Raw genomic sequence first — 57259 nt, 5'->3', positions numbered from 1 at the left:
AATTTGACCGGGTTTACCCAACAAGCCGCTCAGGTGTTGATAGTCTTCTACGGCGTTTTTCTGATCGCGGACGGTGAAGCGAGCATGGGGGCACTGGTTGCTTCGGTAATGCTGACAGGACGTGCGCTGGCTCCTCTGGGGCAGTTGGCGCAAACCCTGACGCGGATCAATCAGGCGCGCAGCGCATATCGCAATCTCGATTCTCTGATGCAGGCGGAAAGTGAGCGACCGCAAGGACGAAGCTGGATCAGTCGCAAAGGTTTCGAAGGTCGCATTTCCTTCAACAACGTGCATTTTGCCTATCCTGACCAGACAAACGACTCTTTGGACGGCATTTCTTTTTCGGTTGCTCCGGGCGAAAAAGTAGCAATCCTTGGCCCGATCGGTTCGGGCAAGAGTACAATTGCGCGTCTTTTGCTGGGGTTATACGAACCCAAGACTGGTTCGGTTTCGTTGGATGGAGCGGATATTCGACAAATTGACCCCGGTGATCTGCGCCGAAACATTGGGTCTGTTCTGCAGGATGTTTGGTTGTTTTCCGGTACCGTTCGCGAAAATATCGCCAGTGGGTCGATCCGCCCCAACGATGAAGATCTGCTGAAGGCCGGACGGGTTGCGGGTGTCGAAGATTTTGTGGCGCGTCATCCCGGCGGCTACGATTTGAAACTGGCTGAACGCGGCGAAGGTTTGTCCGGCGGGCAACGGCAGGCGATTGCGCTGGCAAGGGCCTTGGTCGGTCGCCCGCCGGTCCTGCTGTTGGACGAGCCAACCAGCGCCATGGATATCCGGACGGAAGCAGAAGTCATCAAGCGACTGAAGCAGGCAACTTGTGACAGCACAGTCGTTGTCATTACACATCGCACAAGCTTGCTGGACCTGGTTGACAGGGTGATCGTCCTCGAAAGCGGCAAGATTGTGGCTGATGGCTCAAAAGATCTGCTGACTCAATATGCAAACCGCAAGGGGAGGCATCTGAATGTCGCGGCATCCTGATCTTGCGAAACTGGCCCGTGAGATGCAGGGGCGTTCCCCGCTGCGGGGGTCTGCCTTGTTGCTTCTAATTTTGTCCTTTTTTGTTGCGGCAGGTTTCTGGGCGCATATGACCGAGCTTGACGATGTAACCCGCGTGGACGGTCGCATTGTCCCATCGGGCGATTTACAGGTGATCGAAGCTACTGAACCGGGTGTTCTGCGGTCCCTGAATGTTCAGGAAGGTCAGCTAGTAGACAAGGGAACCCTTCTGATGGAGTTCGATACCACTCAAATAGCCAGCCAATTGGGTCAGGAACAGCAGCGTGCCTTTGGTTTGATGGCGCGGACGCAGCGGCTGCAGGCGGAAATCGACGGCACCGAATTAGAGTTCAAGCCTGTGTTGTTGAAAGACGCGCCAGCGGTCATTCAATCTGAAACGGCGCTGTTTCAGGGGCGACAGTCTGAGTTGCAGGCGGAGATCGCCATCCTTGAACGCCAACGCCAGCAACGCCGTCGCGAGTACGAAGAAGGACTGGTGGATCAGTTTACGGCCGAGGAAACGCTCAAGGTGCTGGCCGAGGAACGGTTGATTATGGAACCATTGGTCGAGCAACAGATGGAGCCGGCGACGACGCTGCTTTCCTTGCGTCGCAGTGAGGCGGAATGGAACGGGCGCAAGGTCAGGGCCGAAGCGGTGACCAACAGGTTGAAATCCGGTCTCGACGAAATTGATGATCGCATCCGGGCGACACGCAGTCGGTTTCGCAGCAGTGCCCTTACCGATCTGGCGCTTGCGACAGCAGAGCTTGCCGCGCTGCAACCTGCCTTGCCTGCGTTGCGTGACCGCGCGGCACGGGCGCAGATCCGAGCCCCAGTGCGTGGTATTGTCAACCGGATACACCGGTCAACGGTTGGCGGGTTGGCCCGAAGCGGCGAAGAGTTGATCGAAATTGTCCCGCTGGACGACTCCTTGCTGGTCGAGGCCTATGTCCGCCCTGAAGACATTGCTTTTTTGCACGCCGGACAAAAAGTGAAAGTCAAGATAACGGCCTATGACTTTGCCCGCTACGGCGGACTGGACGGCGAAATCTTCCGCATCGGTGCGGATACAATCAATCGATCCGACCGAAACGACGAAGAGGTATTTGTGGTCGAGATTCGAACCGGTGGCACAATGCTGGACGGCAACGGTGCAGAAATAGAGATCATCCCCGGCATGGTTGCCGAAGTGGATATTCTCGCCGGTCGAAAGTCAGTCCTCGACTATCTCGTCCAGCCTGTGGTCAAAATCAAGGACAGGGCATTGCGGGAATAGCACCTACCGGCGCTTCCCGTTATTAGCCGCGCCGGATAACGCATGCTATAACCCGAACCCTAACTCCAAATCCCGGAGGCTTGACCTAAGTGGATCAGGAGGCAGGCTGCTTGAACTGCTGGTCAAACAAACGCCGGAATGCCCCGTTACGCTGCATTAGGTTGTCGAGATTACCCTGTTCGATCACCTCTCCGTCCTGAACAACCATAATCTTGTCGGCCTCCAAAACAGTCGACAGACGATGGGCGATCACGATCGTGGTGACATTTTTGGTCAGTTTGTCGAGCGCTTCTTTCACATAAGTTTCTGATTCCGCATCCAATGCGCTGGTTGCCTCGTCAAGCAACAGAATTTCTGCCTGGCGCAGGATTGCACGCGCAATTGCCAGTCTTTGCTTCTGCCCACCGGACAGAAATGCGCCATTTTCGCCAACCTGCGTGTCATATCCGTTTGCCAATTCGGTAATAAAGTCGTGGGCATGTGCCGCTCGGGCGGCTTCCATGACTTCTTCAACCGTTGCGTCGGGACGCGCGTATCGAAGGTTGTCCATTACGCTGGCCGAAAACAGGAACGTGTCTTGCCCGACGTAAGAGATTTTGCGCCGCAACGAAGCGAAGCTCACGTCCATGACATCTTGTCCGTCGATTTCGATGCGCCCCTGATCCGGATCATAAAAACGCATGATCAGGCCAAAGATGGTGGACTTGCCACCGCCAGACTGCCCAACCAGCGCAGTGGTTTTTCCCGCTTCAAAAGTCAGGTCCATATTCTTGAGAATAGGCAAGGAGCCCTGATAGCCAAAAGTGACGTCATGCAACCGAACCTCGCCGGGCCCCGGACGCAGCTGCACGGGTTCGATGCTTTCGCGCATCGGATCTTCCTGGTCCAACAACTCGAACATCATGCCGATTGGCACCAATGTCGTCTCGATGACCACGCGCATCTTGGAAAGTCGTTTGGCCGGTTCATAAGCCATCAGCAAAGCGGTGATGAAAGACATCAGTTGCCCCGGTGTGGTCGGCTCACTTCCTGCGATACCAATCGTGCTGATGATCAGAATGGCCGCGATCGCTATACCTGCCAGAAATTCCATCAATGGGCTGGCGATTGATTGCAGCCGCGAAATGGAGTTGGCGCGGTTTTCGACGGCCCTGATCGCGCGGTTCATGCGATCGGCCATGTGGTCTTCCAGCGCAAAAACCTTGATGATCTTGATGCCCCCCGAGGTTTCCTGAAGGACTTTCATGATCTCTGCCAGAGATTTCATTTCAGAACGCATGATCGAACGCACGCTCTTGAGCAGAACTCTGACGCCCAGCAGGGCGATTGGTCCGACAACGAAGAACAGCACGGACAACACCGGTTGTTGATAGACCATCACAAATACCAGACCAACAAGGGTCAGCGCATCGCGAACAAAACTCGTGACCACGACATCAACCAGGCGCCTTGCAGCCAGAGCACCCTGTGTCACGATCATCAAAAGATCAGAGGATTCCGTGTCGGCAAAGAATCCAACACCTCGTTTCAGCAGTTTCGCATATAGCTGTTCCTGCTGAACGGCGATGATCCGGTTGCCCGCGCGGGCCAGAAAAACAGACTGAATGTAGGATGCAGCTGCTTTGGCGAAAAACAGCCCCAAAATCGCCAGCGCGACGAGATAGACCTTTGAGCGCGCTTCCGGCGTCGTCATGGCGTTGACGATGTTTTCCATCATCCAGGCGGTGCCCGCAGTTGTCCCCGCAACAACAACCATGGCGGCCATGGCGATGCCGTAAAGCCAACCCTGGCTGCGCAAACTGCTGCCAACCAATCGGCCTATGTGGCCGGATCGCCATTTTTCCCAGAAATCTCTGACCATTCTACTCTCCAGGCCCTCAATTGCCTTCGACACCTGCTGCCGACGCGATACTTCGATAGGTCGGAAACGATCTCGTCGCCTGTCTTTTCAGGAAAGACGGGTTGGTGTTAGTTAAGCGGGACGGTTGCAAGAATCCATAGCTGGCCCAAAGATAATATTGGACATCCTCCAACTATCTGAAAAAGAGATGAAATTCGAAAATCTCAAGCAGACGCAGTTGGGAAGATCGTGTGCCGAACAAATCATTGCCAATCAACTTCCCCCAAAAAAATGTACCCGGCACCGTAAATTGTTTTGATAAGGCGCGGATTTTTTGGGTCTTCGCCCAGTTTGGTGCGCAAACGCGAAATTCGCACATCCATCGCCCTGTCGAAACTCTCACCCGCGGCACCGCCTAAAGTTTCCTGCATCTGCCCACGACTGATCAACCGTTTCGGGCTTTCCAGAAACAGGCGCAGAACCTCGCCTTCGGCATGGCTCAACGGAGTTTCCGAGCCGGTTCCGTCCACAAGAACATAGCGATCGAAATATGCGGTCCAGCCATTGAAATATGCCACTTCCGACTGCGGGGACTGGGTTCTTGGTGCGCGCAATCTTGCGCGGATTCGGGCGACAACTTCGGCAGGATCGAAAGGTTTGGTGATATAGTCGTCAGCCCCAAGTTCCAGCCCGGTGACGCGATCCTGTACCTGCACCCTGCCCGAAATGATAATTACGGCGGCCCCCTGTTCCAACGCCAGTCGGTGTACCAACGCCAGCCCGTCTGTATCCGGAAGCGACAGATCAACAAGGCAAACATCCGGAGTCACCCGTTTCAGTGAGGCTTCGAATTCGCGGGCGCGTGAAAAGCTTTGTGTGCGGAACCCGGCCTCTTCCAACGCATCCGTCAATATGCGCCGTATCTCGGGCTCGTCATCAAGGATGGTCACCAATGGTTGGTTCATCAGGCGGCCTCGGTTCGGATCAGTGCAGACAATTGTGCCCGGGAGAACGGTTTACGCAACACCGGCGCCAAAGCAAGCGCTTGTCGATGCAGAGGGTCGGAATAGGGCAAGGATGTCATCAGAATACAGGGAAGGCCAGGTTTCAGCCGCTCAAGCAGATCAATCCCGGTGGCCGATCCATCAAGCCGGATATCGGACAGAACCAGCGCAATATCGTCAATATCCAAGATCAAACCGAGCGCTTCATCAACTGACGTGGCCTCGATCACAGAATAGCCGAGGTCAACAAGCAGATCGCGGAACTGGCAACGTAATTCGTCGTTATCCTCGACAAGTAGAACAAGACCGCCGCGGCCTGATGGTGCGGGCCTGTAGGGCAATCGCATGACAACGGATGCACCTGATTGCGTGTTGCGCAAATTCAGGTCTCCGCCAGCCAGTTTGACGGTATCGTAAACCATGGGAAGGCCTAACCCCGACCCGTCGCTGCCTTTGGTCGTGAAAAACGGGTTAAGAGCCTTTTCCAAAGCTTCGGGTGAAAACCCGGGTCCGGTGTCGGATACGGTGATTTCGGCCCATATTCTTCCGATCGCATGGGCGCTGATGGTGATCTGACCGGAATTGCCGCATGCGTCACGCGCGTTCAGGACAAGATTGAGCATTGCATCCTGAACCATACCCGGGTCGAGCATCAGCGCCTCGTCCGGCAATGTATTGACCACCGACAGCCCCACTCCCCGCGGCAACGATGGCGACGCAAGAATGCGAAGGTCTTCCAGCAGCCCTCGCATGTCGGTCGCCTTGGGTTGAGGTGTCCGGTTTCCCGTCATATCCGCGATCCGGTTCAGCAATTGCCCTCCACGGCGGGCTGTTTGTTGAGTGGCCGAAACAAGTTCCTGCGCCTCTTCGGGCAGGCCCATTTTGTTCAGCCGCGCCTGCATCCCCAGAATGATCGTCAGCAGGTTTGAAAAATCATGTGCCATGCCGCTGGTCATCTGCGCCGCCATTGCGCGGCGGCTCGCCTGTTGCAAGGCGACCCTGGCTTGCGTTTCTTCGGTCACGTCGACGGACATTATGTAGACGCCCCCTGCCCCGTCCGGGGTGAAAGAAACCCGTATCCGGCGAGAATCCTGATCCTCGGTAAACTCAAAAACTGAAGTTTCGCCGCCATAGGCGCGTTCCAGATAGGGTTCGACCCGTTCAAACGCTGAAGGACCTAGCGCCTCGGAGATGTGCAGACCTGCAATCTCAGACGGTCGGCCCGGCATGACGGAACTCAGGCGGCGGTTTGAATAGTCGTAGATACCGTCCTGTCTCAGATGAGCGATATGGGCCGGCATCATCTCCGTCGTCAAACGGGTGCGGGCCTCAATCTCGGTCAGTTGGCGCTTTGCCTCTTCCAGTGCCGAGTTGGTTGCGGCCAGCTTTCGGTTCGCGGCTGACAATTCCTCGGCATGGCTCAGCAACTGTCCGGACAGTTCCTCGGACCGTGCGCGCAACAGGTTCTCAGCCCGTTTTGTGCTGGTGATATCTGTATACACTGCGACCCAGCCGCCTTGTGGCAACGGTGCCCCCTCGATCGAGATAACCTGTCCGTTTGGTCGCGCCCGTTCCATGTAATGCGGTTCGAAATTCAGCGCCTGCTCGACGCGGGCCTTCACCATTTCGTCCACATTTCCGTCGTCGCCATATTCCCCTCGGCTGGCGAGGAACTGAATGGTGTCGTGAAACAGGGCGCCGGGGCGGACCAAGGTGTCGGGCAGATCGAACATTTCCTGAAAGCGGCGGTTGCTGACAACCAGCCGCAATTGGCTGTCGTAAATCGAAAGGGCCTGGCCGATCAGATTCAGACCGGCCATAGTCATTGCTTTCATATGCTGTTCGGTGGTGTCCAAGACAGTTCTCCCCACGGAACAGGCGTAACATCAGAACCCCCGCAGGTGTAGGGGGCAGAGATGCGACAAAAACAGGCCGGGCCTGCCTTGGGCTCATGGTCACGCTGCACTGCCCTAGTCTGGATAGCGCTCTTTCGATTTGGCACCCTCTGGGGTCAGAGAATAAAGGGAAAGCGTGTGGTCCGCATTGCGCATGCGGTGCCGTAGCATCTGACGCCCAAGCCGGCCCAGATCCGACGCGAATTCCGGATCGTTCGCGACATTCTCAAGCTCACCCTTGCCGGCATGGTCAAAAAGGATCGGAGGTAGATCGGCGGCGAACTCAACCAGCGTGAACCGGTCCTCCCGAAGAATGCTCAGATTCGATTCGCTGTTGCCGGTTCCCAATTGCTGCTGCCACAGAGTTGGCTTTTCAGGTTCTGAAAAATCAAGCTCACTGAACGAATACCTGCGCCAGTCGTCGGGAACATCACCCTTCAGCAGCGGCACAAGCGAGCGTCCGTCCATCGAGTTCGGAACTGATTTGCCCACCCAGTCGAGAATGGTTGGGGTGACGTCCACAGATTCCGTCGGCACATCGACAACCGAACCCGCGCGGGCTGAATTCCCCGGCATCCTGATAATCAGGGGCGTATGATAGGCGGCATCAAACACCGTCATTTTGCCCCAGGTATGCCGATCGCCCAGCATCTCGCCATGGTCGGCGGTGATCACCAGCAAAGTGTTCTCATATTGCCCGCTTTCCTTCAGGTACTGGATTACACGGCCGACGTGATGATCGACCTCGGTCGCAAGACCCAGATAGACGGAACGCAGGGTTTGAACGTTTTCCTGTGTCGGTTCAATTTCCCCCATGCCCTTTACAAAGCCGGTGGCCGTTTGGGATTGCATCGAAGGGGCAAAAAACGGGTGCAGCGCCGCTTCGGCCTGCTGGTCCGGGAACCCGGCAGGAAAAGGCAACTCGGCAGGATCGTACATGTCATTATACGGCGCAGGTGCAACAAGCGGCGGGTGCGGCCGGATATAGGTCAGATGGGCGAACCAGCTCTGTTTGTGGTACGCGGCGATACCATTCAGAAAAGCGTCCGTCAGAAAGGCCGTGTCACTGTCTTCGGCCCGGTACAACGCGGGGTCGTTCAGTTTCGGCGTGCTGCCAGTTGGTGATACGGGCTTGTAGACATCCCAGTAATCGTCGAATGAATAGCCCTTTTGCATCAGATGAGATTGCCAGGGAAAAGATTCCTCGAGCCGCATTTCGACCACCTCGTGAAACCCCTGCATCGGGTACTCATAAGACTTGAGCGACGGGTCGTTGGGATCAAACACGCGCGGATCGGCTGACGTGTCGGTATAACCGAACAACATGGGCAGATATCCGGCCTTGCGCATCTCGGTCGCGACATTGGGAATGTCGTGGCGCAGTGGCGTTCCGTTGCGGACAGAGCGGTGGTTCATCGCGTACTGACCGGTCAGTATTGAAGCCCGAGACGGGCCGCACGGGTTGGTCACCGAGAAGTGGCGCGTAAAGGTGACCGCATCGCTCATGAACGCGCGCAAATTGGGCAGATCCACATGGTTCGCCAATGCGCCGGTTAGGCAATCTGCACGCAGTTGGTCGATGATTATGAATAAGACGTTTCCTGCCTGTGACATATCCGCAATCCTGTTTAGCCACGCTTCTGTCTGGCGCGGACTTTGTCTTGGTTCCGACGCTCGTGCAACACGTTGACAGATTTATTCAGAGCGAAGCCCGTCAAAAACGAAGCCGAGAGAAAAAGGCCGCTTTTCAAGGGGCAGAGCGGACGCTATGGCTCAGACATGACGGATTTGATTTCGCTTTACGAGGCCCGCATTGCCGATGGCAGCCTGATCAGGGATGACGCGCAGGAGGCCGTTCTGCCACAGTTCGAGCGTATTCGCGCCACCCTAGCCGAACCTGTCAAACGCGGTTTCTTCCGCAAAGCCCCCCCTGCCCCCAAAGGCCTTTACCTTTGGGGTGGCGTCGGGCGCGGCAAGTCCATGCTGATGGACATGTTTGTGGATGCGCTGGAGGACATTCCTGCACGGCGCGTACACTTTCATGCTTTTATGCAGGAAATTCACGCGGGTATGCACAAGGCCCGAAAGGAAGGGGTCGAAGACGCTCTGGCACCCGTTGCCGAGGCAGTTGTCAAATCCGTCCGGTTGCTGGCCTTTGACGAAATGCAGATCACGGACATAACGGACGCAATGATCGTGGGCCGCCTGTTCGACCTTTTGCATGCAGGCGGGGTGGTCGTAATCACAACGTCGAACAGGCACCCGGATGAGCTGTACAAAAACGGGCTGAACCGGCAGCTGTTTCTGCCATTCATCGCGCATATCAAGGAACAGCTTGAAGTCTGGGAGCTGATCTCGCCCACCGATTATCGTCAGAACCGTCTGGCGGGTGAGCCGGTGTATTTTACGCCGATCGGGCCCGAGGCCCGGCAGAATATCCGGGCGGTTTGGAATGACCTTTCGGGAGGCGCGGCGGAGCCACTGGTGTTGAAGGTGAACGGCCGGGCCGTTGAACTTCCGGCCTTTCGCAACGGCGTAGCAAGGGCCAGCTTCTATGATTTGTGCGGACGTATGCTGGGCCCGGCAGACTATCTGGCCATTGCGGAGGCGGTGAAAGTGTTGGTTCTGGAAGACGTGCCGCGCCTGTCCCGCAACAACTTCAACGAAGCCAAGCGGTTTGTCACTTTGATTGACGCCCTTTACGAGGCCCGGGTCCGGCTGATCTGCTCGGCGGCGGCCGAGCCCGAGATGTTGTATGTCGAAGGTGAAGGAACGTTTGAATTCGAGCGCACCGCCTCACGCCTGCGGGAAATGCAGGATCAGGACTGGGGGAAATAGGAGGCTCTGCCCCCTCGCCCCAGCGCGCTCCGAGGTTTTCCAAACAGAAAAACAACTAGCCGTTTTCGCGCAGGATGTTGCCCGCCAGATAGAGCGAGCCACAGATCAGAACACGCGCTTGTGGATCTTTGTCCGTGATTGCTGTCAGGGCTGCCGCGACGTTTTCCGCTGTTGAAGCTGGCAGGCCGACCCTAGCGGCTGCAGCCGCAGTGTCGTCAGCGCTGAGCGTGTTGGCCTCGCCGGGAATGGATACGGCGGTCAGGCTTTCGGCCTGATCGGCAAGCGGCGCCAGATAACCAGTGACGTCCTTGGTGTTCAGCATGCCGCAGATCATGTGTGTCGGGCGTTTGGGCAGTTTCGCCAGAACGTCGGCCAACGCCACGCCAGCAGCAGCGTTGTGGCCCCCGTCGAGCCACAGTTCAGCGAGCGGAGCCTGTTCTGTCAGTGGCCCTGTTTTCAGGCGCTGCATGCGTGCTGGCCATTCGGCTTTGGTCGCGGCGGCCTCATAGGCGTCATCGCCCATTTGCAGATGGCGCAGAACCGCCAGCGCTGCGCCCGCGTTTTGAATTTGGTGCGCGCCCAGCAGATTGGGAAGCGGCAGATCGCGCAATCCTGTTTCGTCCTGATAGATCAGGCGTCCGTTTTCTTCGTTTACGTGCCAGTGTTGGCCATTAACAAGCAGTGGCGCACCCAGTCGCGAGGCGGTGTATTCAATGACCTCGAGCGCCTCGTCTTCTTGCGGGCCCACGATACAGGTCACTCCGGGCTTGATGATGCCGGCCTTTTCGGCTGCAATTTTGCCCAATGTGTCGCCAAGGAACTGTTCGTGGTCAATCGAAACCGGCGTGATGACTGTAACCGCAGGCTGTTCCACGACGTTGGTTGCATCCAGGCGGCCACCCAGCCCGACTTCAAGGAGCGTATAGTCAGCTTGCGTGCGGGCGAAAGCCAGCAGGGCCGCACAGGTGGTGATTTCGAAATAGGTGATATTCTCACCATTGTTTGCGGCATAACACTCGTCCAGAACCGCCGTAAGGTCAGGCTCCGAGATCAGCTCTCCCGCCAGTCGGATTCGCTCGTGAAAGCGGGCCAGGTGGGGGGATGTGTATGCGTGAGCTGTCAGCCCGGCCCCTTCGATCCCTGCGCGGATCATGGCTTGCGTCGAACCTTTGCCGTTGGTTCCGGCAATATGGATGACCGGCGGCAATCGGTTTTGCGGGTGGTCCAGAGCTGCCAGCAAGCGCCACACACGATCCAGAGTCAGATCGATGATCTTGGGATGCAGCGCCATCATCCGATCAAGGATGACGTCGGATGTCGGGGTCGTCATTTCTCGCCTGCGCCCTCGGTCGAAGCTTCGACCGGTGCTTCTTCCGGCTCTGGTGCGGGAAGGTCGCCTTTGACGGCTGGCGGCAGGCCCATCAGCATTCGGGTGATGGTGATCAGTTCATCGCGCATTTCGGTGCGTTTTGTCACACGGTCAAGCATCCCGTGATCCAGCAGATATTCAGCGCGCTGGAATCCTTCGGGCAGTTTCTCGCGGATGGTCTGTTCGATCACGCGCGGTCCGGCAAAGCAGATCAGCGCATTCGGCTCCGAGATATGCACATCGCCCAGCATCGCATAAGACGCGGTAACGCCGCCGGTGGTCGGGTGGGTCAGCACCACGATATAGGGCAGGTTCGCCTCTTTCAGCATTTCCACCGCGACCGTGGTACGGGGCATCTGCATGAGGCTCAGGATGCCTTCCTGCATTCGCGCGCCACCGGCGGCCGAAAACAGGATCAGCGGGCGTTTGAGTTTCACGGCCTCCTGCGCGGCTGCGATGATGGCGTTGCCGACATACATGCCCATCGATCCGCCCATGAACGAAAAATCCTGCGCCGCAGCTACAACCGGTGTCCGGCCAATTTCACCGCTCACGACAAGCATCGCCTCTTTCTCGCCGGTCTTCTTCTGGGCCGCTTTCATGCGGTCGGGATATTTCTTTTGATCCCGGAAATGCAGTGGATCGTCCTTCGGCGCGGGGACTTCGACCTCGGTGAAAATACCGCCATCAAACAGATGCTTAAACCGCTCTCGCGGCGTGATTGCCATGTGGTGATCACATTGCGTGCAGACATTCTGGTTGTCGGCCAGTTCGCGGTGAAACAGCATGGTTCCGCACTCATCGCACTTGTGCCACAGGTTTTCGGGCACTTCCCTGCGCGAGAAGATCGAGTTGATCCGGGGGCGGACGTAGTTTGTGATCCAGTTCATGTCGGAACCTTGCTGATGCGGTTTTGACGTCAAATAAGGCGCTACGTCAGGAAATGCAATCAGCGCCTCAGCGCAAGCCGTGCGGTTAGCCAGCAAACAACCATCATCACGAAATCCACATACAGCCAGTGTCGTATCGCGTCTGTTTGGGACATGTCATAGGGCAGAAGGAACAAGGCAAGACCGCTGAGGTTGTCAGGTATCGAGAAAAACAGCAACGCCACAACGTTGTTGAAAAAGTGCAGCGCAATAGCAGGACCAAGGGTACCCGACCGCGCGGTGAGATCGGCATTGATCAGGCCAAAAGCGCCGGCCCAGATTGCGATCAGAAGGGCGTTCTCTCCGGATGTGGCCGGTGCGTAGTGACCGGCCGCGAACAACAAGGCAGGCAGACCCATCCAAATCAGGCGTGACCGAAACCGCGCAGCCAGTGATTGCTGAATGTAGCCGCGAAACAGGATTTCCTCGGCGCTGGTTTGTATCAAAACCGCAGTCAGAGACAGCGGCAACAGCAGCAGCCACGTTTCGAAAGCCAAATTGGGTTTGAACGGTGCGCCCAGATTGTATGGCGGCAGGATGAAGATCAACGCGGCCAGCAGCCCCAATGCCAGAAGTACGCGCCAGAACTGGCGAACGCCCAGACGGCGGGGACCCAGGATGGCGTGCAACGGGCGGTTTTGCATCGCCCCGGCAGCCAGTTTGACGCCCAATGTGATGAACCCGAAACTCGACAACAGAATCAACAAAGCAGACGGTGTTGCCCCCGCCTGAAAGCCAGAAACCCACCGCGCTGAGCCGAGACTGAAAATCACGGAAGACAGGGTGAGGTTCAGGAAAATTGCAACACCACCAACAATCACCAGCCCAACCGTCAGCCGCCACAGTTCCGGTCTGTCACGTGCGTCGCGGACAAGCATCTCATGGGCTGCGTATGCCGTATGTGTCGTGATTTTAGGTTCCACTGGAACTGCCGGAATCGGTGAATATGTCCTCTGGGGTTTGCGCGGCGGCAACACGATCGGACACTGTCATCAGGTAACCGGCAACGGTTTCAAGAAGTTGTACGGCGACATTAACGTCGCTCTCCACGACGGCGCGCAGCTCTCCGGCGCCGATCCTGAGAAAGGTACAATCCTGTATTGCGACTAGATCGAATTGTCTGGCGTCTTTGGTGATAATCGAAAGGTCTCCGATCAATCGTCCCGGCTCGATGACCGAGATTACCCGCTTGAGACCCTTGCTGTCGTTCCATTCCAAATTGGCCTGACCGGAAATACACAGGTAGGCCGCGTCAGGTGCCTCGCCGCGGGCAAAGATGGTCTGCCCGGCTGCGGCCTCGTACCATTGTGCGGAAAACGCCAGCAAACGTTGGTTTCTGCCATCCAGCTTGGAGAACAACTCGGTCGAGGAGATGATCTTGAGCTTCCGGCTCAGGTCTGCCGTAGCGCCTTTTTTCGCTTCTGCTTGAGTTCTTGACACACCGTCAATACGGCCGTCCTTGATTTCGACGAACAGGTCATACGCTTCGGGATGAGCAAAATGATCTTCCATGAAGATCATGATTGAATCAGGCAGCAACTCTCGCAATTTCAGGCGGGTGCGCAGTCGGCTTTCCGAATCGTGGCTGGCCAGCACCTTGTCCAGCACCAGAATGTCGGGGCGCTTGATGCCCGCCCGCGAAAACGCGGCACGCTCCTGAAAAACGGTCGGCAGATTGTTTCCCCCCAGTCCGGACGGCAGATCGTAAATGATCGCGGCGGCGCGGCGGCGCAGCCCGGCTTCGTTCATAACTTCGGCAACTACATCTTCGATCTCGTCTTTTTTGGCCCCGGCCATGATCGAAATGCGTCCGTAAAGCGCATTCTCGATCACGGTCAGACGCGGAATGTAGAGATCCGGCGACACTGGCAGGAACATCCCCTGCATCGATTCCCGGATTCTTTCTGCCTGCGTCTTTCGAATCGTCAAAATTCTGTTCTTGTACTCGTCCGGAAAATTCGGACCAATCTGCTCGGCCGTAAGAAGGAAGGGCACCGTCATCAGCAGGGCTTTTTCTTTCTGACTGATCGCGGCATCACCCTTGGCTTTGCGACGGTCTTCGATATCCAGCAGGCTGTGGAACATGTCGCGGGACAGGCCAAGGCGCAAAAACAGAGGGTGGTCCGTGCCATCCCGGCCAAATGCCTGAGTCAGCGTTTCCAGCACGGCACTGGAAATGCTCATGGCGTCATCGTCCAGGGCGTTCGCGCTGAGCATTGCCTGGAACCGGTCATCTTCGGCAAGCGTTTCCGGAGAGATATCCTGCGACGGAGACGCGAACAGCAGGTTGCCGCCCAAGGGAACGGCGGGGTTGAACTGTTCCGGGTCAAATCTGAAGACATATCGGTCCAACCCGCGATCGCGCAGACGCTCGGCGACGATCCCGCGCAGATCAACAACGTCTTTTGCCAAAGCCGGATGCTGTTCCGGGTCGAACCGGGAGCGTAAAGTACGGCGGAACATGAACTCGTCGATCCCCATCGCCTCGACAAGCTGAAACCACCAGTCGCGAATGTCGTCAGCACTATCCAGCCCGGCCAGGCTGGGGTCGACCCATTCATCCGACAGGGAATCGGGGGGGTTTCCGGCCCGCACGGCCTCGATCTGACGACGCGAAGGGGCCTTTATCGCGTCCGACTGATGTTGCGGGCGGATCCGCAGGGGCATCAGCAGATTGTCCCCCAGTGTTCCATCGAACAGGTAGGGGCGTGAATAGGCATACCCAATTCGGGCGGCAATCACTGTTTGATGCAGCGAATTGAGATTGTGACCCGCCATAATCACGTCGCCTTGTACCGGCAACAGCTCTCTTGTCAGCAGTTGAGCCAACGCACCACGCTCGGCCGCTTGTGGCGACTGTATCGCCACCCGGGCACCCTTTGGGATTGTCAGGTCGATATCTTCAAGAATGGTCTTGCCGTCATCATCGCGGACCGTCACGTTTCGCAACTCGATGTCACCGGTCAGGTGCGGGATGGTTTCGGGTTCTCCGGAAAACAGTTCCTCGGGGATCATGTTGGCTGGGGCAAAACGCTCTATCACGATTTCCCAGCGCAGCGACATGTCCTGCACCTGATTGTAGTAGGTCAGCAGATCCTTCCAAGGGCCACTTAGATCCTTGTAGGCCCCAAGTGCGGCGACCAGTGCGCCCACTGTCACCTCTCCCGTGATCGCAAGATAACCGCCGACAGAGTAGAACAGAAACGGCGTCATCTGCGTGATCAGGTTGTTGATAAACTTCATGAAAAATTTCTTGTTGTAGATCTTGAAGCGGATCTCGAACAAGATGCCCAGCCGATGGCTGAACTGCGCCAGCCGATAACGCCAGCCGCCATTGGTGCGCAGATCACTGATGCCCGCCGCACTCTCGCCGATTTCCGAGCTTAGATGTCGGACCTGCTGAATGCGGTCCTTGTTCAGCAGGTTGATCTGGCGTTGCAGTTTCGGGATCAGCCAGGCCTGCAACGGGATCAGCGCGACACTGGCCAATCCGAACCAGACGCTTTGCATGAACAGAAATGTGACGATTGTCATCATCTGCCCGAATTGAAACACCGGTTGGGCAATCGCGTCGCCCATCAGCCCACCCATCGGTTCGGCCTCAGAGGTGATCATCGAAACCAATTCGCCCTGGCTGGTGGTGGCGAAATAGGACTTCGGGAACCGCATCGTTCGCTGGATCAGGGAAAAGCGAAGGCGGCGCAGCATACGCTCGGCCAGAACGCCCTTCATCGTGTTGATGCGCATCTTCATCAACCCGCTGGCAATCACCGTGGCTAGAAAAGCAAAGCACAGGATCCAAAGGTATTGGATCTGCGTCACGGTATGGCCCCAGATCGTCACCGTGTCGGTGGGCGCACCAATTGCATCGTTGATGATCTGTTTGGGCAACTCGAGCGAGGCATAGAGAAAGGGAAACGACAATACGGTCAGCAGCAACAATACAAGCTGCTGTTTCTTTGAGTATTTCCAGATAAACGAAAACAGAGTGGGTTCCATGACCGCCCTTGTCCTGAGAAATTCGGATGTGCGCTGTTTGACGGATGTTCCACTGCGATCCGGTGTCAGACGGTAAGCACTGCCCCGGTCTATTGCAAGAACGGGCGCGGCCTTGGCAGAAAGGTGCGGTTCTGTCCAGCCCGCCGCTGATCACATTTCCGGAAAATTTAGCGCTGAAATGCTGTAATTCGGGTTTAACCGCCACTTGGTCTTTGACTAAACAGGTGCAACTTTGGACGATAGGATCATGGGCAGTTTTCTGGATCGCTATATGCATCGCAAGTCTCTGGGGCATTGGCGCCAAGCCGCAAAGGCTGCGACCGAAACGCCTGAGCCATTGCTGCGCAGGCAACGGGATGAGGCTCGCAAATTGCGGACACATCTTGACCTGTTGATCCAACAGGCCGACGGGCGGCTGGCCCGGCCACTGATTGGTTCGGTGCAGTTTCCCAAACCGCTTGGCACGGACTGGTCGTGGCGTCCGGATCTGTGGCGCGAGCCGCTGTCCAGGCACGGCGTCGCCTCGGCCCCGCGAAAAGCGCCGATGGACCTGCAGGTAACCCTGTTTCATGATTGCGAGCAGTCCGAAATCGGAATGCGCCAGGTACGCAATCGCCGTGACAAGGACCTCGCCCCATTCAGCCTTGCGATCGAGGTGTTCGGGTTCACCGGTTCTTTCCTGTCCCTGTCGGTCGAGCTCCCACCGGACGCAGCGCAGGACCTGACGCGCCAACACCTGATGCGTGTCGACACGTTGGTCGAATGCGAGCGGAACGGAGACATTTTTGCACGTCTCAACATTCAGCACGGCCCCAATACGGAACAGGTGTTGCGCAAACTTGACGAAAACCGAACATCGAACGCAATGGACTTTGACCTTGCGCATCTGTCTTTGAACGAGAAACGTGTTGAAAAGATCTGGCTGGATCTGATCTTTGACGATCCTGGGATGAATCGGATCGTTTTGCGCGATTTGACGTTTTGCCGCCATTTTCGGGCTGACTTGTAAGGTGCTTGCCGCATGACCCTTCCCTCCCTCACATGCACACGGTTCGAAGACGGGCTTTGGCAAGGCCATCTGCAGGCCGAAACGGAACCCAAGATCGAAGTGCGCTATCTCGGTGAACCGCTGGAAAAGTTCAGCGTTTCACGCGCGGATGGCGGTTGGGATCTGAGTATTCAGTTGCCCATCTCTGCCCTTTCCGAAGGGGTGCACTGTTTTGTGATCGTCGACACCGCAACGACGAACAAGCTGGGCGACATCACGGTGATCGCGGGCACTCCCGCTGCGGATGACCTGAGGGCTGAGGTGGAGCTTTTGCGCGCCGAACTGGACATGCTGAAACGTGCGTTCCGGCGGATCTGCGGCAACGCGGAATAGGCCGGGCGTTCAGCTTGTCATACCGGCTGAACCGTTAAACTGCTGTTTTCCTATCTTTTTTGACTGGCTTGATGCATTATCGGGACATCCGGAGCAACCTGGGTTTCTCAATGGACCGCAGTAGTATCATCAAGGTCATCGCCCTTATGGTGACCGCATTTGGGATCGGGATTGATTTTACCGGCGCGCTGATGCTGATCCCGGCCATCGAAAACAGCTTTGATGCCGACATCACAAGCACCCAGTGGGTGCTCAATATCTACGCTCTGTTTTTCGCCATGACCATGGTCGCCGGCGGGCGGCTCGGCGACATGTACGGGCACCGAAAGATCATGATCATCGGTCTTTCGATCTTTCTGTTTTCTTCCATCCTATGCTTTGTCGCCCCTGGTCTGGACTACCTGATCGGAGCACGGGCCCTGCAAGGCATCGGAGCCGGATGTATCTGGCCCTGCACACTGGCCTTCGGCGCCACCAAAGTGTCAAAGCCCGAGCATCGGGCCCTGGTTATGGGGCTGATCCTTGCGGGTGTAACCAGCGGCAATGTCTTCGGCCCGATGATCAGCGGCTTTGCCGTCAACCTTGGTGACTGGCGATTGTTCTTTCTGGCCAACGTCGTGTTTTCCTGCATTTCGATGGCGACAGCCCTGTTCTTGATGGAACGTGAGACCAAACACAAACAAGGCGAACACATCGATTTTGCCGGGATGGGCATCCTGTCGTTTGCGGTCTTGCTGCTGCTGTACGCCCTGGATGTCGGTGCGGATTGGGGCTGGACTTCGGTTCCGCTGCTTCTTCTGTTCTTTGTCAGCGCAGTCCTGTTCCTGTTGTTCCCACGTGTCGAAAAACGCGTAAAGGAACCTTTGCTGCTGCCTCAGTTGATGCAGAATCGAGAGTTTCTGATCACGCTGGGCCTGAACATGTTCAATGTGTCTGCGGCCTTTGTGGGTTTGCTGTATTTCCCGCAATACATGCAGAAAGTTCTGGGCTGGAGCGTGTTTCAATCGGCGCTCGGGCTGGCGCCTCTGACTGTGTTGCTTGCGGTCGGATCCATTGTTTCAGGAACGCTGTACAACGATTTCGGACCAAAACGGCTGATGTTCTGGGGCTACCTGATCGCGACAATTGGCGCAGTAACTGTTGTCGTCTTGCCGCAGGGTCTTGGCTATTTCCAAATTCTGCCAGGCATGGCCTTCATCGGATTGGGGGCGACGCTGACTGTCGGGCCTTCTGGAACGGCGGCAGTCTGCGCTGTAAAGCCCGAACGGGCGGGTCTCGTCGGCGGGCTGAGCTTCATGACCCACCTGGTCTACGGGGCCATTGCCGTCGCCTGCGCCACGGCAATCATGTATGTCACAAGCCTTGCCAGCCTGCGCGACAAACTGACAGCGGCCGGTGTCACACTGTCTGATGCTGAGCTTCAGGCAATCAATGGCGGAACGCTGACCACCAAATCTGCTCAGGCAGTCATGCAGAAGCTCAGTGAAAGTGAAGTTGCGACGGTCAAAACCGCAATAGCCGGAGCATTCGATACCGGCATGAACATGGCGTTTGTCTTTGCGGCGATTTCCGTGTCCGTCGGGATCGTTCTTGCGCTGATGCTGGATGAAAGCAAGCTGCACAAAATCGAAAGCTGATCTCAGCCGATGAAAGTTCCGTTCCGGTAACGAGGGCCGCCGAATCCGGCGGCCCGATTTGTATTTTACTGCGAAGGCCCGTTGGGGTTGAAGGCCGACAGGCCTTTCAGGATATCGATGGCATAGGCCAACTGATAGTCCTTTTCCCGCAACTCGGCAGTCGCTTCGGCACGGGCCCGGTCTTCTTCGATCTGGCGAATTTCATCCTCGCTCAGACTGTCGTTGTTCAGGCTGCCACGCAGGTCGGCCTCGGACCGAGTGCGTGCATTGCCTTCTTCCTCTTCGGGTTCTGGGGCTGGGCGCGGTTGCTCGACGATGATGTCGGGGCTGACGCCAAGCGCCTGAATCGAGCGGCCCGAAGGCGTATAATAGCGTGATGTGGTCAAACGCATTGCACCGTCGCCGCGCAATGGCATGACTGTCTGGACCGAACCTTTGCCAAAGCTCTTGGTGCCAACAACAATCGCACGGCGATGATCCTGAAGCGCCCCCGCTACAATTTCCGAGGCCGAGGCTGACCCGCCGTTGATCAGAACCACAATCGGCTTACCTTCGGTCAGATCTCCTGCCGTTGCATTGAACCTTTCGCCTTCGCCCGGATCGCGGCCGCGGGTCGAAACGATTTCGCCTTCATTCAAAAAGGCGTCCGACACCTTGATCGCCTGTGTCAGCAAGCCGCCCGGATTGTTCCGCAAATCCAGCACTACGCCATTGACCTTTTCGATCCCGCCGGCTTCTTCGATCTGCTCTTTCAATCCGGCTTCCAGATTGGGGTAGGTCTGATCATTGAATGTGGTCACACGCAGAACGACGCTGGTGCCTTCGGTCCGTGCTCGTACGGCGGTCAACTTGATGGTGTCGCGGATAATGGTGACGTCAAACGGTTCCTGCTCGCCTTCGCGCACCACCGTGATCACGATCTCCGAGCCGACCGGCCCGCGCATCAGATCCACCGCCTTGTCCAGCGTCAGGCCCAGAATGCTTTCACCATCAACGTGGGTGATGAAGTCGCCGGCTTCGATTCCCGCCTCGTCCGCGGGGGTATCATCGATGGGTGAGACGACTTTGACGAAGCCTTCTTCTTGTGTGACCTCAATCCCCAACCCGCCGAATTCACCGCGTGTCTGCACGCGCATCTGTTCGGCGTCGTCAGGCGACAGGTAGCTGGAATGCGGATCCAGTGAGGTCAGCATTCCGTCAATGGCTGCCTCGATCAGCTCCTCCGGCTCGACTTCTTCGACATATTGGGCGCGGATACGTTCGAAAATGTCCCCGAACAGATCCAGTTGCTCATACACGCTGGCCTTGCTTTCGGCCTCTTGCGCCAGCAAAGGTCCGGCAATCTGAGTGGTTGCGATAATGCCTGCCACAGTTCCGGCCAGACCGGCCATCACAAATCTCTTCATGTTTGTTTATCCATCCTTGTTGGTCCGAAACCACGATTCCGGGTCCACCGGGCTATTATCCTGTCTTACCTCTATATAGAGCGTTTCTGACCGGTCAGTTCCAGTGCCATCACTTGTAGTTGACAAAATAGCGCCGATTTCCGGCGTTTCACCAGGCATTAGACCCACCGGCGTTCCTTCGGTGATCACTTCTCCGGGTGTACCGAAGACCTCTTGCAACCCGGAAAAGACAAAAAGCAATCCGGGCTGGGGTTCCAGGATCATCAGGTTGCCAAGGTCCAGCAACGGCCCGCGATACCGGATCGTCGCTGCGGTGGGTGTCGTGACCAGCGCGCGCGGCCGGGTGCCCAGCACGATACCGGGGCGCTTCACCCCCGCGGCGTCCGTTTCCCCTGAACTGTGCAGCAGAACACCCTGAACGGGCAAAGCAAGGTTTCCTTTTCTGTTCGAAATATCGGCGTCGGTTTCGGCAATACCGCCTTCCGATATTTCGGCCAGACCGCTGGCAAACCCATCCAGTGTTTCCGTCGAGGAGATCAGGATCGCCGTGCTGATGGGGTCTTCGACAAACCGGCGCGGCAGGTCCGTTCGATCGGCAATGGCCTCGCTTAGTTTGCTGCGCGCATTCTGCACTCCGGTCAGACCCTTGGTCAGGGTTTCGGCGGCGTTTTGCTGCAGTTGGCGAAGTGTCCGGACCTCGTGCAAGTCCTGAGCGAGCGCCTGCGCACGTGCATTCAGGCCGGGCGTGACTTCGGCCAGCATCATGCCGGTACGCGCGGCCCCCAAAGGACCGGACGGATGCAGGATCAGTACGGGCGGCGTTGTTGTTTCGATGGTTTGCAACACGCCTAGCAACTGCGCGATTTCTTTTTCCCGCGCGCGCAGTTCTTCTGTCAGCTGCACCTCTCGGGTGGCGGCCTTTCGCAAGCCGTCGCGCATGGCGCTTAGCCCGGCTTCATAAGCCTGCACCGTTTCGGTCAGGGCGCGCACCCGATCCCGGGCGCTGTCGGCTTCGGCCAGCGCAATCGAGGCCTCTTCCAGCATCTGCGCTGCGTCCAGCGCGGCTGCCGACGGGTCCGTTTGGGCGCAAACAGGCGAGGCCAGCAAGACCGAAAGAAGCGCGGCCCGTAAAGTCATGACAGAAGGCTCTGGCCGGTCATTTCCGGGGGTTGATCCAGTCCCATCAGCGCTAGAAGCGTTGGTGCCAGGTCCGACAGCCGGCCATTGCGCATTTTGGCACCTGCGGGTCCACCGACCAGCGCTACAGGCACCCGGTTCAATGTATGAGCGGTATGCGGTCCACCGGTTTCAGGGTCGACCATGACTTCGCAATTCCCGTGATCGGCTGTCACGATCATGGCTCCGCCTGCTTTGTACAGCGCGGCAACCACCTGCGCCAGACCTTGATCAACGGCTTCGCAGGCCTTTATCGCGGCGTTCAGATCGCCTGTGTGCCCGACCATATCCGGGTTGGCGTAATTGGTGACGATCAGATCATACCCGGCTTCGATGGCCTCGACGAATTTGGCCGTGACCTCGGCTGACGACATCTCGGGCTGAAGATCATAGGTTGCCACCTTGGGCGATTTCGGCATGAAACGGTCTTCGCCAACCTCGGGCGTTTCCTTGCCGCCGTTCAGAAAGAACGTCACATGAGGATATTTTTCGGTTTCCGCCAAGCGGAACTGCCGCAACCCCTGTTTGGCAACCCATTCCCCAAGCGTGTTGACGATGGCGCGTTTCGGGAAAACGGTGGTCATGTAGGCGTTGTGCCCGTCGGAGTATTCAACCATTCCCAGCAAAGCTGACAGGGCCGGGCGCGGTCCGGTGTCGAAATCGTCGAATCCCGGCTCGCCAATGGCGCGCAGTATTTCCCGCGCACGGTCGGCGCGGAAATTTAGACAGAAAATACCATCGCCATCGTGGACACCTGTGTAGCCGCTCAGAACCGTGGGTGTGATGAATTCATCCGTTTCGGATTGGTTATACGCATGGTCCACAGCACCATGTACGGTGGCGGCGGTACGCCCCTGCCCCTTGATGATCGCCTCATAGGCTTCTGCAACGCGTTCCCAGCGATTGTCGCGGTCCATGGCATAATACCGCCCGCTGACAGTCACGATCCGTGCCCCAACCGGCAGGCGCTCTTCCAGTTCGGCCAAGAACCCAGATGCGGATTTTGGCGCAACGTCCCGTCCGTCTGTGATGGCGTGCAATGCGACAGGTACACCTGCGTCTGTCACGGCCTTGGCCGCAGCAATGATGTGATCAAGATGGCCATGTACCCCGCCATCCGAAGCGATACCCATCAAGTGCGCCGTCCCGCCCGAGGCCTTTACCTTACTGATGAAGGCCTGAAGGGCATTGTTTTCAAAGAAACTGCCATCCTCGATCGACAGATCAATCTGTCCCAGATCCATGGCAACCACTCGCCCGGCCCCAATGTTCGTGTGCCCGACCTCAGAATTTCCCATCTGCCCGCAGGGCAGACCCACATCCGGCCCATGTGTAATCAACGTCGCATGGGGGCCGCGTTCCATGATCGCGTCAAAGGTCGGCGTTTTCGCCAGATAAGGTGCGTTGGCCTGCGTGTCTTCGGACAATCCCCAGCCATCTAGGATGCACAGGACAACGGGTTTGGGGGCGGCCATGAAGTTTCTCCGGAAAACTGCTTTGACAGTCTTCTACCCGCTGCCCATCCGGGCGTGAACCGTCTTTGCGGTGTGTGAAGCAGAATTAATCGGTCCCTTCGTCACTTTGGCGCGAAACCCGCGTATTCAGTCCTTCAGATAATCCTTGTAAGGATGTGCCTTGCGGTTGCGGTATTTGACCGTCAGTTCCAGCGGAGTGTCGTTTTCGTCGTAAATACCGATCATGATCCCTGTGCCCCCGCTTCGGCTGCGCATTCCGATCAACTGCTCTTCAGACCGGGTTGTGCGCTGTGACGGGCGACGCGCCCAGGCAAACAGGTGATCATACATCTGGGCGATGACGTCCGTGTGGTCCGCACTGTCACCCAAGTCGTCCAGTTCGTCGGGATCGTTTTCAAGATCGAACAGGATCGGCCTGTGCCCGCCTTCGCAATGGACAAGTTTCCATTTCTCGTTGGCGACCATGAACATCACGGCATCGCGTACAGACGCATTCAGTTTTTGCGCAATGGGAGAAGCGGAGTAGTCGTATTCGCAGACTGCGACACTGCGGGGCGTTTTGTCGGCTTGCCCGCGAAGGATAGGCAGCAGGGAATGCCCTTCCAGGATATGCCCGGCCTTTTCGCCGCCCGCCACCTCAAGAAAGGTCGGGGCCAGATCAATCGCCTCGACCAGCGCGTCGCATGTGGTGCCTCGCGTGGCGTCCGCCTGAGAGGAAGGGTCGTAGATGATCAGGGGCATCTTTGTCGAGGCGTCATGGAAGAAGGTCTTTTCCCCCATCCAGTGATCGCCCAGAAAATCCCCATGGTCCGAGGTCAGCACGATCATCGTGTCGTCCATCCGCCCGGTTTCCTCCATCCAGTCGAACAACCGTCCCATCTGGTCATCCGCCTGTTTGATCAGCCCCATATAGGCCGGGATCACGGCATCGCGGACCTCCTGACGCGAGAAGGCCTGCCCGACTTTCGTGTCCATAAAGGCCCGGAGCACTGGATGCGCATTTTCGCGCTCGGCCTCGGACCGGACCACAGGCAGCACATGTTCGGGTCCATACATCGAGGCATAAGGCTCCGGCACTACGTAAGGCCAGTGCGGCTTGATGTAGCTGAGGTGACAGCACCACGGCCCGTCATGACTTTCCATGAACTCAATGCCACGGGTGGTCAGGTATGGCGTTTCACTGTCTTCTTCCGCGATATTTGCCGGCTCGGATGAGTTTTTAAGGAACCAACCTGACAATACGTTGCCGTCGGCATCCAGGCCGGAATTGGCAAAGTCATGCCAGGGATTGTCGCTGTCGTATCCTTTGTCCCGGAGATATTTATTGTATTTCTTTGCCCCGTCCGGATCATAGAACCCGTCCGGTCCTTCAGCGCGCAACCCGTCATCGCGTTCGAAGACGTCAAATCCGCATTCCGCGACGCGAGCGCCAATGACGCTGTCGGGTTCCAGTCCCAGGCGCGCCATCCCTTCGGCATCGGCAGCCATATGTGTCTTGCCGACCAGCGAGCACCCCATCCCCGCTTTGCGCAGGTGATCGCCCAATGTGATTTCACCAACTTTCAGGGGAATGTTGTTCCATGAGGCACCATGGGAATGCACATAGCGCCCGGTATAGGTCGACATGCGCGAACTTCCGCAGATCGGGGACTGAATATAGGCGCGATCAAACCGGACACCGCGTGCGGCCAGTTTGTCGATATTCGGGGTATGCAGGTGTGGATGTCCGTAACAGCTGAGGTAATCCCAGCGCAGCTGATCGAACATGATGAACAGGATATTTTTGGCTTCGGCCAATGCAATGCCCCCCTTTGATCCGGGACCTGCTTAGCTATTTCCTGCCCAAGAGCGAAGTCCAAACTTCAATCAGGCTTGCCGTTCCATCTGTTCGAGCATTTTTTTGGCGCGTTTGCACTGCAACTGGTCCCGCAGCGGGCTGTTGGGGTCGACGTCTTTTTTGCACACAACGCATCTGTCCGCGCCCGAGATTGCATTCAGGCCGCCGCAGCTGCCTTTGATCGTCTTGCCCATCAGCATGACGCCAAGCGACATCCCGACCATGATGATCAGCAGTAATACGAAGGCCAGAATAAATGTGCTCATCTCAGGTCCTGCCTGTCAGTTGGTGCCCAAAGCGTCTTTGAACGCGGTACTGTGAACAGTAATAAAGGCATCTTCGCCGCCTGTCACATCCCGAGAGATGAAGAACACGGCAAGTTTATGCTTTTCGGCCAGTTCCAGCCCCTTCTCCTGCCCCAGCGCCAGCATTGCCGTCGCCCACGCATCCGCCATCATCGCATTTTCGGCCAGTACGGTGACCGAGGTGGTGCGATGTGTGATCGGTCGTCCGGTCGTGGGATCGATGATATGGGAATATCGCACACCGTCCTGTTCGAAGAAGTTCTTGTAATCGCCCGAGGTCGCCATGCCCAGATCGTTCAGTGATACGATCAGTTGCAGGTTTTGCCCGCCCGCTTCGGGTTTTTCGACCCCGATGCGCCAGACCTCACCCTTGTCATTTTCGCCTTTGGTTACAAGATCGCCACCGATCTCGACCATGTAGTTCTCGATCCCCGCTTCGCTTAGGGTTTCGGCCACCGCGTCGATCCCATAGCCTTTGGCGATAGCCGACAGGTTGATGCCCACTGCCGGATCGGATTTGGCCAGCGTTCCGCCGTCACGGTCCAAGGTCAGCAGCCGGGATTGCCCGACACCTTCCAGAGCGGCTTGAATCTCAGCATCCGACGGCACCGGGTCCTCGGGCTTGCGCGGGCCAAACCCCCACAATTCGATCAGCGGGCCCAGAGTCACGTCAAATGTTCCGCCGGATCTTTCATGCACATCGTCAGCGGCGGTCAAAACCAGAGCGAACTCGTCCGAGACCGGAACGGGCGAAGTGTCGGTCGAAGCTGAAAATGTCGAAACCTCTGAGTTGGGATCCCAGTTGGACATCTTGGCGTTCACTGCGGCCAGTGTTTCCTGCACGGCTGCGGCCAGTGCTTCCTCATCCACATCTTCGCCAATGGCGGTGATGTTGAATGTTGTTCCCATGGTTTCGCCCGACAGACGGACCACTTCGGGTTCCTTGTCAAACAAACAGCCGGAAACAAACAGAACTAAAGCCAGAACAGGCAGATGGCGCATCGGGGAACTCCCTGGAAAACCTAGCCGGGCATATGCCAGCGCCCCATTACAGAGTCAAATCGACATCACAGTTTCATCGGCAGAAAACCCAGCACCAGCAATCCGACCCCGGCAGGTACACCAAACAGCCAGGCCCGTTTTTGCCATCCCGCCTGCTGCTGTTTCCACGCCATTCGGAAATTGTGACCACACACCACGACGGCGAAAAAGATCAGCGCAGCCAGCGGCGGTGTCAGATAAAGGTCTGTCAACGGGTCGGGATTCCTTGTTTGTCAGCAATTTTCCGGGATCAGGGCATTTGCACCCTATACAGGTCGGTTCGCTGCGGTAAGGTGAAAAGACAGCCATCTCAGATAAAAAGAGGAGATTGCCCATGGCCCCAAGCTCTTATCAGCCCCCCACACGCGGCGACAAATCTGGTTCTGCGACCTATAGCCAGTCAGCGGATTCGAACCTGTCGCATACGCAAACGACCGTGGCCAAGCTGCTTGAGGGTAAAGGTGATGCGGTGTTTGCGGTGCGTCCCGCCGATACGATTCATTCGGTAGTGGAACTGCTGAAGGAAAAAAGAATCGGCGCAGTGGTCGTGACCGATCAGAACGGAACCCTGCAAGGCATTCTGTCAGAACGCGATATCGTACGGCGCATGGCGGATACCCCCGGTCAGACTCTGCCGCAGTCGGTCGAAGATCTTATGACCAAGGACGTCAAGACCTGTTCGCCCGAAGACCTGCTGAACGATGTTCTGAAGACAATGACCGATGGACGTTTCCGCCACATGCCGGTTCTGAGTGATGGCCACCTGCGCGGTGTCATCACGATTGGCGACGTTGTTCACTTCCGTCTCAAGGAACTGGAATACGAAGCGCTGCGCATGAAGCAGATGATCGTCGGTTGACCAATTGACCTTCCGGGTTGCGGGCCGCATTTTCACTGGCCCGCGTCCCGAGTTGCGCAGATCAGGTCGAAACAAAGCGAACGCCGCCTCTGTAAATTTCAGCTGCTGTCAGGCGGTTCGTTGCAAATGCCCCGGTATCGACCGAGACAACGCCATTGTTGACCCTTGGGCGGTCTATGATTGTGTGTCCGTGCACAACCCATTGGCCATCTGCCCTGCGTCGTCTTGGAAACATCGGGTGCCCCCACAAACAGACCTGTCGCTGCTGGTCATCCACCGTTAGGTCGGGATCCAGCGCGGCATGGACGACAGTTACGTTTCCGCTGGACCAGATTAGTGGTCTGTCCCGTAGCCATGACAGCAGGCCCGCGCCCATGACCTGCTTCAACTTGCCAGCAACCGCTTCGGCAATTTCATTTGTTGGGTGAAGGTCAAATTCGGTAATCCCGAATGAAGCCAGTGTCTGGAATCCGCCATTCCGGAACCAATGATGTGCATAGCGTCCGGGCTCGTCCAGAAATCGCAGCAGCATGTCTTCATGATTGCCCATGAGGCACACGACTGGCCTGTTTGCTGCTGTGTCGAAGTGCTGCAGATGTCGCAGGACCTGTGCACTGTAGTCACCCCGGTCAATGTAGTCCCCGACAAAGATCAAAGGGCAGTCGTCCTCAACCCTCATCAGCAGGGCCTGAAGCAGGTCCAGCCGGCCATGAATGTCGCCAACTACGACAAACCGTTCATCGGGAGCGATTCCGGGAACGGATGTTTCCCGACCGGGCCGTGCCCGGCCAATAAACCCTTTGATCCAGCTCGTAACCATGTTCTACGTTCCCTAACCCGACCCGTTGGCAACGACAATCCCGGGCCGCCCACTCAGTACTTGACCGTCGGTGCCGGGCATTTGATATGACAAGCTAAAGTTAGATCTGAGCCTGGCAGGTTCAAAGACGATCTTATCGCAGGCGGCCATGTGGTTTGAAAGGTATTTGGGGATTTCATGAAACGAGTTTTGGTAACGGGAACTGCCGGGTTTATCGGATTTCATCTGTCAAAACTCCTCTTGGCCGAAGGGTTCCGGGTGCATGGCTATGACGGCATGACCGACTACTACGACGTGGCGCTTAAACAGCGTCGCCATCAGATGTTGCTGCAAACGCCGGGCTTTTCGGTCACCGAAGACATGCTGGAAAACCACGAGCGCCTGATGCAGGTCGCAGACGACTTCAAACCCGAGGTCATCATCCACCTGGCTGGCCAGGCCGGCGTGCGCTACAGCCTTGAAGCGCCACGCAGCTATGTTGAATCCAACATCGTCGGGACATTCAATGTGATGGAGGTTGCCCGGATCCATCAGGTAGAGCACCTTCTAATGGCTTCGACGTCTTCAGTCTACGGAGCGAATGAGGACATGCCGTTCCGGGAAACCGACAAGGCCGACGGACAACTGACCATCTATTCCGCGACCAAGAAGGCCAATGAATCGATGGGTCATTCCTATGCCCATCTGTGGGGCCTGCCGACCACGATGTTCCGGTTCTTTACAGTTTACGGCACGTGGGGCCGCCCTGATCTGGCTTACTTCAAGTTCACCGATGCCATTCTGAACGACCGTCCCATCGACATTTACAACAACGGCGACATGTATCGCGACTTCACCTATGTCGAGGATCTGGTACGGGGCATTCGCCTGCTGATAGATGCCGCCCCTGTGCGGCCTGACAGCAAAGATGAGATCGCCGAGGGAGACAGCCTGTCACCGGTTGCGCCCTTCCGTGTCGTCAACATCGGCAACTCGGACAAAGTCCGTCTGATGGATTTCATCGAAGCTATCGAGGACGCGTTGGGTAAGAAAGCGATCCGGAACTACATGCCGATGCAAATGGGAGATGTTCCGGCGACCTGGGCCGACACCAGTTTGTTGCAAAACCTGACCGGTTACAAACCCCAGACCGATATTCGTACCGGTCTGGCCAAATTCGTTGAATGGTATCGGCAGTACTATAAAATTCCCGCCGACTGAAAATGCGGGACAAAAAAACCGGCGCTAATTGCGCCGGTTTCTTCTTAACCGCCGAAGTCGTCCAGCATGATGTCTTCGCGGTCTACTCCGAGATCCAGCAGCATGTTGATGACGGACTGGTTCATGATTGGCGGACCGCACATGTAGAACTCGCAGTCTTCCGGTGCCGGGTGGTTCTTGAGGTATTCCTCGAACAGGACGTTGTGGATGAAGCCGGTATAGCCTTTCCAATCGTCCTCGGGCTGCGCATCCGAAAGGGCCACATGCCATTCGAAATTGTCGAACTCCTTGGCCAATTGGTCGAAATCCTCGACAAAGAACATCTCTTTCTTGGAACGCGCACCGTACCAGAAGGTGATCTTGCGGTTGCGATTCTCAAGGCGCTTGAGCTGATCGAAGATATGGCTGCGCATAGGCGCCATACCGGCGCCACCGCCGATGAAGACCATCTCTTTCTCGGTTTCGCGGGCAAAGAATTCACCAAACGGACCCGAGATCGTGACCTTGTCACCCGGCTTCAGGTTGAAGATGTAAGACGACATCTGACCCGGTGGGATACCGTCGGACCCCGGAGGCGGTGAAGCGACACGGACGTTCAGCATTATCATGCCTTTTTCGTCCGGATAGTTGGCCATAGAATAGGCGCGCTCGATCGGTTCGTTCACGACGGATTTGTACTGCCACAGATTGAACTTGTCCCAATCTTCGCGGTACTCGTCCTGCACGTCGAAATCGGTATAGGCCAGTTGGTGCGCGGGGGCCTCGATCTGGATGTAGCCGCCAGCGCGGAAATTGACGTCCTCGCCTTCCGGCAAATCCAGAGTCAGCGCTTTGATAAAGGTGGCGACGTTGTCATTCGAACGAACGGTGCATTCCCACTTCTTGACGCCAAAGACCTCTTCCGGAACTTCGATGTCCATGTCCTGCTTGACCGCGACCTGACAGGACAGCCGGTCACCACAAGCAGCTTCACGCTTGGTGATATGGCTTTCTTCAGTCGGCAGGATCGAACCACCACCCGAATGCACCCGCACACGGCATTGCGCGCAGGTTCCGCCACCACCACAGGCGGAAGGAACGAACAATTTCTCGGCCGCAAGCGTCTGCAGCAGTTTGCCGCCCGCCGGAACCGAGATGGTTTTCTCGCCATTGATGGTGATGTTGACGTTGCCGGTGGACACCAACCGCGAGCGTGCCGCCATAATGATGGCGACAAGCGCCAGAACGATCATCGTGAAAAGGATTACGCCTAGGCTAAAAGTTTCCATTGCGCCCTCCTTACAGTTTCACGCCAGAGAAGGACATGAAGGCCATCGCCATCAGTCCCGCGGTGATGAAGGTGATGCCCAACCCCTGCAGACCGTCCGGAATATCCGAATATTTGAGCTTTTCACGAACGCCTGCCATCGCTGTGATCGCCAGCGCCCAACCAAAGCCGGAAGACAGACCATAGGTGGCGGCCTCAGCAAAGTTATAGTCACGCTCGACCATGAACAGCGAGCCACCGAGGATGGCACAGTTCACCGTGATCAGCGGCAGGAAGATCCCCAGCGCGTTGTAAAGCGGCGGGAAGTACTTATCCAGAATCATCTCGAGGATCTGAACCATCGCCGCAATCACGCCGATGTACGAGATCAGCCCAAGGAAGGTTAGGTCCACATCCGGGAACCCGGCCCAGGCCAAGGCGCCCGGTTTCAACAGATAGCTGAGCAACAGATTGTTTGTCGGCACGGTGATCGCCTGGACGACCATCACCGAAATACCCAAACCCAGCGCGGTCGAGATCTTCTTGGAAACGGCGATGAAGGTACACATGCCGAGGAAGAAACTAAGCGCGAGGTTTTCAACAAAGATAGCCTTTACGGCCAGAGAGATAAGCCCTTCCATCAGTGCGCCTCTACCTGCTGGATTTTGTATTCACGTTCTTCGACCTGGTTCGGCTTCCACGTGCGGAAGGCCCAGATAATCAGACCGATGATAAAGAACGCGGACGGCGGCAGCAGCAACATGCCGTTGGGCACATACCAGCCGCCATTGTTGACGGTCTCCAGAATGGTGACGCCAAACAGCGACCCATTCCCGAACAGTTCGCGGATGAAACCAACCAGCAGCAGGATCAGACCATAGCCCATTCCGTTGCCCATGCCGTCGATGAAGGACGCGACAGGCGGGTTTTTCATAGCGAACGCCTCGGCGCGGCCCATCACGATACAGTTGGTGATGATCAGACCGACGAAGACCGAAAGCGTTTTCGAAATCTCGAAGGCATAGGCCTTGAGAACCTGATCCACCAGGATCACCAGCGAGGCGATGATCACCATCTGAACAATGATCCGGATCGAGCCCGGGATCTGGTTGCGCAGGCACGAGATAAAGAAGGACGAGAACGAGGTCACGAACGTCACCGCCAGCGCCATCACGAAGGATACCTGCAGCGAAGAGGTCACCGCCAGCGCCGAACAGATGCCCAGCACCTGCAGGGTAATCGGATTGTTGTCGACAAGCGGGTCGACCAGCATCTCTTTCTTGGTCTGAGACATCAGAACTCTCCTGCTTGCAGTTTGGCCAGGAACGGAGCGTAGCCCGCATCGCCCATCCAGAATTTCACCAGGTTATCGACGCCAACAGAGGTCAGCGTGGCACCGGCCAGCGCGTCGACATAAAAGTCCGGCCCGGCGGCAGGCTGAGATTTGGCGACGGTGATTTGCAGATCGCCCGCGTCATCGCGAAGTTTCTTGCCATTCCACAGCGCTTTCCAACGCGGGTTGTCCACTTCCGCGCCAAGGCCCGGAGTTTCGCCGTGCTGATAGAACTGCAGGCCGAAAATATCGTTGCCGTTGTTTTCCAGCGCGATAAAGCCATAGAGCGTGGACCACAGGCCATAGCCGTGCAGCGGCAGGATGACCTTATCCAGTTCACCAGCATCATCCCGCAGCAGGTAGATCACTCGGAACTTGGACTTCCGCCCAATTCCAGCAGGATCGTCATCCAGAGCAACACTCAATTCGGGATCGCTGGCGGCGGCAAGGTCATCAAACGTTGCTGGGTCAAACTGGTCATCGACGAATTCGCCGGTGGCCAGTTCCAGAACGTGCGGCTCAAATGCAGCGAAGGCCTCGGTCACGTTGATGCCGGGTTCGTAAACACCTGCCACCTGAAGAACGTTGACCTGCTTGTCCTTCAGTTTGTTCGCTTCCTGTACCGGGCGAAGGCTGACGGCTGCGGCGGAAACGACCATCGAAGCTAACAGACAAACGGCGACGGCAACAAAGATCGTCTTTCCAACCGAGTCCGGCGAGGCCGCCAGGAACCGGGCAATCGCCCCCTTGGGTTCTTGGGGTTGCGTATCAGACATGGCGACGCGCCCTCCGTTTGATGTTGGCCTGAACGACGAAGTAATCGATCAGCGGTGCAAAGACGTTACCGAACAGGATGGCCAGCATCATGCCTTCCGGGAAAGCGGGGTTCACTACACGGATCAAAACAACCATGATACCGATCAGCGCACCGTAGATATAGCGGCCCAGATTGGTGTGGCTTGCCGAAACGGGTTCGGTCACCATGAACGCCAGGCCAAAGGCGTATCCGCCCAGCACAACATGCCAGTACCAAGGCATCGCAAACATCGGGTTGGTGTCAGAACCGATCAGGTTCAATAGCCATGTAAACGCGATCGTCCCGGCCAAACAGCCCACGATCAGGCGATAATTGGCTATTTTGGTCATCAGCAGGAAGGCGAGCCCGATGATACAGGCCAACGTCGATGTCTCGCCAAAGCTGCCCTGGATGGTTCCGAAAAACGCGCTGGACCAGTTGATGCCCTCGGCCGCAAGGGCCTGAACGCCTTCAGCCGCTGTTACCCCCAGCGCCGTTGCGCCCGAAAAGCCGTCGACCGGTGTCCACACCGCATCGCCCGACATCTGCGCCGGATAGGCGAAGTACAGGAAAGCACGGCCCACAAGCGCAGGGTTGAGGAAGTTCTTGCCAGTGCCGCCAAACACCTCTTTGCCGATCACGACACCGAAGATGATGCCCAAAGCCACCTGCCACAGGGGCGTGGTTGCCGGCATGATTAACGTGTAAAGCATTGAAGTAACAAGGAAACCTTCGTTCACCTCGTGGCCGCGCACTGTGGCAAAGATGACCTCGAAGATACCGCCTGCGACAAGTGTGACGATGTAGATCGGCAGGAAGTAAAGCAATCCGTGCATCACGTTGGCAAACAGGCTGGACGGGTCCAGCGAAATGCCAAACATCTGCAACAGGGCGATCCGCCAGCCCGTGGCTGAGTCCGGCCCAAGGGCCGCAATCGCGGAATTGGCCTGATAGCCCGTATTCCACATGCCCCACAGGATACAGGGGATCGTCGCGATCACGACATAAGTCATGATCCGCTTCATATCCACGTAAGACCGCGCGTGGGGGGCGACGGAGGTGACTGTTTTCGGAGTGTAGATGAAGCTTTCGACCATCTCGTAGATGGGGAAAAGCTTCTCGTACTTGCCGCCCTTGGTAAAGTTCGGCTCGATCCGGTCAAAGAAGTTGCGCAAACCCATTCGGATCAGCCCTCCTTTTCAATCTTGGTCAGGCAGTCGCGCAGCGCCAGCCCATATTCATATTTCGCCGGACAGGCAAAGCCGACAAGGCCAAGGTCCTCTTCGTCCAGCTCCAGCGCACCCAGCGCCTGTGCGGTGTCTGTATCCATCACCAGCAAAGCACGCAACAATTGGGTCGGCAGGTAATCCTGCGGCATCAACTCTTCGAACGTGCCGGTAGGAACCATGGCCCGGCGACCGCCGTTCAGGTTCGACGTCAGCGCGTACAGCTTTTTGGCAAAGGCCGAGCCCAATACAGGCTGCACCGCGAATTTCGAGGGCATCGGCCGGATCCAGCCCATCGGGATCTGGTCCGCGTCTTCGCGAATGATTGTAATCTGACGCGCAAAGCGGCCCAGATAGGCGGTCGGACCCTCGGCGTGCTGACCGGACAGGATCGACCCGGAAATGATCCGGGCGCTGCCGTCAACATTGACCTCGTCACGGGTCAGATCATCGGTCGATGCGCCCATGACCGTGCGGATCAGGCGCGGTTGACGTGCCCCGGGACCTGACATCGCAATTACAATATTCGGGTCCAAATGGCCGGTCTGCATCAGACGGCCAATGGCGATCACATCCTGATAGCCGATCGTCCAGACACGCTTGTCCCCTGCCAGCGGCTTGAGGAAATGGATATGCGTTCCGGCCAGGCCTGCGGGGTGCGGTCCGGAAAAACCCGCCGCTTCAACCCCGGGCAATTCGGTGCCGGGCAAGGTGTCACCATCCTTGTGGCACAGATAGGTTTTGCCGTCCGTCAGGTGTGAAATCGCGCCGAGCCCGGCGGCAAAGGCATCACCGGCATCGGCGATGATCAGTGCTGCATCCGCTGCCAGCGGATCACTGTCCATTGCGGTTACGAAAATCGCTGCGGGTCTGGTGCCCGGTTCAGGCATCTTCGAGTACGGGCGGGTTCGGAATGCGGTCCAAAGACCTGCGGCGCAAAGCTTTGCCGCAACACCTTCGGCGCTGTCCGTGTTACCCGTGCCCGAGAAATCGATGCCGGTGTCGTTGACATCCGAAACCTCGATCACGACGCTTTGGAGCACGCGCCGGGCGCCGCGATTGATGGCAATGACCTTACCGCTGAGCGGTGCGACCATCATCGCATCAGGCGCATCCTTATGGCAGAACATCGGCGCGCCGCGCTGTACTTCTTCACCTTCCTGAACCAGCATCTTGGGCTTGAGCCCCACAAAGTCCCTGCCCAGAACGGCAACCGTCGAAAACTCGGGCCCCGGCTGAATCTTCTGTTCGGGCGCTCCCTCTATCGGCAGATCCAACCCTTTTTTAAGTTTGAAAGTTTGCATGTTGCTACGTTCTTCCAAGCCTCTTATTTGCGCCCGCTATCACCGACCTTAATCAGGTTGGCACAGGATAGCGCGGATATTCATACGATTATTGTCGCAAAAGCGCCAGAAACCGGTTGAATTCCGTAAGCATAACTTCGGTCCCGGTCCCTTTACGCGGGGAATACCACAAACGCAAACCTGTTACCGCCTAAATTAAAGTTCTTAGGTCACAATACCGAAACAAACCTGTGTTTTTCGGGAACAAGTTCGAAAAATAGGATATCGCCTTGCCCGTTCTTCCGGTGTAAGCAGCCGATATGAACACTTCCGACGATCTGGACATCTTTCTGGTTGCCCCTCCGGGCCTTGAAGCGCCGCTTTGCGCCGAGGCGCTGGAACAAGGATTCGCAGACGCGCGCAAAGTGCAAGGCGGTGTCAGCTGCCGTGGCAACTGGGTCGAGGTATGGCGCGCCAATCTTGTCCTTCGAGGCGCCAATAAAGTTCTGGTGCGGATCGGCAGCTTCCCGGCCATCCACCTGGCGCAGCTCGACAAACGGGCCCGCAAATTTCCCTGGGCTGACGTCCTGCTGCCCGATCTCCCCGTCCGGGTTGAAGCCACCAGCCGAAAGTCACGCATTTATCATGCCGGAGCGGCCCGACAGCGCATCGAAAGAGCGATCTCGGAAACACTTGGGGCTCCGATCTCCTCGGACGCGGACATACGTGTGTTGCTGCGGATCGAAAGGGACATTTGCACAATCTCGATCGACAGTTCAGGCGATCCGCTGCACAAGCGCGGCCACAAACCAGCGATTGCAAAGGCCCCCATGCGGGAAACCATGGCGGCCATGTTCCTGCGGGAATGCGGATTTGACGGGACAGAGCCCGTTTTGGACCCGATGTGCGGCTCAGGCACTTTTGTCATCGAAGCAGCAGAAATGGCCTTGGGATTGGCACCGGGGCGGTCGCGGCACTTTGCCTTTGAAAAGCTTGCGACTTTCCGCGCCGACGAATGGGAAAAGCTGCGCCAGCCCGCTCCTCCGCACGATTCTGTTCCGACGTTCCACGGATCAGATCGAAACGCCGGGGCGGTCGAGGCCGCATCCACCAACGCATCACGCGCGGGCGTCGCGCTGATTACGCGGTTTCAGCACCGCGCAATCAGCGTCATCAAAGCACCTGAAGGACCGTCGGGACTGGTCATAGTCAATCCGCCCTATGGCGGCAGGATCGGCGATGAAAAGCGGTTGCGGTCCCTTTATGGCAGCATGGGAAAAGTGCTGATGTCACGATTTGCCGGCTGGAGAGTCGGCATTGCAACCAGCAGCCAGTCGCTGGCCCGCGCAACCCGGCTGCCGCTGTTGCCACCGGGACCCATAGTGGACCATGGCGGAACAAAGATTCGCCTGTATCGCACGGATCCACTGACCTGATGCTATCTGTCCGACAGGTGAATTGTTCAGACGAAGTTTTTTACCGGTTTTTTCGAGTATTTTTCCGAACGACCACCTTAGAATCCCTCTTGCGCATCCAGTTCACCGGGTATAGATCACCCGCCACGGTCGGAGTGTAGCTCAGCCTGGTAGAGCACTGTCTTCGGGAGGCAGGGGTCGTGAGTTCGAATCTCGCCACTCCGACCAGATCAACTGCTTGATGTTGTTGAAACATCTGGATGCAGTTGCACGCAACGGCACCGTGTCGGTTGTCTGATCGCTGCACTTCCGCTGCACCAAGCACGCAAACACGGCGCAAGACGTCCATCATCGCACGAGGAGAGATGCGAGATGGCGACGATCAACAAGCGACCAAGTGGCAAGTGGCAGGCGACGGTGAGACATGCAGGCCGGTCAGCAAGCAAGACGTTCACGAAGCGAGCTGATGCAGTGATGTGGGCACGCGATGCGGAGATGCGCGCAGAACGTGGCGAGTTGTACAAACCCAAGCCGACAACTGTTACACTGTCAGACGCACTGCACCAGTTGGCAGACGAGATGCCGAGCGAACGATGGCGGCTGCACGCACTTGCTCGCACGAAGTTGGCAACGTTGCGCATCGATGTGCTCACTGCTGCCGACGTGGCGACGTGGCGCAACCGACGCGTACGGGAAGCCAAGCCATCCACTGTCGTGCGTGAGTTGTCGTTGATGCAGACAGCCATCGACTGTCAGCTTGAAGACAACGATGCCAACCCGGTGCGCCACGTGAAGCGGCCACGCATCAGCGACCGGCGCGACAGACGGCTGACAGACGACGAGTGGCAACGGCTTCTTGATGCGGCGGGGCACTGCAAGAACGCGTTGATGCTGCCACTGATGGTGTTGGCACGTGAGACGGCTTGTCGACGAGGCGAACTGCTTTCGATGCGGTGGTGCGACGTTGATCTACAACAACGGGTCGTGTTGCTGTCGAGGACGAAGAACGGACACGCGCGGTTTGTGCCACTCAGCCCGATGGCGATTCAGGTGTTGACCACGTTGCCGCGCGCTGAAGACCGAGTGTTGCCCATCACTGAGAACGCCGTGCGACTGGCGTGGCAAAGGCTGCGTGCGCGTGCTGGTGTCGAAGACATCAGGCTGCATGACTTACGCGCGCAAGCCGCAACAGACAAGCTGCTGGAAGGGTGGTCAGTGGCCGAAGTCCAAGTACTTACCGGGCATCGTGACGCGGGCGTACTTCTTGAACGATACGCAAGGCTGCGAGCGTTGGACATCGTCGCCAAGTTGCATGCTGTTGAGTGACATGTAGCGCGAACACATACACTGCATGTTGTGTCATGTAGCGAATTCTAGTGCAATTACCACAACATGTGGTATTTTGGGGCTTGACCTCTGCGCCAATTTGTGCCACTTTCGGACATACAAGGAATCTGTCCCAGAAGTCCTGACCAAAGACCGCAACGTGCCATCACTCTTTCGGAGTGGCGTTGCGCAGGCGGCACCAGATCACCAGACATCGGAGCCGCCAACTTGCCACCGCTCAGCAAGCAAGAAACCGCAGATCACATCGGGGTCTCACTCCGAACTCTGAGCCGCATGATGATGGACCATCGTAGCGGAGACACAAGCGCTTGTCCTCCTTGGTATCGGCTTCGAGGTCGAGTGCAGTTCGACCAGTGCGAGGTCGATGCCTGGCTGAGGGCACTGCGGCGTCAGAACGATGGCTGTGAGACCCGATCGGCTACCCGAGATCAAGCAAAGCGGCTTGAAAGTCATCAGATGACAGGGGCGGCGCTTCGCTTCGCCGAGGGGTCTGGATCAAAGGTCGCTCAGGAAGACAGCCTTATGCCCACCGCGAACCGAGTAGGCCGTGATGACTGATCGGCGTCGCATCTGGCTTCACAAACTGGTTGATGCGCTGCCCTGTGACACGTTCGACATACGCATCATCTCTCTTGGCAGCAAAGTCGTGGCTTGCCGTCAGTTTACACCCAAGCAGTTCATCGCCTCAGCCGACTGGTTTGCAGCGATGTCAGCAAAGTCGCATCACGTTTTCTTCCGCCCTGATGGACCTCTGACGCACGTACTCGTGGACGATATCAGCGCCGACGCACTGCACTTGATGGCGTGCGACGGCATCAGGCCAAGCGTCGTCGTCGAGACCAGCCCCGACAACTTTCAAGCATGGGTCACTCTTTCCGGTCGCAACCAAGCGCCTGATGTGCACGCTGCGGCTTGCCGTGTCTTGGCCGAGCAGTACGCAGGTGATCCCAGCAGCGCCAAACCAACGCAACATGGCAGAGTGCCGACGACGCGCAACCCGAAGCCGTTGCGCGCTTTACCTGATGGAAGGCCACCGCTCGTGCTGGTGTATCAAAGTCGGGAGCACGTACCGCGCTTGCGCTTCAACAAAGGTCTCACCCATGAAGCGCATGAGCAGGTTTTGTCGCGGCAAAGCATACGTATCGAGCAGGTCGAAGCATACGGCGAACGCAAGCCACAGATCGGTAGCACCGAGAGTGACGTTAGCACCGTGAAGGCGATGATCGACGAGACGACAGCGCAGTTTGGCGGAAACCGAAGCAGGGCTGACGCACATGTCGCAACGTTCTTACTCACAAACGGATCAGCGCCCGAACAAGTCGAAGTGCTGTTGATGGCGACCTCTGAGAAAGCACGGGAACGCGAAACGAGCCGTCACGGTGCTGGTATCCGCTACGTGGAACAAACAGTGCGAGGCTCACTTCAGTACATCAACTCAGCTGCAAAGGCAGCGCCAGCCACGGCGAAGCCGGGACGAGAGACCGACGAGCGAGCAGCAAGGCGATGATGAAAGGGCGACCCGTGAGGCCAGCCAACTGGAGACAGCGGACGAAGAAGGAGGGAAGCAAGCTGTGATGACAAACAAACCAAACCTGAAAGGCCAGAAAGAGCGGGCTTCAGAACAGTGCACGCAAGGTGCATCTTCCTGTGCCCAGTTGCCCAGAAAAGAAGAACTGGGCAACTGGGCACAAGCCTATGATGTAGAAACGAAGCTGCATGCACAGGAAGACATGGCATGCAGCAACGTAGTTGTGTTCAGCGAAGACATCAGCACGGCACTGCCGGAAGTACCGGGGCACTACCTTGTGCGCGGCTTGCATCCTGTTCCGAGGCGTGATGCGAGCGGTGAGTTGCAGCGTGATGAAACAGGCACCGTGCCACTTGTTCCACGCATCGGCGGGAAACCGATCAGCGAGACACGTTTCGTCGATGACGCGGTAGACACGTTGCAAGACCACTTCCCAGCCGAACATGGGCGCGTGTTGCGAGCGCTGATGCGAGCCGTGAGACCGCTTCGCCAGAGCGAGGTCATACCGCTTGCGCGACTTGCAGAGACGACAGACGAAGTGATCGCTGAACAAGAGCACGGTCCTTTGCGGCCAGACCAGTGTTGGTATCGCGTACCCACGTCATGCACTCACATCGCTGACCTTTCGTGGTCCAAGTTTGAGCCGACGTTGAACGACCGAGATGCCGACGTGCTTCTCGACACCATGCGTGAACGCGGCAAGCATCTCGACACATCGTTCGATGATGACAGAACGTATGACTACGAGCGACTGCGGGGGTTGGTTTCAGACGTGATGCAGATCAACGAGCACGAGTTCGATCAGATCATCGACGACTTCGCTGCGGCGCGTTTGTTGGTTGTGACCGAGACGCACGGCACGCGCGGCGCGCTGTTGAACCATCTGGTGATGGCGCAGGCGTACCCGAGCACAAAGCCCGCTCTGGCACGCGCCGCACCAAACGGAAACGCCAGAACCGAGACCGTCACGCGCGATGACGTGAAGGCAACGGGCGAGCGCAAACCCAAGACCAAGAAACGTGACGAGAGCAAAGCTGCGTGGCGTAAACTGGCTGGCGAACGCGGCAAGCAGTTGGCGCGACAGTCGGAGTTGTTTGAAGTTCAGGAACAGATACATGCCGACGAGATGGCAAAGAAGGAAGTGCAGTTCGAAGCGATGGTATCTGTGATCGACAAGATGCAAGCTAACGTTGACAGACAGCAAGCACTGTTGGCTGAGGCGCGGCACGTGCTCGGTCGAGCGGACATCAACGACGCACAGAAAGTCGATGCTCTGGGCAGTGTGTTCGACGCATCTGCTGATGATCCAGTGCATGATGCAGTCAAGGTGGGAGCATGCCGATGAACGACAAGTCGCTCACACGCAGCAGCATGGAAACGCGCCACCAAGTTTCCCAAGCGCTGACCGTTCCTGATGTGCAAGTCGAACTGTCGAACTCAGCGGCACTGCGCGCTTTCCACGGCTTGTCGCGGCACGGGCAAGCGATGCTGATCGCGATGATACGGTGGGTGTCGCGCGAAGAACACATCGACGACGACAGTCCGGTCCTGCGTGCGGCGGCTGATGAAGCGGGCTTGTCGGAGTGGTCAGCACGTGAAGGCGCGAACGAGTTGATCAGTTCCGGTTTGCTAAGACGCACAAAGCAAGGCGCGATGGTGCTACACCCGATGTTTTCAGTGATCGGTCATCGGCTACGTCGCACTGCTCAAGCGGTTGTCAACAAAGGAGAACTCATACAGTACGAACATCTTCGCGGTGACGGTTTTGAGCGTCACTCCCAAGCCTGACGCATGACTTCGCACTCTTCGATCTGATCCATGTTTCTGAGTTCAAAGAGTACATAACTTTCCCGTGCATCAAGGTAGTCTTTCGGTCCTTTGCGTTCGCCAAACTCCTGATGCAGGACCTGTTCAGTTCGTTGGTGCACGTTACGAGCAACGAGTGCGCGCGCAGCGCGACTTGTGCTCGGGTCTGATGCAAGAGCTGTCCACGCAGCAAGCTTGAACTGGTCGACTTCTTGATCATGCGCCCACACTCTGGTCAAACCCCACGTTTGATCGTTCACATCCGCGAGATCGCTCGAGCGCACAGCAGCTTGTGAAAGCACGTACTGGACGTTCGCAAGAACAGCGCACTCAGTCATCGCATCTACAAAGACTTGCATCTGTGCATCATCTTGTGCGGCTGCAGGCCGGTGCCACAAAGCCGTGACAACGAGAACAGCCATACACAACGTGAAACGCATGTTGTTATCTTTCCGAACAAGTTACTCTCGTAAACAGTCATACACGTCGCAAGAACTGAAGTGCGCGCGCGGAACGCTTGCCGGAAACCAAACTCCTCGCGCTTGCGCCCTGTCATCTTGCACGAACTGGACGATCCTACTGCGCAACTACAGCCAAAGTGGGTCAAAGACTTCATGCGTGCAGTTCAAGTCGTAAAGCGCCACTGTAAGGGCTGCTCTCACCACCAACTGGCCTCAGAGCAGCGCTTCGAGGGAGAGCATCGCAGGTTTCACTACTGTCGCGTGTGCTGGTTTGAACCTACGAAACAAGGGTGTGCACACGTGTGGTTCTGTGCGGAAAAGTATCGCTCAAAGGAAGTGTTGAAGTGGTACTTTGCAGACACAAGCAACAATCAAATCTCTTTGCGAATCGTTGCGCCAATCCAGCCAGCAGAATACCGCACATACTGTTGTATGCGTTCATCGCAATTGCTTACGCAGCCTTTGACCGAACATCACTCGACAGAGAATGTACGAATTGGAAGTAGAGCGATGTCTGACACTCCCTCCCAGTAATCTGAACGCGCAGAGCAGCCAATCCATGTGGCCTTACCTGATTGGTAGGTGACGGCCTGCAGAATTGTAAGTCGCTCGAGCTTTTCAAATGAATTGTAAACGACATCAGCCAAAGCGTATTGCGCTTTGCTGCCTGCCATCATGCCCAAATCATGTTCTTTGATGTTTACATTTTCGTACATTGCGAAGAATTCGGACCAGTATTCGGCGGAGTATGCCTCTTTCGAGATCACGTCGTCCAGCTCGTTTCGATGCATGCCTTCCAGAGCGGGAATGTACTGCAAAACTACGTTGCAACTCAAACCAGATGCACTGCCAGACACGAGCATGACTTCAGTACCCGGCACGCCCGCACTCACAATTTTCCAGTTGCTCGGGAAATTGAAGCGGAAACCATGTTCTTCGCTGACATACTGTGAAACCAGACCACTGTTGTGAATTTCAGCATCCGTTTTGCCATGCTCATCTTGAATTTGACCGGAATGTCTACCAACTGCGCGCCCTGCGTGACCGGCTGCATTCGGAACGTTCTCTACGGCTTCATTTGCAAGCTTGTTTGCGAGCTTCGAAACCCAGTTTGCGGATGCGGGCTGCGCGGTTGCAACTGCCAAAGCAATCGCAACACTGACGAACACCGAAGTGGATCGTACCATCATCACACTCCTCGTGGCTTCGGCACGTATTTGTAGGCGGGGTCTCGCTTTTGACGCTCAATTTCCGCATCTGACAGCTTTTGCGGCTTCTTTTGCTCTGTTCGAACTTTGGGTTTCTTGGGCATCGGGACGTATTTGTAAGCTGGATCGCTCATCACTTTCTCTTGCGAGGCGAGGTATTCTTGATTGCAATCAGATTGCACAGAAGCACCACTGTGATCTTCGGCGATCAAACCGTGCCTTTTGTCCTGAGCGTACCGAAGTTTACTACCCAGTTTTGTAATCCCGAAAGCTACACCACCCCAGAAGCCAGCGGCCAAGATCATTCCGATCAACCATTCGTCCGTTGGAACGCTTCCGCGTGTAGCAGTGTATTCAAGGGACCTGAGGACAAAATGATTGCCTGCGCTCGAGGCGGCAACAAGGCCTGCAAAAACAAACCCCACCCACTTCGCTTGAAGGTCTCGGAAAACAAACCCAATCATCAGCGGTATCGCAAGTATGATCACAAATGGAAGAATTGCACTTGTCATTTCAAAGACTCCACTTCTTTTTTTTGGGGGCGTTCAGGAGAAGCGAGGCATTACTTTGAAACCCGGCATCATCAATCCTGGCACCCGCAAACACAGCACTTTTGAACAACCAAATTGCCGAGCACTTTCCAACTCAGCTCAACTTTGATCCTCGAAACACAGATGTGGGTTTCAACCTGACGTTTCTTTGGAGATCGCGCCAAGTTGTTGCGAGAAACTGCCATTCGAGCGCACTTTGAGCACTCTCTTTGCGCTTTGCCACTGGGGGTACGACCGACATCCCCCAGGCAGAGCTGTCGCTCACGGAACTCGGTTTTGGATTTGGGCGGGGGAGTTGTAGCGCTCTGCATTTCTGGTCGGTCTGGTACTCCACTGGCCGCCGCTGCACTTTCGCTGCACTACGCTGCAACTCTGACCATGTTTGGCCCATCACACCGTGTGTTTGCCTTGCATGTCACGTGCACTGCTGAACATGTCGCGTGTTGCACTTCATGGTATGGCATGCGACACTCAAGCCACTGACAACATGGACGTTCTCGCGCCGTGCAGTGTGTGTGAAAAAGACGTGCAGTGTATGTCAGCGTCAGACAAACAGCCGCCCGTGCACTGTCTTCGGGAGGCAGGGATCGGAGGTTCGAATCCTCTCACTCCGACAAATAAAATCAAACACTTGCGTTGATTTTGCGCCTCTCGAAAATCCAGAGTTTCTGTTACAAGTAACGAAAACCCCCGGATTCAGACTGCACACCCAAGAAGTTGCGAAATGAGAAAACCCGGCTAGGCTAATTGCATTATTAGGGGGGAAATTTCATGAAAATGATATTTGCGGCTGCCGCCGTGTGCCTTGCAAACGTGGCTAGTGCTTTAACCGTCACATTCGACCATAACCCGCCTTATCCAAGTGCGGGCGGAAGCAAAGCAACTTCAAACGGGTTCATCTATGATTACAGCACCGTTTACCTGACCGGAAATCATCTCGCCTTGCACGATGACAGCGGGATTCTATCGTCATCGATCAGCGCTCTTAACGGCGCGTCCTTTACGCCCAATCAGATTGACGTTCGCGGCTGGTCGCTGCTGAACAAGTCCGGCTCTGGACCTGCCCCTGTAGATGACTACCGAGCCCACACAGCCTGGGCTTATGCTGGCACAGCCCCACTTCCGTACCTAACATTTGACGGGATCAGAAACGGCGCGGTAGTGGCTACTCAGTCGGTCGGACCTACCCTGTGGAGCGTGTTGAATTTCACAAGCTCATTTGCGAACATTGACAGCCTGAAGCTGTCGCTGAACATTCCGAGCGCCCTTCGATTTACCGACTATGACCAAGTTGGGCCTGATACGGTCTGGTGTGAGGAATGGTGTTCTGAGTTCTGGGTAGACAATCTGAATGTCAGCTTATCCGCCGTACCCCTGCCCGCCAGCGGGTTGTTGCTGATCGGCGGGCTTATGGGGTTGTTGGGTTTTCGGCGCTTTAAGGCACAGTAACGGCTGCGGCAACCTATCCTACTGGAAGCGTGGGGGTTGAGACCGCACCTGTTTTGCCGCCCAGGTAGCTCGGGCGGGGGCGTCAAACAGGCTGCGCCCCAACCGTCTTCGCGCTGGCCGACGCGAGATCCGTGCATGGCGGTGCGACCTGCGGTGCCCGCCTTGATTTCGAAGTCATGATACTGATCGGTGAAAACCTGGTTGCCGAGGATCAGGCTATCGGTCGCCGCTGTTGCAGCCTGAACGTTGAAGTTGCGGGGTGTCTAAACTCAGGCGTCACTGTTGTACTTGTAAATTGGCTCGAGGCTTTCGATTGCTCCAGGGCTAACCTTCAAGTCTTTGATAAGCCCATCACCAACCGAATAAACCCATCCATGCAGCCGGGGGTACTCACCACCTTCCCGCGCCTTTTGAATGAATGACAGCTTTGCCAGATTCGAAACCTGTTCTTTGACGTTGAGTTCGGTGAAACGGTCCAAGCGTTCTTCTTCCGATTCAATCCCATCCAGAATAGGTCGATTGCGCGAATAGACATCCTTTAGATGCAAAAGCCAATTGTCCAAGTAACCATACGATTCATTGCTCATTGCTGCTTTGATTCCGCCGCATCCGTAGTGCCCGCAGACAATAATGTGTTTCACTTTCAGATAGTGAACCGCAAAATAGGCAACGCTCAGCAGGTTGGAGTCGGTGTGAACCACAAGATTTGCAATGTTGCGCTGAACAAAAATTGATCCGGGAAGAGAATTTGTAATCTCTGTAGCGGGCACTCTGCTGTCGGAACATCCGATCCACAAATATTCCGGTGACTGGCCTTCGGCCAATCGCTCAAAAAAGCCAGGGTCTTCATCTTTGATGCGATTCACCCAGTCTTTGTTGCCTTCAAGAAGTAGTTTGATTGACTCTGTCATGCTGGGTGTTCCCTTTTTGATCGCGCGTATGTGAAAGCCTAGTGAGTGGCGCTCGTCGAGTGTTGGTTTGGCCAAATAATGGATATTGCGTATCTGAACAAGTTAGTTTGCACCCATCATCCCGGCTCACATCTTATGCACCGGCCGAACTGTACGCAGGCAAACCCCGCAATTTCCGTTCAGCTTCCGAGCTTCACGGAAGGCACCTTCTTGGCAGGACAATTTGGCCCTACTCGACTGTAGTGTGATTGGCGGTCAACACTACGGCAAGCAGTACAGAAGCCCAAAGCCGCATACCTATTAAGGCGGTGTCTTAATCCGGGCCAACCGAACGCCGTGATCCGGCATGGCTGGCGCTGGGAAATCGGTCTTTTCCAAGCCTGCCAAAATCAGCCTTGGGGTGCATTTTTGGAGAAATCGACTTTGATGAAAGCATTATGAGCGGCAACGATATCTTCCAGTCGATCGGAAGTCTCGGCCCTGAAGGGTTCCAAGAATTGTCGACCGGCTGGAAATTCGCGGACGCGACCCGGTCTTTGTCAGAATGCGCGAAGCATATCTACAACACATCGACCTCGGGTTCTGTAAGACGTTGCTTGATCTTGGCTGCGGCACCGGGGTAGCCGCCCGCGCGTTGGCAGCACGTAAAGGGCTCGTCACTGAGATCACTGGAATAGATTACAGCCCGGAATTGGTCGAGGCTGCGACTTGCCTTGCCGCCGAAGAAGGCCTTGCAGGGCGGGTCAATTTCCGGAACGGCGGTTCCCATGCCCTGCCCGATCCTGATAACAGCTATGACGTGGTGCTCGCCCACACGCTTGTCAGCCATGTCAGCGATCCGGATGCGGTGATCGCAGAAGCTGCCCGGGTTGTGCGCCCTGGCGGCGCGGTCGCTGTCTTCGACGGCGACTACGCCTACCTGACCTTCGGAGCCGGAAATGCGGCGCAATATTGAAGTCGTCAACATGATACTTAATGCCGTGGTTGCCAATCCTCTGGTCCTGCGCAGGATGCCCGCAGTCATTGCGCGGCATGGCTTGAAACTGACGCATTTCCTGTCCGAGGTTCTCGCTAAAGCCCGAAATGGTTCATTCTTTCTGAACCTGGCCGATAGCTATATTCCGCTGGTCGTGCGCAATGGAGATATGTGCGAAGGTGAGGCCGCCGACTGGTTGTCCGCGCAGCACCGGGCCAGTAACGAGGAGACATTCTTCGGAGCGTGCAACAACTATACCTATGTCGCCCAGAAAACCTGAGCTCTGACTGCACGGGTTGAACACCACAACTCCACGTCATGAGTTTGCCGAGGCATGTGATTTTGTGTTTGACCTTTCGGGCCAGAACCCAGGTGAACCGGGCTTGTGAACCGACGGAGTTCATCTTGGCGGGTTTGATCACGGTTTATGCGATGGTTTTGTTTTGGCCGCCGGCCTCGGATCCTGAAAACTTCCAGTTTTTGCGACCCAAGTTCTGAGCATTTGCGCGAGCGAATTTACCTCGGTAGCCAAATGCGTGTTGAGGCGGAGCAAATCAGCCGGATCGTCGAAGGCGCTCCCCCGGTCCTTCGGCAATGCCGCCTTTTATGCCCCCAACAATTTTGAGGGTAAATCCTGAAATCGCCGAGTTCCCAGACTGTGTTTTCTATCCGTGGCGAAGCGGATGCTAGGTCTTTTGCGCCATTCGCTATGTACAGCGAAAAAAAACGCGGTGACACAGAGCCCCACCAGAGCCAAAGGTGCCCGCATTCAAATCGGTAAATCTGGTTTTGGGCCTATCACAAGAAAACCGTTGCCGATAATCGATTCTAAGGGCGTGAACGACGCGGCCGGGCGAGCAATGCTGCGGCACCGACAATGGCACCTAATATCCCATGCTCAAAGATATTGCGCCAACAACCTGTAATTTAGTTCACTTTGGTAAACCAGCCACCATACGCCATTCAAAAACCGGCAGCGAGCTCCGCACGGCGCATATTCCCTATAAGAAGTTAGCACATAATATTTGCCAGCAGATATTATGCCTGCGTGCTGACATGTCACCCATGATACGAAAGAAAGACGATATTGTCGGGTCCATGTTTTCCAACATCGCTCATCTCATCCAACTCCGGATTGATGAGACACTGAAACCATATGACTTGACCCGCCTGAAATGGTTCGCGATCAGGATACTGTCTCAGAATGAAGGACTGACCCAGACGGGATTGGAAAAAAGGCTCGAACTATAGACAGCCGCAACTGGAAAGCTTGTTGATAGGCTGATCGAACGTCGCCCCGACCCCGGCGACCGGAGAGCGCACCGCCTCCTTGCGACCGACAAATTCTTTGCGCTTTTGCCAGAATTGAAATCGTCGGGCGAAAGCATTCGCGATTGTTTTCTGTCGGGGCTGGACGAGCAGGAAATAGGGGTGCTTGGAAATTTCCTAAAAAGGATCAAATCGAACCTGACACTGACACTCGCAGGAGGTGCGACTTATTTTGCCCCATCTCCAGCCATTCGCTTGACAGCAAACCTGTGCAATCCCGATTAACAAAGGAAACGAGATACGCCGGTATGGGAGGAAAAAAGTTGGGGACTTCACAACAGACAAGGGACTGCCAAGCGCATGGAAGCTGCCATGTTTGCTCAACATAACCGTATTCGTGGTTGCGAAGCGCGTCTGCGTCGCGTTCCCCGACATCTGGTTGTCTCAAATCCGAAGCAATACCGTACGAAAGCCTGTCGAAAGCGGGCCGTAATTCTCAAGAGCACTCTGGGCAAGGCGGCAGACTGTGTCGGTCGTGGGATTTCGATCGCCCCTTGAAAAAACACTCAACACGAAAGCCAAGTACCGCATTCCACAAGGTAAAGGATCAAGCAGAAAGGAAGCCAAGTCGGTGATCAGTAGCAAGGAACTGCCGACTCGCGTTCACGAAAACGAAGACCGGAACTAGGCGTTTTGCGCGATCTTGCCCGCATTGGTCAGGCTACATTGGTCTAGGGAGGTTTCCAGAACCTTCCTGCAAATCCAAGGGTGTTGCTTGCCTCAATCAAGTACTCCGGTTTGATCGCCTTCCCAAAACTGATGACTGACAAATTCAGATGCACAGACTCACGTTATGAGCGGGGGACTGGTAAGGAGTCGTTCATCATTCTATCGACCAGCGACGGCAGAAACTGTATCGCGAATGTGCCTATTTGGCATGCCCTGCTCACTCAAGCCAGTAACGCCAGGTCATGGCCGGTGGTTTTTTTGCGCGTGGCCATGGACTTGGCGTCCTTGCCACCAATGGTCAGGGTGAGGTCTTTGAAAAACCCCTTACTGTCGAACCACCAGCGATGGGAATAGACTTTGGTTCGTTTTGGCTTCGGAACGTCGCGCTTGTATTGTTCATTGCAGTAAATGTCCCAATGGCCTTTGGTAGTGAGCGTTGGCATCCCAACATGGCCTGCGCGGTCGCGTCCGCCGTGGACTAGCCCGCCGGCCAGTGCCAACACCTTGTCCCGACCGCTGTAGTAATTCGTGAAGCGTTTACTGCGATTGCCAAGAACCAGCCCCCCCCACGCGCCTTTCTCCAGCCAGGCGGAATCCACATCGGCCGATGCAAACATGACCTGATCGACGCCCCAGTTGCCGCTTCCAGAACCCGCCGAGTCACCAAAATCAGAGAAGGCGCGCAAAACAACAAATGCCCCCATGGAATGCGCGATAAGATGAACTTTTGGGCGCGGCGACATGGCCAGCAACGGCAGTATTCCGTCGCCCACAAGATGAGGGGCCACTGCCTTGGCGTCGGAACGATCCTTGTCATAGCTGAGAACAGAACCGTCGCTTGGCCAGTCGAACGCAACGACCGCACCCTTGTATCCTTGTGATCTCACACCCTTTTCGATCTTGGCCAGCCGGTCCAGCATTTCCTTCTGGGACGTGTTGAAACCGTGAACGTAAATCAGGACGTCTTTGTCACCTCCTGCCTTCTGCACCATCTCAAGCCACTTCTTTTGCTTGATGATGCCTCCTTTCCGGATACGCCCGTCGGAACTTGTATGTGAGATCGAGACGTACCGGGTTTTCGCGGCAGGTTTTATCGTGAACTTCTTTTTTGAAGCGTTGTAAGTGCGCCGGGAGAAAAACAAAGCCATCCTGTGAACTCCTTTTAACCAATCCATAAAATCTGCCACAGAAAAGCGTTTCTGGCAAAATATTGGAGAACTTCTGATACTATGTAACCGTGCAACTGACCCGAAGCCTGCGAATTTCGGACAGCTGGCCGCAGAGTTGACACCAGGACCCGACTGCCCGGGAATAAGAGTATTCGAGAGGGATCTGTTCCAAAGAAATTTCTATCTAAATACCTTGGAGGGAATAATGACCGCGCGAGATATTTCATTTGCCAGTTTCAATTTGTTGAACCTTCACCTGCCTGGTCAGGCCATCTATGGCGACTCAGATGGATGGGATCAGGCCACCTATGAAAAGAAGATAGCGTTCACCGCGAAGGCGCTGAGCAGAATTGATGCGGACGTGGTCGGCGTGCAGGAGCTTTGGGCCGAGGACGCGCTGCAAGCGGCGCTGGACAACTCGTCCTTGACGGGAACCCATACACTGTTGGTGCCCGAGGATCACAATGACAAGAAGATCGTATGCGCCGCCGCTGTGCGTTCGGACATTCTGGTGGATCAACCAGAATGGATCGAAGATTTTCCCGAGGAATGCGTTTTGCAGTCGACAGGCGATGATCCGCAGCAACCTGATATTTCCGTGGCGCTGGATGGCTTTTCCCGCCCTGTCATGCATTTTCAGGTCCGCCCCGATCCTCGGACACCGGTTATTCATGTGTTCGTCTGTCATTTCAAATCCCGCCGCCCGGCCCAGATCTGGCGCGAGCGGGGTTGGTATGACAAGGACGTTCACGGCCCGCATATCACGTCACTGGGCTATGCTATCTCGACCGTGCGCAGAACCGCCGAAGCGGCCGCTTTGCGCGTGATCATAACCAACCTGACAAAGAAAACGGATACCCCTGTGGTTCTGATCGGCGACATGAATGACGGCAAGGAAAGCAACACGCTCAATATTCTGTCAGAACAGCCAACCTACCTGTCGCCTCTGTCTTCGGGAGGAGCCGACAACGCGCTTTATACCGCGCAAACCATGCAGGAATACCGTTCGACGCGCGACGTATATTACACGCATGTGTTCAAAGGACAGCGCGAAAGCTTGGACCACATCATGTTCAGTCAGGAGTTCTACGATAATTCGAAGAAACGCCTTTGGGCCTTTGACGAGATGCTTGTGCAGAATGACCACCTGAACCATGACGATCATAAAGAAAGCGGAACCACGGATCATGGGATTATTCGCGTGGGTTTTCAGTGGAAGCCTGCGCCCGGCCAAGGCAGTTGATATTGTTTGGTTTCCGGGTACTTCCTGACCATTTTTATGGCCATATGGGATCACGCCGGATTCGCCACCCGGCTACCTGGATGGCTTTTTTGGCACTTCCACAACCTGTGCCATTGAACGCGGACAACCATAGCGGCTTGAGACGGCATCGGTGTAATCGGGCGGAACGCTCCCCCTCAGGTTGCGTAATTGCAAGTTTTATGTTATGTTTTTAGATATTTAGTATGAACATTTGATCGGCGCAGCCGTTTTTTAGTTTTTTGTGGAGTAACTGATGCGGTATCTTGTTGTTATCATTTTGATATTGGTTGCCGCGAACGCGGTGATCAAAGAGTCTGCGGCCTACGCCAATACTTCCTGCAATCCCAAATATGAAAAATGCGGCTGGTAGTGCGGTTACGCGAAACTCTTTGATTGACGCAACAGAGTCGGGGAACCGAAAACATGGGCAACTATGCTGTTTGGGCCATCGGTCTGGGTGGGCTGATACTGCTGTTCGAGGCGTACAAGGAATACACAACCTCTGACGCCGTGGACAATCTGAAATCCAACAACCAGGCATCTCGTAAAGAGCTTGAAAACGTCCGAATGTCCGCACTGACCACCAAGGCCGAAAACCGCCGAGGTCTGGCGATATATATGGTGTTCTTTGTCGGCATCTACTTCGTGATGCTGATGTCGCCGGAACTGATCGCGACCTTTGTGATGGGCAGCAAGGAAGCGACGGCTGCGACAGGCGGGTCCAACGTTGTGGCCCGATCCATCGTTAACCCCGAGGCTGGTACGGGGCCTGCCGTTGATCCGCGTACTCTGCCGTTTTGGCTGGCCATCGCCATCACCTTTGGGGCCGCTTCGCCCACCTTTCAGGTTATCGAGCGCAAAATCCGCGCCATCGCCTATTTCTTTGCCGGTGTACCCAGAAACATTTTTCGGGTGCTGCAATCTCTCGAAGATCTGAATTACGGCAGCTATGGGGATGGCGAGACCCTGCCGCTGTGGAAAGCTTTTCGTGAGAAGATCGCGGCAAGCAAAGTTGACCCGATCATGGATGGAATGGTGCAAAGCATCGAAAGCTCGTTGCGCTGTATCGATTTGCTGCAACCGCCAATCATCGGGCCGCAAAGCTCGGCCTTCCGGCAATTGTTCAACGAAGATACCCCTCTGGCGCGGATCGACGACCTGCGATCACGGTACGCCAGCATTCTGGGCCGCATTGCTAACTTCAAGCTGGAAAAAGACACCTTGCAGAGCCTGCAGGATGAAACCGCAAAACTGGCGGACTCGATGCAGTGTCTGTTTGCGCTTTATTCGATCAGGTCGCGCAAAGTGCCCGAAGCGCTGATGAACACGCCAACGGCACAGATCATCGAAAAAGTGACTGGTGAAGACACCGCGCAATCCCTGCACGACATCACGCTTGCAAGTATTTTCGGGGCGGTTTTCAGCTATGTCCTGGTTGAACAGGTGGCCATGTTCAGCAGCAACGTAAGCGATGCGACCGAATTGCGCGAAATCTGCGCCGCCATGCTGATCCCCCTGATCCCGTCACTTATCCTGCTGGCGTTTCTTACCATACTGCTGCGGCATCTCAGGATGGATCAGGGCAGCTGGCCCCGCAGTGACGATATACAGATTCCGTTCTGGGACTATGCCAAGCTTGCTTTCTGGCCCGCCTTCCTGGCCACGGTTCTCTATGGTGCGATAACCTGCATCGGCGCGGATGGTGTCGTTCGACACGCGCTGGACGGTGACGGCAGCGCGATGATCACAACAGGCCTGAATTTCCTGAAGGATGAAATCGAACAGTTGCCGCGCATCTTTTTGCTGTCTTACGTGACGGCCTGCGCCCTGTTGTTCGTTGCGGATCAGCATGACCGGATGCGCTGGTTCGTGACAGTTGGTATCGCCCTGGTGGTATCGGCATTCCTTCTGATGGTGGCAAATCTGGCCGCAAGCCTGTTCAATATAGTCCCCCCGGCGACTGGCCTTGGCCTGCTGGACATCGCAATCATGGTAACGCTTCCCTATTCCATTTTCCTGGTCTTTTACGCAATTGCCGCCGAACTGGCTGAAACCGGGTCGATGAAGAAAATCCTGTCAGTTGTCGGCACCCGCATCCGCGAGCCCCAGAGATCGGATGGTCGCTCATGACACGCCCTGCTGTTTTGGCGTTCGCCTTGGCGGTTTTGGCCTGGCAAGGCACTGCCTCTTCTGTCACGGCCGAAGCGGACCTGATCGTTGGCGTGCGAACGGACGCCCCGCCTTTTTCGTATCTCGCGGTGCGTGATCGCGAAGGACGTTTGACCAGCGATACGCCGCCTCTTGCGTCGGGTGAGGTGTTCACCGGCTACATGGTCAATATCTGCGCCACGGTCCTTGAAGAACTGCAGAAGTCCCGCGATTTCACCGTTGAATGGAAGGCTGTCGAGGCGCGGGACCGGTTCACCGACCTACAAAGCGGCAAAATCAACATTCTCTGCGATCCGGCCACCATTACCCAAGAGCGTTTGTCCTATCCCGGCGTGCTTGTTTCCCCGCCGGTCTATCTGTCTGGTGTCGGAAGGGCGGAGACGACGCGTGACCAGTGGGCTGGTCACTGGCCCTGTATCGGCCCGGTCGCAGGGATCGTGGAAGGCACCACGGCACCGCGCTCTATTAGGCTGATTGCAGAAAAATACGGTTTCGGCGAGACATTCTCGGAAATCGTTAGAATGCATCCGGATGTAGACAAGGTTGTTCTCAGCGACGATGAGAAAAAACGCCTGACCGATTGCCCGGATGCCGTGGCTGGGTTGACGTGGGATGTGGGTTCGCTTGCTAAATATGTCGGCGCCGATGCGGCCGATACAGATCCTGACGCTGCCTATGTTGTCCGCAGTTACCCAAACCATGAAAAACTGGCGCAAGCGCTGTGCGACGGGCAAATCTATTACTCGGTTGGCGATCTTGAGATCGTGACGCTGGCATTGAAATCCTACATTGAAAGAAACCCGGATTGTCAGGCCCGTGCGGACGCTCAGGTCTATTCTGAAGAGCGCTATGGCATTTTCGTCCACTTGTCAGATCAGATGAACAGTTCGGACCAACTCACCTTGGCGTTTCTACAGCAGCTCACGATCGAGATCCACAAGGGTCACGATTCAATCCTTGTGCGAAGTTTTTCGGATAATTTTGACCGCAACAAGATTTCACGCTCCTTGGATCTGTTCCTGTGGAATCTGGTCGCCGGGGCCAACTGACGGCGGACGTGTCACCCAAGATAGTCTCGCAGCGCAGGCGGCGGGTTATCAAAAAGTGTGGATGTCTCGGTGACCGGGTGCGCCAGCCCATCCGCCACCAGAACCGAATGACTTGCGATTCGTCTTGCATCCTGTGGATCATGGCTGACCATCATCATTGTCGTTCCGGCCTCGGTCGTCAGGGCGGAGACAAGATCCAGCATTTCCGCCTTGAGCGCCGGCCCCAGAGCGGCAAACGGCTCGTCCAGCAAAAGCAAAGGCCGCTGTTGTACCAGCACGCGGGCAAGGGCAACACGGCTTTGTTGACCGCCCGACAATTGTGCCGGTCGCCGGTCCGCCATATCGGGCAAGCCAACACGATCCAACGCGGAATGCACCTGTGCCTGCTCATCGGCTGACAACCGGCCGTTCGGATGCAAACCCAGGGCGATGTTCTGGCCAGCGGTCAGATGAGGAAACAAGTTCCCATCCTGAAACAGCATCGCCAGCGGGCGCTGCCCCGGCGGTAATCCGGTAATATCGCCGCCGCGCCAGTAAATTTGCCCCGCGGCCAGATCGCGAAACCCAGCGATCGCTTCTAAAAGGGTCGACTTTCCCGCACCGGAAGGACCAATGATCGCAACCCGTGATCCGGTTTCGATTTGCAGGTTCGCGCATAATACGAAATCGCCATTTGAAATCGCACAGCCATCAAGCTTCAGCATGCCAGCGCCCTCCTCGATCCAAAAGCCAGAATGCCCCCATCGAAAGCGCCAGCAGCAACAGGGCGCCACCGGCCGCTGCCTCCATCTGATAGGCTCCCATCAGCCGGTAAATCTGAAGCGGAAGCGTAGCAATTTGTGCATCGGCAAATAGCGCGATGACCCCCAGATCCCCCGTGGACAGCGCCGCCGCCAGACCCGCGGCAAATCCGATTTGCGGTCGCAGGCGGGGCAGCAGAATGCGTGTCACAAAACTCCATCTGCTCATATCCAGTGACAGTGCCAGACGACCGTATTGCGCAACAACCTCGCGCGTCGATGGAACAAGTATCCTCAGGGCAAAGGGCAACGCCATGACGGCATTCACCAGAGCCGTTACAGGCAGGGCCAGAACAGTAGGGTTGGCAAGTGGGCGGATCAGGATGAACAGCCCGGTGCCGATGACCAGAGGTGACGCTGCCAATCCAAGAATACCGCAGAGTTCGACGATCCCGTATCGCCCGGTTGCAACCGTCATCGCCATCGGCAAGGCCAGAAGCAGCAGAACGACGGTGCTGGCTGCCGCGACCAAAACGGATATCAAGGCCGCCCGGTACACCAGCACCGATATCTCGAACACTCCCGAAAGTCCGGAGATCACGACCGAGGTCAACGGCAGCAGGAGAAAGACCGCCGCTGCGCTGATCCAGAAGGCATCAAACGCCCGCGTCCCTTCATCCCAGCGTCGGATGGAACGATCCAGCCCGGCACCAAACCCGTCACCCCTGGAGAACCTGAGCGCTGCCAGGGCCGCAGTCGCGGTCAGAACCAGCTGCACCCCGGACAGAAGCGCGGCGCGACCCAAGTTGAAATCATAGGTAAAGGCCTGGTAAATCGCGAGTTCTATCGTGGTCGCGCGTGGTCCACCACCCAAAGTCAGGGCAACTGCAAAACTGGTCAGGCAAATGGCAAAAACAACGGCCAGAACACCGGGCAGGATACGCGCCAGCATAGGCATTTCGATCAGCCGGAACATGGCCCATCCGTTGCAACCCAACTGGGCGGCCAATCGAAACCTTTCGGACGGAATCTCCTGCCACCCCTGCAAGATCAGACGCGTGGCCAAGGGGAGATTGAAAAAGACATGCGCCAGAACCACGCCATGCAGCCCGTAGATACGGATCGGCGGTAGCCCAAAAACCGCTAGAACGTCTGAAATCCAGCCCGCTCGGCCGAAAACCTGCAGCAAGCCGATGATGGCGACAATGACCGGCAAAATGAACGGCGCCCCCAGCAGCGCGATCAGAACCGCCCGCCCGCGAAAACGCCGCCGGGCCAGCGCGCGGGCGACAGGAACGGCAAGCCCTGCACTGAAAATGGCGGACAACACCGCCTGAACCAGCGTGAACCGAAGGGCTGACCAATCGGCCGGTCCGAACCCACTTGCGGAGTCGGCGCGCAGGGCAACTGCGGCGAGCGTACCAAGAATAAGCACGGCAATCAGTGTCGCCGCGCCAATACCCGGCGTCGGATTTACTGGCTGAGCGCGCCCAGCCATTCCGCCAACGCCTCGTCCCGCACGGCTGCCGCCTGATCAGAATCCAGCAGCAAAGATTTTTCCGGTACGGTCAGTGTATCAAACCCTTCGGGCAGGCCCGCCGCAGGCGTTACCGCCGGATACATCCAGTTGGTTGTCGGAATGATCTGCTGAAAAGCGTCCGAAACCATGAACTGCAAAAACTGGTCCGCCAGTTCAGGCTGATTGGTTCCGGCCAGTTTCCCGGCTACTTCGACCTGCATATAGTGACCTTCGTCAAATGCCGCCGCCGCCTTGCTTGCATCTTCTTCAGCGATCAGGTGATAGGCAGGTGATGTGGTGTAACTGAGAACCATGTCAGCCTCACCCTCAAGAAACAGTCCATACGCCTCGGACCAGCCCTTGGTGACGGTCACGATATTATCAGCCAGTCCTGCCCAGATTTCGGGGGCTTCGTCACCATAGGCGGCTTTGACCCACAGCAACAGGCCAAGCCCTGGTGTGGATGAACGCGGATCCTGAATGATGATTTTGGTATCACCGTCGGCCAGCTCACGGA

50 protein-coding genes and 1 tRNA gene (2 of these 51 only partly in view) are annotated in these 57259 nt (G+C 56.4%); 21 read left to right on the top strand and 30 right to left on the bottom strand.

Annotated elements, in window-relative coordinates; translation table 11 throughout:
• Both ACR0MI_RS13115 and ACR0MI_RS13110 read left to right on the top strand, forming a co-directional pair.
• Positions 1-993, top strand: the final stretch of a protein-coding gene (locus tag ACR0MI_RS13115) for a type I secretion system permease/ATPase (RefSeq protein WP_480854567.1). It extends 1152 nt beyond the left edge of the window; 993 of the gene's 2145 nt are visible here — the last part of the coding sequence; its start codon lies beyond the left edge, outside the window; it ends in the stop codon at positions 991-993.
• On the top strand, positions 977-2287 hold the full coding sequence (locus ACR0MI_RS13110) for an HlyD family type I secretion periplasmic adaptor subunit (RefSeq protein ID WP_170614070.1): 1311 nt from the start codon (positions 977-979) through the stop codon (positions 2285-2287). The genes ACR0MI_RS13115 and ACR0MI_RS13110 overlap by 17 nt, the downstream gene beginning before the upstream one ends.
• Positions 2288-2381: 94 nt before the next feature.
• Here ACR0MI_RS13110 and ACR0MI_RS13105 read toward each other — a convergent pair whose 3' ends face one another.
• The 4 genes from ACR0MI_RS13105 to ACR0MI_RS13090 form a co-directional block, all read right to left on the bottom strand.
• Entirely contained in the window at positions 2382-4148 is a 1767-nt protein-coding gene (locus ACR0MI_RS13105) for an ABC transporter ATP-binding protein (RefSeq protein WP_170614071.1), read from the bottom strand.
• Between the two features lie 242 nt (positions 4149-4390).
• Entirely contained in the window at positions 4391-5092 is a 702-nt protein-coding gene (locus tag ACR0MI_RS13100; RefSeq protein WP_480441115.1) for a response regulator transcription factor, read from the bottom strand.
• Positions 5092-6957: a PAS-domain containing protein gene (locus tag ACR0MI_RS13095; protein WP_480854595.1), complete on the bottom strand. Its 1866-nt coding sequence runs from the start codon at positions 6955-6957 to the stop codon at positions 5092-5094. The genes ACR0MI_RS13100 and ACR0MI_RS13095 overlap by 1 nt, the downstream gene beginning before the upstream one ends.
• A 144-nt stretch (positions 6958-7101) precedes the next feature.
• Positions 7102-8640: an alkaline phosphatase family protein gene (locus ACR0MI_RS13090; protein WP_170619331.1), complete on the bottom strand. Its 1539-nt coding sequence runs from the start codon at positions 8638-8640 to the stop codon at positions 7102-7104.
• 165 nt (positions 8641-8805) lie between these two features.
• On the opposite strand from ACR0MI_RS13090, the gene zapE reads away from it, so the two are divergent.
• Positions 8806-9864: a cell division protein ZapE gene (gene zapE, locus ACR0MI_RS13085; RefSeq protein ID WP_170614075.1), complete on the top strand. Its 1059-nt coding sequence runs from the start codon at positions 8806-8808 to the stop codon at positions 9862-9864.
• A gap of 55 nt (positions 9865-9919) precedes the next feature.
• On the opposite strand, the gene ACR0MI_RS13080 is transcribed toward zapE, so the two are convergent.
• From ACR0MI_RS13080 to ACR0MI_RS13065, 4 genes are read right to left on the bottom strand one after another with little or no spacing between them, the layout of a single operon-like run.
• A complete protein-coding gene (locus tag ACR0MI_RS13080; RefSeq protein WP_170614076.1) occupies positions 9920-11194 on the bottom strand; it encodes a bifunctional folylpolyglutamate synthase/dihydrofolate synthase in 1275 nt (424 codons plus the stop codon).
• Positions 11191-12123, bottom strand: a complete 933-nt coding sequence (gene accD, locus ACR0MI_RS13075) for an acetyl-CoA carboxylase, carboxyltransferase subunit beta (RefSeq protein WP_170614077.1) — start codon at positions 12121-12123, stop codon at positions 11191-11193. Before accD ends, ACR0MI_RS13080 begins: the two co-directional genes overlap by 4 nt.
• A 59-nt stretch (positions 12124-12182) precedes the next feature.
• Positions 12183-13085, bottom strand: a complete 903-nt coding sequence (locus tag ACR0MI_RS13070) for a CPBP family intramembrane glutamic endopeptidase (protein ID WP_480441121.1) — start codon at positions 13083-13085, stop codon at positions 12183-12185.
• The gene (locus ACR0MI_RS13065) at positions 13075-16161 is read right to left on the bottom strand and encodes an ABC transporter transmembrane domain-containing protein (protein ID WP_170817006.1); all 3087 of its coding nucleotides are present in this window, start codon (positions 16159-16161) and stop codon (positions 13075-13077) included. The genes ACR0MI_RS13070 and ACR0MI_RS13065 overlap by 11 nt, the downstream gene beginning before the upstream one ends.
• A gap of 247 nt (positions 16162-16408) precedes the next feature.
• Here ACR0MI_RS13065 and ACR0MI_RS13060 point away from each other — a divergent pair, with 247 nt between their 5' ends.
• The 3 genes from ACR0MI_RS13060 to ACR0MI_RS13050 all read left to right on the top strand — a co-directional run bounded on the left by ACR0MI_RS13060 (position 16409) and on the right by ACR0MI_RS13050 (position 19179).
• A complete protein-coding gene (locus ACR0MI_RS13060; RefSeq protein WP_170614079.1) occupies positions 16409-17170 on the top strand; it encodes a DUF6478 family protein in 762 nt (253 codons plus the stop codon).
• A gap of 12 nt (positions 17171-17182) precedes the next feature.
• Positions 17183-17542 (top strand): hypothetical protein, encoded by a 360-nt coding sequence (locus tag ACR0MI_RS13055; RefSeq protein ID WP_170614080.1) that lies wholly within the window; start codon positions 17183-17185, stop codon positions 17540-17542.
• Positions 17543-17652: 110 nt separating this feature from the next.
• Complete coding sequence (locus tag ACR0MI_RS13050; RefSeq protein ID WP_170619329.1) at positions 17653-19179, top strand: MFS transporter; 1527 nt, start codon at positions 17653-17655, stop codon at positions 19177-19179.
• Between the two features lie 65 nt (positions 19180-19244).
• Here ACR0MI_RS13050 and ACR0MI_RS13045 read toward each other — a convergent pair whose 3' ends face one another.
• From ACR0MI_RS13045 to ACR0MI_RS13015, 7 genes are all read right to left on the bottom strand, one after another.
• Positions 19245-20585, bottom strand: a complete 1341-nt coding sequence (locus tag ACR0MI_RS13045; protein ID WP_170619328.1) for a S41 family peptidase — start codon at positions 20583-20585, stop codon at positions 19245-19247.
• Between the two features lie 6 nt (positions 20586-20591).
• Entirely contained in the window at positions 20592-21722 is a 1131-nt protein-coding gene (locus tag ACR0MI_RS13040; RefSeq protein ID WP_170614083.1) for a peptidase M23, read from the bottom strand.
• Positions 21719-23236, bottom strand: a complete 1518-nt coding sequence (gpmI, locus tag ACR0MI_RS13035) for a 2,3-bisphosphoglycerate-independent phosphoglycerate mutase (protein ID WP_170614084.1) — start codon at positions 23234-23236, stop codon at positions 21719-21721. Before gpmI ends, ACR0MI_RS13040 begins: the two co-directional genes overlap by 4 nt.
• Positions 23237-23362: 126 nt before the next feature.
• Positions 23363-25033 (bottom strand): sulfatase-like hydrolase/transferase, encoded by a 1671-nt coding sequence (locus tag ACR0MI_RS13030; RefSeq protein WP_170817005.1) that lies wholly within the window; start codon positions 25031-25033, stop codon positions 23363-23365.
• Between the two features lie 69 nt (positions 25034-25102).
• Positions 25103-25339, bottom strand: coding sequence for a (Na+)-NQR maturation NqrM (nqrM, locus tag ACR0MI_RS13025; RefSeq protein WP_170817004.1), 237 nt, complete (start codon positions 25337-25339; stop codon positions 25103-25105).
• A gap of 15 nt (positions 25340-25354) precedes the next feature.
• Entirely contained in the window at positions 25355-26380 is a 1026-nt protein-coding gene (locus tag ACR0MI_RS13020; protein WP_170614087.1) for an FAD:protein FMN transferase, read from the bottom strand.
• 65 nt (positions 26381-26445) lie between these two features.
• Positions 26446-26631, bottom strand: a complete 186-nt coding sequence (locus tag ACR0MI_RS13015; RefSeq protein ID WP_170614088.1) for a hypothetical protein — start codon at positions 26629-26631, stop codon at positions 26446-26448.
• A 122-nt stretch (positions 26632-26753) separates the two neighbouring features.
• Here ACR0MI_RS13015 and ACR0MI_RS13010 point away from each other — a divergent pair, with 122 nt between their 5' ends.
• Positions 26754-27278: a CBS domain-containing protein gene (locus tag ACR0MI_RS13010; RefSeq protein ID WP_170614089.1), complete on the top strand. Its 525-nt coding sequence runs from the start codon at positions 26754-26756 to the stop codon at positions 27276-27278.
• 61 nt (positions 27279-27339) lie between these two features.
• Here the strand turns inward: ACR0MI_RS13010 and ACR0MI_RS13005 are convergent, their stop codons facing one another.
• Entirely contained in the window at positions 27340-28098 is a 759-nt protein-coding gene (locus ACR0MI_RS13005; RefSeq protein WP_170614090.1) for a metallophosphoesterase family protein, read from the bottom strand.
• Between the two features lie 177 nt (positions 28099-28275).
• Between ACR0MI_RS13005 and ACR0MI_RS13000 the strand changes: the two genes are divergently transcribed.
• The gene (locus tag ACR0MI_RS13000) at positions 28276-29298 is read left to right on the top strand and encodes a GDP-mannose 4,6-dehydratase (RefSeq protein WP_170614091.1); all 1023 of its coding nucleotides are present in this window, start codon (positions 28276-28278) and stop codon (positions 29296-29298) included.
• Positions 29299-29342: 44 nt separating this feature from the next.
• Here the strand turns inward: ACR0MI_RS13000 and nqrF are convergent, their stop codons facing one another.
• Genes nqrF through ACR0MI_RS12970 form a run of 6 tightly spaced genes read right to left on the bottom strand, consistent with a single transcriptional unit; the run spans position 29343 to position 35203 of the window.
• Positions 29343-30566 carry an NADH:ubiquinone reductase (Na(+)-transporting) subunit F gene (gene nqrF / locus ACR0MI_RS12995; RefSeq protein WP_170614092.1) on the bottom strand — a complete coding sequence of 408 codons (1224 nt, stop codon included), beginning with the start codon at positions 30564-30566 and terminating at the stop codon, positions 29343-29345.
• Positions 30567-30576: 10 nt separating this feature from the next.
• Positions 30577-31185, bottom strand: coding sequence for an NADH:ubiquinone reductase (Na(+)-transporting) subunit E (gene nqrE / locus ACR0MI_RS12990; protein ID WP_170614093.1), 609 nt, complete (start codon positions 31183-31185; stop codon positions 30577-30579).
• Positions 31185-31838 (bottom strand): NADH:ubiquinone reductase (Na(+)-transporting) subunit D, encoded by a 654-nt coding sequence (locus ACR0MI_RS12985; protein ID WP_170614094.1) that lies wholly within the window; start codon positions 31836-31838, stop codon positions 31185-31187. The genes nqrE and ACR0MI_RS12985 overlap by 1 nt, the downstream gene beginning before the upstream one ends.
• Positions 31838-32653 (bottom strand): Na(+)-translocating NADH-quinone reductase subunit C, encoded by an 816-nt coding sequence (locus ACR0MI_RS12980; RefSeq protein WP_170614095.1) that lies wholly within the window; start codon positions 32651-32653, stop codon positions 31838-31840. The genes ACR0MI_RS12985 and ACR0MI_RS12980 overlap by 1 nt, the downstream gene beginning before the upstream one ends.
• Positions 32646-33854 (bottom strand): NADH:ubiquinone reductase (Na(+)-transporting) subunit B, encoded by a 1209-nt coding sequence (locus ACR0MI_RS12975; RefSeq protein ID WP_170614096.1) that lies wholly within the window; start codon positions 33852-33854, stop codon positions 32646-32648. Before ACR0MI_RS12975 ends, ACR0MI_RS12980 begins: the two co-directional genes overlap by 8 nt.
• 5 nt (positions 33855-33859) lie before the next feature.
• Positions 33860-35203: a Na(+)-translocating NADH-quinone reductase subunit A gene (locus ACR0MI_RS12970; RefSeq protein WP_170614097.1), complete on the bottom strand. Its 1344-nt coding sequence runs from the start codon at positions 35201-35203 to the stop codon at positions 33860-33862.
• Positions 35204-35502: 299 nt separating this feature from the next.
• On the opposite strand from ACR0MI_RS12970, the gene ACR0MI_RS12965 reads away from it, so the two are divergent.
• From ACR0MI_RS12965 to ACR0MI_RS12940, 6 genes are all read left to right on the top strand, one after another.
• Positions 35503-36618, top strand: a complete 1116-nt coding sequence (locus ACR0MI_RS12965; protein WP_170614098.1) for a THUMP domain-containing protein — start codon at positions 35503-35505, stop codon at positions 36616-36618.
• A 130-nt stretch (positions 36619-36748) separates the two neighbouring features.
• Positions 36749-36825 (top strand) — tRNA-Pro (locus ACR0MI_RS12960).
• 246 nt (positions 36826-37071) lie between these two features.
• Positions 37072-37923, top strand: a complete 852-nt coding sequence (locus ACR0MI_RS12955; RefSeq protein WP_480854593.1) for a tyrosine-type recombinase/integrase — start codon at positions 37072-37074, stop codon at positions 37921-37923.
• Between the two features lie 571 nt (positions 37924-38494).
• Positions 38495-39451 carry a DNA-primase RepB domain-containing protein gene (locus ACR0MI_RS12950; RefSeq protein ID WP_170554406.1) on the top strand — a complete coding sequence of 319 codons (957 nt, stop codon included), beginning with the start codon at positions 38495-38497 and terminating at the stop codon, positions 39449-39451.
• Positions 39452-39518: 67 nt separating this feature from the next.
• Positions 39519-40817, top strand: a complete 1299-nt coding sequence (locus ACR0MI_RS12945) for a hypothetical protein (protein ID WP_480854555.1) — start codon at positions 39519-39521, stop codon at positions 40815-40817.
• The gene (locus tag ACR0MI_RS12940; protein WP_170817001.1) at positions 40814-41260 is read left to right on the top strand and encodes a hypothetical protein; all 447 of its coding nucleotides are present in this window, start codon (positions 40814-40816) and stop codon (positions 41258-41260) included. Before ACR0MI_RS12945 ends, ACR0MI_RS12940 begins: the two co-directional genes overlap by 4 nt.
• Here the strand turns inward: ACR0MI_RS12940 and ACR0MI_RS12935 are convergent.
• From ACR0MI_RS12935 to ACR0MI_RS12925, 3 genes are all read right to left on the bottom strand, one after another.
• The gene (locus ACR0MI_RS12935; protein ID WP_170554413.1) at positions 41245-41718 is read right to left on the bottom strand and encodes a hypothetical protein; all 474 of its coding nucleotides are present in this window, start codon (positions 41716-41718) and stop codon (positions 41245-41247) included. The genes ACR0MI_RS12940 and ACR0MI_RS12935 overlap by 16 nt on opposite strands.
• A gap of 494 nt (positions 41719-42212) precedes the next feature.
• Positions 42213-42926: a hypothetical protein gene (locus tag ACR0MI_RS12930; protein ID WP_170817000.1), complete on the bottom strand. Its 714-nt coding sequence runs from the start codon at positions 42924-42926 to the stop codon at positions 42213-42215.
• A gap of 2 nt (positions 42927-42928) precedes the next feature.
• Positions 42929-43459 carry a hypothetical protein gene (locus ACR0MI_RS12925; protein ID WP_170816999.1) on the bottom strand — a complete coding sequence of 177 codons (531 nt, stop codon included), beginning with the start codon at positions 43457-43459 and terminating at the stop codon, positions 42929-42931.
• A gap of 810 nt (positions 43460-44269) precedes the next feature.
• On the opposite strand from ACR0MI_RS12925, the gene ACR0MI_RS12920 reads away from it, so the two are divergent.
• Complete coding sequence (locus tag ACR0MI_RS12920; RefSeq protein ID WP_170617111.1) at positions 44270-44947, top strand: hypothetical protein; 678 nt, start codon at positions 44270-44272, stop codon at positions 44945-44947.
• Between the two features lie 269 nt (positions 44948-45216).
• Here the strand turns inward: ACR0MI_RS12920 and ACR0MI_RS12915 are convergent, their stop codons facing one another.
• A complete protein-coding gene (locus tag ACR0MI_RS12915) occupies positions 45217-45858 on the bottom strand; it encodes a carbonic anhydrase (protein WP_170617113.1) in 642 nt (213 codons plus the stop codon).
• 544 nt (positions 45859-46402) lie between these two features.
• Here ACR0MI_RS12915 and ACR0MI_RS12910 point away from each other — a divergent pair.
• From ACR0MI_RS12910 to ACR0MI_RS12900, 3 genes are all read left to right on the top strand, one after another.
• On the top strand, positions 46403-46813 hold the full coding sequence (locus ACR0MI_RS12910) for a class I SAM-dependent methyltransferase (RefSeq protein WP_170617115.1): 411 nt from the start codon (positions 46403-46405) through the stop codon (positions 46811-46813).
• Positions 46797-47114 (top strand): methyltransferase domain-containing protein, encoded by a 318-nt coding sequence (locus ACR0MI_RS12905; protein WP_170617116.1) that lies wholly within the window; start codon positions 46797-46799, stop codon positions 47112-47114. Before ACR0MI_RS12910 ends, ACR0MI_RS12905 begins: the two co-directional genes overlap by 17 nt.
• Positions 47115-47728: 614 nt before the next feature.
• Positions 47729-48085, top strand: coding sequence for a helix-turn-helix domain-containing protein (locus tag ACR0MI_RS12900; protein ID WP_170816997.1), 357 nt, complete (start codon positions 47729-47731; stop codon positions 48083-48085).
• A 968-nt stretch (positions 48086-49053) separates the two neighbouring features.
• Here the strand turns inward: ACR0MI_RS12900 and ACR0MI_RS12895 are convergent.
• Positions 49054-49980 (bottom strand): alpha/beta fold hydrolase, encoded by a 927-nt coding sequence (locus tag ACR0MI_RS12895; RefSeq protein WP_170617119.1) that lies wholly within the window; start codon positions 49978-49980, stop codon positions 49054-49056.
• Between the two features lie 226 nt (positions 49981-50206).
• On the opposite strand from ACR0MI_RS12895, the gene ACR0MI_RS12890 reads away from it, so the two are divergent.
• From ACR0MI_RS12890 to ACR0MI_RS12880, 3 genes are all read left to right on the top strand, one after another.
• The gene (locus ACR0MI_RS12890) at positions 50207-51244 is read left to right on the top strand and encodes an endonuclease/exonuclease/phosphatase family protein (RefSeq protein ID WP_170617121.1); all 1038 of its coding nucleotides are present in this window, start codon (positions 50207-50209) and stop codon (positions 51242-51244) included.
• A 444-nt stretch (positions 51245-51688) separates the two neighbouring features.
• On the top strand, positions 51689-53395 hold the full coding sequence (locus ACR0MI_RS12885) for a hypothetical protein (protein WP_170617123.1): 1707 nt from the start codon (positions 51689-51691) through the stop codon (positions 53393-53395).
• Positions 53392-54483, top strand: coding sequence for a transporter substrate-binding domain-containing protein (locus tag ACR0MI_RS12880; protein WP_170617125.1), 1092 nt, complete (start codon positions 53392-53394; stop codon positions 54481-54483). Before ACR0MI_RS12885 ends, ACR0MI_RS12880 begins: the two co-directional genes overlap by 4 nt.
• Before the next feature lie 11 nt (positions 54484-54494).
• Here the strand turns inward: ACR0MI_RS12880 and ACR0MI_RS12875 are convergent, their stop codons facing one another.
• The 3 genes in view from ACR0MI_RS12875 to thiB are tightly spaced (each overlapping or abutting the next) and all read right to left on the bottom strand, a layout consistent with a single transcriptional unit that may run on beyond the window.
• Complete coding sequence (locus ACR0MI_RS12875) at positions 54495-55187, bottom strand: ATP-binding cassette domain-containing protein (protein WP_170617127.1); 693 nt, start codon at positions 55185-55187, stop codon at positions 54495-54497.
• Positions 55174-56721 carry a thiamine/thiamine pyrophosphate ABC transporter permease ThiP gene (locus ACR0MI_RS12870; protein ID WP_170617129.1) on the bottom strand — a complete coding sequence of 516 codons (1548 nt, stop codon included), beginning with the start codon at positions 56719-56721 and terminating at the stop codon, positions 55174-55176. Before ACR0MI_RS12870 ends, ACR0MI_RS12875 begins: the two co-directional genes overlap by 14 nt.
• A protein-coding gene (gene thiB / locus ACR0MI_RS12865) for a thiamine ABC transporter substrate binding subunit (RefSeq protein ID WP_170619319.1) crosses the window boundary here: on the bottom strand, positions 56697-57259 show its 3' portion. Its footprint extends 418 nt past the window's final position; only the last 563 of its 981 coding nucleotides appear in the window; the start codon falls outside the window, past its right edge; the stop codon is at positions 56697-56699. Before thiB ends, ACR0MI_RS12870 begins: the two co-directional genes overlap by 25 nt.

The sequence above is a fragment of the Ruegeria sp. D4 genome, from assembly GCF_056534475.1.
Note: the sequence above shows the minus strand (reverse complement) of the source record. Positions and strands in the feature narration are given on the sequence as shown.

What these genes read in the sequence shown, in the direction of transcription:
- ACR0MI_RS12955 (WP_480854593.1), top strand. Translation starts at nt 37,072, where the DNA reads ATGTGGGCACGCGATGCGGAGATGCGCGCAGAACGTGGCGAGTTGTAC.
- ACR0MI_RS12965 (WP_170614098.1), top strand. Translation starts at nt 35,503, where the DNA reads ATGAACACTTCCGACGATCTGGACATCTTTCTGGTTGCCCCTCCGGGC.
- ACR0MI_RS12920 (WP_170617111.1), top strand. Translation starts at nt 44,270, where the DNA reads ATGAAAATGATATTTGCGGCTGCCGCCGTGTGCCTTGCAAACGTGGCT.
- ACR0MI_RS13040 (WP_170614083.1), bottom strand. Translation starts at nt 21,722, where the DNA reads ATGACTTTACGGGCCGCGCTTCTTTCGGTCTTGCTGGCCTCGCCTGTT.
- ACR0MI_RS12885 (WP_170617123.1), top strand. Translation starts at nt 51,689, where the DNA reads ATGGGCAACTATGCTGTTTGGGCCATCGGTCTGGGTGGGCTGATACTG.
- ACR0MI_RS12935 (WP_170554413.1), bottom strand. Translation starts at nt 41,718, where the DNA reads ATGCGTTTCACGTTGTGTATGGCTGTTCTCGTTGTCACGGCTTTGTGG.
- nqrE (WP_170614093.1), bottom strand. Translation starts at nt 31,185, where the DNA reads ATGGAAGGGCTTATCTCTCTGGCCGTAAAGGCTATCTTTGTTGAAAAC.
- ACR0MI_RS12970 (WP_170614097.1), bottom strand. Translation starts at nt 35,203, where the DNA reads ATGCAAACTTTCAAACTTAAAAAAGGGTTGGATCTGCCGATAGAGGGA.
- ACR0MI_RS13050 (WP_170619329.1), top strand. Translation starts at nt 17,653, where the DNA reads ATGGACCGCAGTAGTATCATCAAGGTCATCGCCCTTATGGTGACCGCA.
- ACR0MI_RS13110 (WP_170614070.1), top strand. Translation starts at nt 977, where the DNA reads ATGTCGCGGCATCCTGATCTTGCGAAACTGGCCCGTGAGATGCAGGGG.
- ACR0MI_RS12880 (WP_170617125.1), top strand. Translation starts at nt 53,392, where the DNA reads ATGACACGCCCTGCTGTTTTGGCGTTCGCCTTGGCGGTTTTGGCCTGG.
- ACR0MI_RS12900 (WP_170816997.1), top strand. Translation starts at nt 47,729, where the DNA reads ATGCTCAAAGATATTGCGCCAACAACCTGTAATTTAGTTCACTTTGGT.
- ACR0MI_RS12905 (WP_170617116.1), top strand. Translation starts at nt 46,797, where the DNA reads ATGCGGCGCAATATTGAAGTCGTCAACATGATACTTAATGCCGTGGTT.
- ACR0MI_RS12980 (WP_170614095.1), bottom strand. Translation starts at nt 32,653, where the DNA reads ATGTCTGATACGCAACCCCAAGAACCCAAGGGGGCGATTGCCCGGTTC.
- ACR0MI_RS13065 (WP_170817006.1), bottom strand. Translation starts at nt 16,161, where the DNA reads ATGGAACCCACTCTGTTTTCGTTTATCTGGAAATACTCAAAGAAACAG.
- ACR0MI_RS12975 (WP_170614096.1), bottom strand. Translation starts at nt 33,854, where the DNA reads ATGGGTTTGCGCAACTTCTTTGACCGGATCGAGCCGAACTTTACCAAG.
- ACR0MI_RS12875 (WP_170617127.1), bottom strand. Translation starts at nt 55,187, where the DNA reads ATGCTGAAGCTTGATGGCTGTGCGATTTCAAATGGCGATTTCGTATTA.
- ACR0MI_RS13005 (WP_170614090.1), bottom strand. Translation starts at nt 28,098, where the DNA reads ATGGTTACGAGCTGGATCAAAGGGTTTATTGGCCGGGCACGGCCCGGT.
- ACR0MI_RS13010 (WP_170614089.1), top strand. Translation starts at nt 26,754, where the DNA reads ATGGCCCCAAGCTCTTATCAGCCCCCCACACGCGGCGACAAATCTGGT.
- nqrM (WP_170817004.1), bottom strand. Translation starts at nt 25,339, where the DNA reads ATGAGCACATTTATTCTGGCCTTCGTATTACTGCTGATCATCATGGTC.
- zapE (WP_170614075.1), top strand. Translation starts at nt 8,806, where the DNA reads ATGACGGATTTGATTTCGCTTTACGAGGCCCGCATTGCCGATGGCAGC.
- ACR0MI_RS12870 (WP_170617129.1), bottom strand. Translation starts at nt 56,721, where the DNA reads ATGGCTGGGCGCGCTCAGCCAGTAAATCCGACGCCGGGTATTGGCGCG.
- ACR0MI_RS13045 (WP_170619328.1), bottom strand. Translation starts at nt 20,585, where the DNA reads ATGAAGAGATTTGTGATGGCCGGTCTGGCCGGAACTGTGGCAGGCATT.
- ACR0MI_RS12915 (WP_170617113.1), bottom strand. Translation starts at nt 45,858, where the DNA reads ATGACAGAGTCAATCAAACTACTTCTTGAAGGCAACAAAGACTGGGTG.
- ACR0MI_RS13105 (WP_170614071.1), bottom strand. Translation starts at nt 4,148, where the DNA reads ATGGTCAGAGATTTCTGGGAAAAATGGCGATCCGGCCACATAGGCCGA.
- ACR0MI_RS13095 (WP_480854595.1), bottom strand. Translation starts at nt 6,957, where the DNA reads ATGACTATGGCCGGTCTGAATCTGATCGGCCAGGCCCTTTCGATTTAC.
- gpmI (WP_170614084.1), bottom strand. Translation starts at nt 23,236, where the DNA reads ATGGCCGCCCCCAAACCCGTTGTCCTGTGCATCCTAGATGGCTGGGGA.
- ACR0MI_RS13060 (WP_170614079.1), top strand. Translation starts at nt 16,409, where the DNA reads ATGGGCAGTTTTCTGGATCGCTATATGCATCGCAAGTCTCTGGGGCAT.
- ACR0MI_RS12930 (WP_170817000.1), bottom strand. Translation starts at nt 42,926, where the DNA reads ATGGTACGATCCACTTCGGTGTTCGTCAGTGTTGCGATTGCTTTGGCA.
- ACR0MI_RS12925 (WP_170816999.1), bottom strand. Translation starts at nt 43,459, where the DNA reads ATGACAAGTGCAATTCTTCCATTTGTGATCATACTTGCGATACCGCTG.
- ACR0MI_RS12910 (WP_170617115.1), top strand. Translation starts at nt 46,403, where the DNA reads ATGCGCGAAGCATATCTACAACACATCGACCTCGGGTTCTGTAAGACG.
- ACR0MI_RS12890 (WP_170617121.1), top strand. Translation starts at nt 50,207, where the DNA reads ATGACCGCGCGAGATATTTCATTTGCCAGTTTCAATTTGTTGAACCTT.
- ACR0MI_RS12940 (WP_170817001.1), top strand. Translation starts at nt 40,814, where the DNA reads ATGAACGACAAGTCGCTCACACGCAGCAGCATGGAAACGCGCCACCAA.
- ACR0MI_RS13080 (WP_170614076.1), bottom strand. Translation starts at nt 11,194, where the DNA reads ATGACGACCCCGACATCCGACGTCATCCTTGATCGGATGATGGCGCTG.
- ACR0MI_RS13100 (WP_480441115.1), bottom strand. Translation starts at nt 5,092, where the DNA reads ATGAACCAACCATTGGTGACCATCCTTGATGACGAGCCCGAGATACGG.
- ACR0MI_RS12950 (WP_170554406.1), top strand. Translation starts at nt 38,495, where the DNA reads ATGACTGATCGGCGTCGCATCTGGCTTCACAAACTGGTTGATGCGCTG.
- ACR0MI_RS12895 (WP_170617119.1), bottom strand. Translation starts at nt 49,980, where the DNA reads ATGGCTTTGTTTTTCTCCCGGCGCACTTACAACGCTTCAAAAAAGAAG.
- ACR0MI_RS12985 (WP_170614094.1), bottom strand. Translation starts at nt 31,838, where the DNA reads ATGTCTCAGACCAAGAAAGAGATGCTGGTCGACCCGCTTGTCGACAAC.
- ACR0MI_RS13020 (WP_170614087.1), bottom strand. Translation starts at nt 26,380, where the DNA reads ATGCGCCATCTGCCTGTTCTGGCTTTAGTTCTGTTTGTTTCCGGCTGT.
- nqrF (WP_170614092.1), bottom strand. Translation starts at nt 30,566, where the DNA reads ATGGAAACTTTTAGCCTAGGCGTAATCCTTTTCACGATGATCGTTCTG.
- ACR0MI_RS13055 (WP_170614080.1), top strand. Translation starts at nt 17,183, where the DNA reads ATGACCCTTCCCTCCCTCACATGCACACGGTTCGAAGACGGGCTTTGG.
- ACR0MI_RS13000 (WP_170614091.1), top strand. Translation starts at nt 28,276, where the DNA reads ATGAAACGAGTTTTGGTAACGGGAACTGCCGGGTTTATCGGATTTCAT.
- accD (WP_170614077.1), bottom strand. Translation starts at nt 12,123, where the DNA reads ATGAACTGGATCACAAACTACGTCCGCCCCCGGATCAACTCGATCTTC.
- ACR0MI_RS13090 (WP_170619331.1), bottom strand. Translation starts at nt 8,640, where the DNA reads ATGTCACAGGCAGGAAACGTCTTATTCATAATCATCGACCAACTGCGT.
- ACR0MI_RS12945 (WP_480854555.1), top strand. Translation starts at nt 39,519, where the DNA reads ATGACAAACAAACCAAACCTGAAAGGCCAGAAAGAGCGGGCTTCAGAA.